This window comes from Myxococcus sp. NMCA1 (assembly GCF_026810205.1).
Taxonomy (GTDB): Bacteria; Myxococcota; Myxococcia; order Myxococcales; family Myxococcaceae; genus Myxococcus; species Myxococcus xanthus_A.
In genome coordinates, this window is sequence record NZ_CP113950.1 from 1,598,270 (window position 1) to 1,655,940 (window position 57,671).

Sequence of the window (57,671 nt, forward strand, 5' to 3'; positions counted from 1 at the left end):
CGGTTCCCCTGCTCCGGGGGACGCCCACGCCGCCGCTGGACCTCCCCCTGCCGGTGCTGGTGCTGACCGAGCAGGCCCGGCGGGTGCCGGAGGCAGCGCGTCCCCTGGTGGCGGCGCGGCTGAACCTCCAGCTGTCCCGGATGGCCAGGACGGGCGGAGACCGGCTGGTGGCGGACACCTTCCTGCGGCTGTTGGAGAGCGGGCGGCTCACCGGACTGGCGGATGCGAAGGGACGCACCTGCCGCGCGGCCGCGGTGGAGGCCTTGCTGTCCCTGGGCTTCCCCTACGCCCTGGAAGTCCAGCCCGAGGACCTGGCGCACCTGCGGGCCAACACCCTGCAGCGGAAGACGCAGCGCCTGAAGCCAGGTACGTGCATGGCGGTGTTGGTGGGAGGCATTGGGGCGCAAGTTGTCCATGAAGCGCTGTTCCCCAAAGGGGACGCCAGCCTGCTCACCTCGCAGGTGGGGCTGTCCCTGCTGGCGATGGCCGCCTTGTGGCTTGCTCCGCCCCGGACGCCCGTGTACCGCGTGGGGATGGTGATGCTGACCCTGGTCTCCCTGGTCGGGGCGGTGCTGGCGCTCCTGGGCATGGCGCACACGGGGCTATGGGTGGGATTGGCGGGGCTGGTGGCCGCCTTCCTGGCTGCCCTCCGCGAGGGCTGACCGGCAGGATGCAGCACGGATGTCAGAGGGGTGGACTAGGGTCTACCCATCGCGTACTAAAAGCGCGTTCAGGTGAGCCGGGGTGGCTCGCCAATACAAGGAGCTACGAGCAATGGCCGTGAATCAGGAGAAGGAAAAGGCGATCGAACTGGCGATGTCCGCGGTGGAGCGCCAGTTCGGCAAGGGGTCCATCATGCGGCTCGGCAACGACGAGCCGCTGATGCGAGACGTTCAGGCCATCCCGACGGGCTCCATCTCGCTGGACATCGCCCTGGGCGTGGGTGGCGTGCCCAAGGGCCGCATCATCGAAATCTTCGGGCCGGAGTCGTCCGGTAAGACGACGCTGTGTCTCCACATCGTCGCCGAGGCGCAGAAGCGCGGCGGCATCTGCGGCTACGTGGACGCGGAGCACGCGTTGGACGTGGGCTACGCGCGCAAGCTGGGCGTGCGCACCGATGACCTGTTGCTGAGCCAGCCGGACACCGGTGAGCAGGCGCTGGAAATCGCGGAGATGCTGGTGCGCTCGGGCGCCATCGATGTGCTGGTGGTGGACTCGGTGGCCGCGCTCGTGCCGAAGGCGGAACTCGAGGGTGAGATGGGCGACGCGCACATGGGTGTGCAGGCCCGCCTCATGAGCCAGGCGCTCCGCAAGCTGACGGGCACCATCTCCAAGAGCCAGACGTGCGTCATCTTCATCAACCAGATCCGCATGAAGATTGGCGTGATGTTCGGCAACCCGGAGACGACCACGGGCGGTAACGCGCTGAAGTTCTACGCGTCGCAGCGTCTGGACATCCGCCGCATCGGCGCCATCAAGAATGGCGACAACGTGGTGGGCAGCCGCACCCGCGTGAAGGTGGTGAAGAACAAGGTCGCGCCGCCGTTCAAGGAAGTCGAGTTCGACATCATGTACGGCACGGGCATCTCCCGTGAGGGCGACCTCATCGACCTCGCCTCCAACGAGAACATCGTGGAGAAGAGCGGCAGCTGGTTCTCCTTCAATGGTGAGCGCATCGGCCAGGGCCGGGAGAACGTGAAGGACTACCTGCGCGAGCACCCGGAGATTGCCAAGGACATCGAAGGCCGCGTGCTGGAGAAGTACGGCATCGGCAAGTCGGGTGCGCCCGTCGCCGCGGTGCCGGACGAGTCCGCGCCGGCCGAAGGTGGCAGCGAGAAGCGCGGCCGCGTGAAGGCCGTGAAGTAGTCCGGTCTCTGGGGCGTTTTCCCCGGATGGTGGCAATCCACCATGAAAGTCAGAGGGCCGTCCGCCGCGAGGTGGGCGGCCCTTTTGCTTGGCGTCCGGCGTCCCTCGCGTGGGTTCGCACCGGGCGTGGGTGACACGACGCGTTGTCGTTTCATTCCGTGGGGATGTTTCCTGCTGAGTGGAAGAGCGCTCTAGACTCGTGGCCCTGTTACCCAACCCGCGCAACCCGGAGTCCCGCCTTGTTCGACCGATTCAAACGCCGCAGTTTCCTCCAGGCCGTCGTCGCCGTTGCAGCGACCACTGCGTTCGGATGTTCCGACGACGAGACGACGTCGGATGCGGGCGAGAAGTACTTCCCGCAGTCCGTGTGCTCGGGTGATCCGCGTCCGGACAGCGTGGTGTTGTGGGTGCGGGCGGTGGACCCGGACAACGCGAGCGCGAACACGCAGGTGCGGCTGGAGGTCTCCACCAGCGAGTCGTTCAGCAGCCTGGTGCTGGACCAGCAGTTCACCGCGCAGGCGCAGTTCGACCATGCGCTGAAGGTGAAGGTCACCAACCTGTCGGCGCGCACGACGTACTACTACCGCTTCACCATCGACGCGAATGGTCAGAAGCACTCCACGGTGACGGGCCGCACCCGCACCGCGCCGGCCGCGGGCGACGACGTGCCGGTGAAGTTCGTCTTCGCCAGCTGCCAGGACTACATCGGCCGTTACTACAACGCGTGGCAGCACCTGCTGCAGCTCAACGAGGACCTCGACTTCGTCGTGTTCCTGGGCGACTACGTCTACGAGACGACGGGCGACGCGTCGTTCCAGTCCGTGGACGGGCGCGGCATCGTCTTCAGCGAGCCGGAGAAGGCGCTCCGCCAGGGCACGGGCCTGACGGCGTTCTACGCGGCCAACTCGCTGTCCAACTACCGCGACCTCTACAAGACCCTGCGCACGGACAAGGTCATCCAGCAGGTGCACGAGCGCTACCCGTTCATCATCACGTGGGATGACCACGAGTTCTCCGACGACTGCTGGGGCGACGTCGCCACGTACACGGACGAGCGCACCAACGAGAAGCAGACCGAGCGCCGCCGCAACGCGGAGCAGGCCTTCTTCGAGTACATCCCCATGGACCACGGCGCGAGCAACGCGGGCGCCATCGACATCAACGCCGTGGTGTCCCAGCCGACGCGCATCTACCGCGACTTCGAGTTCGGCCGGAACCTGAAGCTGCTGGTGACGGACACGCGTACCTACCGTCCGGACCACCTCATCCCCGAGGACGCGTACCCGGGCAAGGTGGCGGTGCCGGCCGAGCAGCTGGCCATGGTGCTGCCGACGCTGCCGGAGGCCGTCCAGGCGCAGCTGCAGTCCGACATGTTCGCCTACGTGGACATCGACGCCGCGGAGCTGGCGCCCTACAAGCAGATCCTCACGGGCGTGTACGTGCAGCAGGCCGTCGCCGCCGGGCTCACGCCGGAAGAGGCGTCCGTGAAGGCCGCCTCCTGGGTCTCCGGTGGGCTGGCGCTGTTCTACGTCAACCAGGTGCTGAACGCCGTCAACCAGGCGCGCGTGGCGGCGGGTGAGTCGGCCGTGCCGCTCATCCCCGTGACGGGCACGCCGCGCGGCCTGGCCTTCGCGCACATGGGCAAGACGGGTCTCTTCGGCATCCAGGGCTCGCGCTACGTCGTGGTGAAGCCCATCTTCGACCTGTACGCGGCCATCAAGTACATGGGCTCGGCGGGGGCCTCGGAGGGCATCTTCGGCAACGAGCAGCAGGCGTGGCTCCAGGAGTCGGTGGCGGAGGCGACCAACGCGTGGAAGATCATCGTCTCCTCGATTTCGCTCACCTCCATGGTGTTCAAGCTGAGCGACAAGGCGGACGTCCCGGACCCCACGCTGCGCCAGGACTTCTACTTCAACGTCGACCAGTGGGACGGCTTCCCCACGAAGAAGCAGGAGTTCTTGAAGTTCCTGCGCGACAACCAGGTGCGGAACGCGATGTTCATCTCCGGTGACATCCACGCGTCCTTCGCGTCCGTGGAGTCCGGCATCCCCGCGCTGACGACGCCGGCCATCTCCTCCGGCTCCATCAAGGAGCTGGCGGGCCTGGCCGTCATCGGCGCGGGCTTCTCCACCGGCAGCACGGTGTACCGGTACATCGTGGCGGAGCTGGACAAGTCGCTGAAGGAAGCGCACCCCGGCATGGCGTTCGTGGACGGTGATGCCCACGGCTTCGTGGTGCTGGAGGTCGGCGGCACCGAGGCGAAGGCGGCCTTCCACCTCATCCCGGGCACGGAAATCGCCAAGGACTACTCGCTGCGCCAGCCCTCCGAGCTGACGGCGAAGTTCACCCGCCGCGACTTCGTCATCAAGGACGGCACCATCACCTCCGCCTGAGTGGAGAACGCCTCACCTGCCCGGTGAGGAGCGAGGGCCGCGCCGGGAGCCAGGTGCTCCGGGCCGCGGCCCTCGGCCGTTGATTGCTGCGCCGCGGCGTGGGGCGCGCTAGAAGCGAGGCATGTTGCCCGGTGCTCCCGTTTCCGATGTCCGACTCGTTCCCGCCCGGCCGGAGCACGTGGACTTCTGGCTGGACATGCGGGCGGCCCCCGGCGCGCGGCGCTTCGTCGACACGGAGGACGACACGCGGGAGCTGCTCCTGCGGCGCATCCTGGAGGCGGGCGCGCTGGGTGAGCCGCGGGCGCGGAGCTTCCGGTGGTTCGTGGAGTCGGACGGAGAGCTCGTGGGGACGGTGTCCGCGCGGGACTTGTCGCGCGCGCATGGCCGCATCGAGCTGGGCTACATGATGGCGGATTCGCACCACGGCCGGGGCCTGGGCTCGCGCGCGGTGGGGCTGATGCTGGAGCAACTGTTCACGCTGCCCTACCTCCAGCGCGTGTGGCTGCTGACGCTGGCGGAGAACACGGGCTCCCAGGGCGTGGCGCGCAAGCTGGGCTTCACGATGGAAGGCACCCTGCGTGGGCACTGCCTGTTCCAGGGTCAACGCAGGGACCAGCAACTCTGGGGCCTGCTGCGCCCGGAGTGGGACGCCCGGCGCGCCGCGTTCGTCGCGGGCTGAGCGCTTCGGACGGCCGGTCTCTGGGAGCAGTGTGGGGCCCGGGTTATAGAAGCGGCGCCATGCACCCCTACGCCGCTGAGCTTTCCCAGGAGCTGGGCCTCAGGCCCGAGCAGGTGGACCGGACCCTCGCGCTGCAAGAGGACGGAGCCACGGTCCCCTTCATCGCGCGCTACCGCAAGGAAGTCACGGGCGGCCTGGACGAGGTCCAGATTCAAACCATCTTCGACCGGGCCACGGAGCGCGCCGAGCTGGACTCCCGGCGCGACACCATCCTCCGCACCATTGAGGAGCAGGGGAAGCTGACGCCGGAGCTGGCGAAGGCGCTCAAGGGCGCGAAGACACGCACGGAGCTGGAGGACCTCTACCTCCCCTACAAGCCCAAGCGCCGCACGCGCGCCGCCATTGCCCGGGAGCGCGGGCTGGAGCCGCTGGCGGACCTGATGTGGAAGCAGGACGGCCGCCGCGGCGAGGACGTGGCCGCGCGCGTGCGCCCCTACATCAACCCGGAGAAGGACGTGCCGGACCAGGCCGCGGCGCTCGCGGGCGCGCGAGACATCTGCGCCGAGCGCGTGGCCGAAGATGCCGGTCTGCGCCGCGAGGCCCGTGAGGTGAGCGCGCGCCGGGGCACGCTGTGCTCGAACGTGGTGCCCGCGAAGAAGGGCGAGACGACCAAGTTCGAGAACTACTACGGCCACGAGGAGCCCCTGTCCCAGGCCCCCTCGCACCGCGTGCTGGCGCTGCTGCGCGGCGAGGAAGAGGGCGTGCTGAAGGTGAAGCTCTCCCTGCCCGACGACGAGGTGAAGGGCCTGCTGGCCGGGCGCGTGGTGACGAAGCCGCAGTCCCTGTTCGCGCAGGAGTTGCGCTCCGCCGTGGAGGACAGCTGGGACCGGTTGATGGGCCCCTCGTTGGAGGCGGAGCTGCGCGCGGAGCTGAAGGAGCGCGCGGACCGGCAGGCCATTGGCGTCTTCGGGGAGAACCTGCGCCACCTGCTGCTCACGCCGCCCGCGGGCGCCCGCGCGGTGCTGGCCCTGGACCCGGGCCTGCGCACGGGCACCAAGCTGGCGATGATGGACGTCACCGGCAAGGTGGTGGAGACGGTGACGCTCTACTCGGAGCGCGGCGCGGACGAACGCGCCCGGGCGGCGAAGCTGCTGGCCGCGGTGGTGCAGAAGCACAAGCCGGAGCTCGTGGCCGTGGGCAACGGCACGGGCAGCCGCGAGGCGGAAGTCTTCGTGCGCGACACGCTGAAGGCGATGGGCTCGCAGGTCCCCGTGGTGTCGGTGAGCGAGCAGGGTGCGTCCATCTACTCTGCCTCCGAGGTGGCCCGGGACGAGTTCCCGGACCTGGACGTCAGCCTGCGCGGCGCGGTGTCCATTGGCCGGCGCCTCCAGGACCCGCTGGCGGAGTTGGTGAAGATCGACCCCAAGAGCATCGGCGTGGGGCAGTACCAACACGACGTGGACCAGGGGCTGCTCAAGAAGAAGCTGGGCGAGGTGGTGGACTCGTGCGTCAACGCGGTGGGCGTGGACGTCAACACCGCGTCTCCGCAGTTGTTGGAGCACGTGTCCGGCGTGGGGCCGTCCCTGGCGAAGAAGCTGGTGGCGCACCGCGCGTCGAAGGGCCGCTTCACCACGCGGCGCGAACTACTGAAGGTGAGCGGCCTGGGGCCGAAGACGTTCGAACAGGCGGCGGGCTTCCTGCGCGTGCGCGGGACGGAGCCGCTGGACGCCAGCGCCGTCCACCCGGAGCGCTACGGCGTCGTGGAGCGCATGGCCAAGGATTTGGGCGTGGCCGTGAGCGCGCTGGTGGGCAACGCCGAGCTGGTGCGCAAGATTGACCCGAAGCGCTATCTGGGCCCGGACCTGGGCGAGATGACGCTCAAGGACATCCTGGCGGAGCTGGAGAAGCCCAGCCGCGACCCGCGCGGCGACTTCACCGCGCCCCAGCACCGCGAGGACCTGCGCTCGCTGGAGGACGTGAAGGAGGGCATGGTGCTCCAGGGCGTGGTGACGAACGTCACCGCGTTCGGCGCCTTCGTGGACGTGGGCGTGCACCAGGACGGCCTCGTCCACGTGTCGCAAATCTCCACGCGCTTCGTAAAGGACCCCTCCGAGGTGGTGAAGGTGGGCGACCGGCTGACGGTGCGCGTGCTCACCGTGGACCTGGCGCGCAAGCGGCTGGCGCTCTCCGTGCGAGCGGTGCAGGAGGGTGGGGCGCCGCAGCCGTCGGGCCGCCCCCCCGTCGGTGGGGCCACGGGGCCGGGCCGCATGACGGAGCGCGGCGGCGGAAGCGGCGGGCCTCCTCGTCAGGGCGCCCGGCCTGCCTCCGGCCCGGGGCCGAAGCCGCCGTCGGGGCCCGGTGAGAAGAAGGGCCCGGAGCCGTTCAACAACCCGTTCAGCAAGCTCAAGCGCTGACGGGGCGTCGCCTCACTTCGCGTCGATGGGGAAGGGACGGACTTCCCCCGCGAGCACCTGGTTGCGCGCCAGCAGCTTCGCGAACCGGTCCGTCCCATTGCGTGTGTCGAAGCGGGTCGCGATGTCCCGGGCTTGCCCCAGCGTCCAGGCGTGCAGGGCCCGGACGTCGTAGCCGCCATCCGCCTGGTGATTGGGGAACGTTTTCGGCAGCCGCAGGCTCACCACGTCCCTGTCTCCGGCGGCCAGCACCCGCTCCAGCAGGAAGGCGGCGGCGGCGTAGAAGGTGAAGCGGTCCCGGTAGCTCGGGTGGTCCAGCGCCCAGCCCAGGTGCTTCTCCAGCAGCGTCAGCCCGCGCGACAGGTTGTCCGTCAGGGCGAGGAACTCCATGTGCTCGCCCACGGTGGAGAGGAACTCGCGGTTCTTCGTCACCATGGCGTAGCCGCGGCGGTGGATTTCGCGCGCCTGCTCCAGCTCACCCAGCTTGAACAGCGGGTAGAGCACCGTGCCCAGCGTCAGGTGCGGAATCTCCGCGCAGGACTTGCGGCCGTCCAGGATGGGCTTCGCCTTGCGCAGCACCTGCTGCCATTCGCCCTTGTCGGCGTGGTGGTCCAGTTCGTCGTCCAGCTCGCACACGCGGCAGTCGGTGAGGTGGTCGCGGCGCGCCTCCAGCCACCCGTTCCACAGCCGCTCCACTTCCTCGGCGGCGTCACCCATCTCCCGCGCGGCCTGGTAGCGCATCTTCAGCACCGCGCGCACCCCGGAGTCCGTGGCCTTGAAGCACTGCTCCACGTCGTCCAGCGCGTCCTGAATCTGCTTGCGGGTGATGTGAGGGAACTCCTTGATGCGCCCCACCACCCACTTCTGCTTCCAGAACATCTCCTCCGGGTCGAAGCGCTTCGGGTCCTTCTTCTGCTGTCCCCGGCACCACGCGAAGGCCACCAGGGCCTTGTCCGGGAAGCCGCCGAAGGTCGCCGCGTCGATGAGGGCGTCCCGCATCCGGTAGCCCAGGCCCACGTCCTTGTGCGTGTCCGCCAGGCGCACCGCCTCTTCCAGCAGCCGCACCTTGCTCTCGCCTTCCGCCAGGCCGTCCGCCTGTTCGAAGAGCGACTCCGCCTGCTCGCGCCAGTCACCGCTCATCAGTGCAGCCCCCGGGGACCCGCGCCGCCGCTGCCTTCGCCGCCGCGCTCGCCATCCCCGCCCAACTGCGCGGAGATGAGGCCCAGCAGGCCCTGGTTCAGCAGCACCATCTCCTGTGCGTTCAACGGATGGTGTCCCAAGAGCAGTGCTTGCACGTAGAGCATCTCCACCGACAGCTTCAGCATGTCCCGGTCCGCCACCGCCGCCAGCCGCCGCACCACCGGGTTGTGGAGGTTGAAGCACAGCTGCGCCGGCTCGCTGCCCGATGCCGCCATGACGCTGTCCAACACCCCGGCGTACAGGTCATCCGACTCCTCGCGGGCCCGCTCGGCGTCGCGCCGGAACGCGCCCTCCGCGTCCGAGCTGTAGAGCGTGGGCACCTCCGCCGGGTAGAACTTCTTCACCACCGCGCCGCAGCGGAACGGCGCCAGCACGCGCTCCGCCATGCGCAGCAGCGGGAAGGTGGCCTCGCGCTCGTCCAGGGTGAGCTCCTCGAAGCTCTGCGGCAGGTCCGCGGAGGAGAAGGGCTCCACCTGCACGTCCGGCACCGCGTGCGGCAGCTTCTCCAGCAGTGACGTGTCGTGCGTGTACGCCGCGTTGATGATGCACAGACCTTGGGCACTGGCCACCTGGGCAATCTGCCGGAAGCCGTCCACTGTGGACGTGTAGCGCACCACGGGGTGCGCGCGCCGGTAGTCCGCGAGCGTCATCATCCCCATCGACGTCTCGAAGGGCAGCCAGTGGATGATGAGGCGGTAGAAGTCATCGTCATCCAGCGCCAGCGCCTTCACGCTCAGCCCGTGCAGGGCAATCAGCCGCTGGAGCGCGCGCGGGTCCTCACGCGCCAGCTCCATCAGGTAGCCGCGCAGGGACTGCCCCAGTGACTCGCGCGCCGCGGCGAGTGCGTCGTCCTCGTAGAAGGACTCCCGGCTGGCGGTGGGCCGCAGCGCGTTGGCGTTCACCACGCACTTCACGAAGAAGGCCCAGTCCGGCAGCAGGTTCTCCGCGCTCTCCGACAGCAGCATGTGCTTGAGGTACACGCGGTGCTTCTGCCGTGAGTTGAAGTGCGGCGACGCGGGCAGCACGTAGGCCACCCCGTCCACGTCTCCGGCGGTGGAGCGCAGGGGGATGCAGTCGACGAAGTCCGTGTCGAACAGCTCGCGCCCGTAGGCGAGCAGCGCCTTGCGCCGCTCCGAGGCGCTGTCGTACTCGCGGCGCCAGGGGGCGCCGGAGGTGTCCAGCCGCTCGGTGCCCTGGTCCGTGGTGAGGTGGATGGGGAAGGGCAGCAGGCCGCCGTAGTGGCTGGCGAGGTTTCGCAGCCGCGTGGCGGTGAACCAATGGGCCATGTCCGGGCGGGCCACCAGGAACACCTGGGTGCCGGGCTGGGCGAGCGGGTGCTCGGAGGGCCGCACGGCGTACGTGCCGTCGTGCCGGCCCCGCCATTCCAGGGTGCGCCCGTCGCCGCGCGCCGAGCGCGTCACCACCAGCAGCTCGTCACACACCATGAAACAGGACAGCAGGCCGATGCCGAACTGGCCGATGAAGTCGTTGCGGCGGGCTTCCAGGGCTTCCCGCTTGGAGGACTCACCGATGGTGGCCAGGAAGCGGTGGATTTCGTCCTCGGTCAGCCCCACGCCATCGTCGGTGAAGAGCAGGGTGGGCGGGCTGCCGTCCTGCTTCTCCATCAGCTCCAGCCGGACGGTGCCCGCATGGCCGGGCTCCACGAGCTGGCGGGCGCGGATGGCATCGGTGGCGTTCTGGAGCAGCTCGCGTACGTAGACGCCCGGGGAGCTGTACAGGTGGTGAGACAGGAGGTCGATGACCCCGCGGAGGCTGACTTGAAATCGGTGGTCCACGTGCCGCCGACGTTAGCGCACGCCCCCCGTCGTATCGACAGCCGAATCGAGCTTGAGACGCGGCGCGCACTTGGGCATCCATGGCAGGCCCTTGAATGGCCGCCCGGTCAGTGTCAGGTGGCAATCCGGCCGTGGGGGACGTGTCACCACGGTGGCGGCAGGTCTTCACCTCGAAAGCAGGAGTGGATGGATATGCGGACGAAGCTCATGGCAGTGGTGGCGGGCGCGGCAATGGCCTTCGGCGGAACGGCGGCGGCGCAGGGCACCCCGGCGCCCGCCAAGGTCGCGGCCACCAAGGCCCCGGCGGCGGCAACCCGCGGCAAGACGGAGGTGACGTGGTGGGGGCACGCGGCCTTCGTGATTCGCAGCCCGGGCGGCGCGGTGATTGCCATCGACCCCTGGCTCACCAACCCCAAGGCCCCGCGGGGCGCCGCGCAGCCGGAGGCGCTGGACGCCATCCTCCTCACCCACGGCCACTTCGACCACGTGGGCGAGGCCAAGGCGCTGGCCGAGAAGACGGGCGCGAAGGTCTACGGCTCCTTCGAGCTCATCAACCTGCTGGGCCTTCCGGAGGCCCAGGCCGTGGGCGCCAACGCGGGCGGCACCTTCCAGGTGAAGGACGTCACGCTCCACCTGGTGGAGGCGGTCCACTCCAGCAGCTACGCCGCGGACTCGAAGTCGCCGGCGCAGTATGCGGGCGCGCCCCTGGGCTACGTGCTGGAAATCGACAAGGGCCCTACGTTGTACCACGCGGGTGACACCGGACCCTTCGAGGGCATGTCGCTCATCGCCACCCAGTTCAAGCCCACCGTGGCCCTGCTCCCCATTGGCGGCCACTTCACCATGGGCCCCGCGGAGGCGGCCCAGGCGGTGCGGCTCTTGAAGGTCAAGAGCGTGATTCCCATGCACTACGGCACCTTCCCGCTGCTCCAGGGCACCCCGGACGCGCTGACCGGCGAGCTGAAGAAGCTGCGTAGCACGGCCAAGGTGGTGGTCCCGGAGCCCGGCGCGACGACCGCGCTGTAGGCACCGGGAGCAGATGGTTGGGCCCGGTAGAAGTGGCGGTTCTATGCCCGCTGACTTCCGGGCCTTGACCCTGTCCCGTGGCCGAGTGGCAACCGGGATGCCCCTGGGTTACATCCTGCTCTTTTCTCCGCGTGTGGGTCTTTCCCCGCGGTCCAGGGGTGTTCCGGTGTTGGACTTCACCAAGGCGGGGTGGCTCTTGCCACTCCTGACGGAGACGGTCGCCTTCGAAGCGGGCGCGCCGGCTCCGTCCGCGCCGCCGCTGGGCTCCGGGCGGGCCCGCGCCCGCGCGTACCTGCGGCGGACGCTGCGCGCCAGTGGCCTGCTGTACGGCACGCCCGCGGACGCACCCGCCGCGGCGGACGTGGCCCAGCCCACCGAGTTCCAGGCGCGCGTGCTGGAGGACCAGCTCTTTCACGCCGTGGTGCGGACGCTGGCGCTGATGGCGCTGGAGTTGGGCCGGCTCGTGGGGGCTCCGACAGCCGTTCGCACCGAGCATCTCCTGGTCCTGTTCGCGGTGCTCACCGGAGAGCTGGAGCTGGCGGAGACGGTGGACGCGGCGATTGCCTCGGGGCGTCCGGTGTCCCGGCGGCTGGTGGCGAAGGTGGAAGCGTCGCTGGTGAAGCGCTCGCCCGTGCTGGCGGGGGACCCGGTGTACGGGCTGGTGCTGCACAACGGCGCGCAGTACGCGGACGCGCAGCTGTTCTGCCGGCAGGCCATTGACTACTTCTCGCGCGGCGCGCTGCACCGCGAGCGGGCGCAGCGGCGGCTGGACTTCGCGGCGCGGCAGAAGGCGCTGCTGGTGGACGTGTTGACGGGGCTGGCGTGTGTGGACCGGGTGCCGGGCCCGCCCGCGCGCCGCGCCATCCTGCGGCAGGTGGAGTACCTGCGGCTGCCGGCGGCGATGACGTCCGAGCTCAAGGCCGCGGTGAAGCAGTCCTTCGCCCGCCGCCGCCCGGTGCGGGACGTGGTGCGCCAGGTGCGCAGCGTGGACGTGCGCCACTTCCTGCTGGAGCAGACGTTGCTGGCGGCGCTGGTGGATGGCCGCAAGACGCGGCGCGAGCGCGTCTTCATCCGCGAGCTGGCGCAGGCGCTCCAGGTCCCGGACGCGGAGCTGCACCGGCTGGAGCTGGAGATGGCGGAGTTCTACGCCCGCCACCGCGCCATCGTGGACGTCTTCACCGTGTCGGACGCCGCGGGCGCCATGGGCGACGACCTGGTGGCCGGCATCCAGGAGACGCTGGAGAAGAACTTCTACCGGCTGATGCAGGAGGTCCGCGAGACGGGCGACCTGGCGGTGCTGCTGACGAAGGCGGCCCGGCGTCAGGCGCTCACGGGCGACGAGCGCCGGCGCATGCGCGCGCAGCTCGTCGACGTGGCCAAGGCGATTCCCGCGCTGGCCATCTTCGCGGCGCCCGGCGGCATCCTGCTGCTCGCGGCGCTGGGGAAGGTGCTGCCCTTCAGCCTGCTGCCCAGCGCCTTCCAGGAGGCCGCGCCCGTCGAGGAGGACTTCGAGGACGTGGGACCGGAGCGCGAGGCCGGCTGACGCGGGCCCCTGGCCGCTCGCCCTCCATCCATCCGGTGGAACGGGCCCGGCCGCGTTCACGCCTGGACATCACCTTCGTGGGGTGGTTCCACGGAAGCGTCGATGCGCGCGCGGACCTGTGACATAGGACGGAGTGGTTTGGGATTGCTCGCGCGATGAGTCGGCTCCGTCATCACCTCCAGGCCTTCCTCCGCGTGGAGCCGGGCCGTCCCGCGTATGGCGCGGGGTTGCGCGCCGCGCTCGCGGTGGGTGGCCCCATGGCCGTCGCGGCCCTGCTGCACCTTCCCGCGGCCACGTGGGTCGGTCTGGCCGCCCTCTTCGTTGCCCTGGTGGACCGGGGCGGCCCCTACCGGGACCGCGCGCTCACCATGGGCGCCATGACGCTCCTGGGCTCCGTGGTGGGCCTGGCCGCGGCGCTGCACCTGCCCGCGTGGGCCGCCGTCATCGCCACGCTGTTCTGGGTGACGGCGTGTGGCTTCGCCCGCTCGTATGGGGACACGCCCGGGTTGATGGGCGTGGTGCTCGCCAACTACTTCGTGGTGTCGCTCGCGCTTCCCGCCAAGGACGTGGCTGACGCATTGCTGCGCTCCGGCTTGTTCCTGGTGGGCGGCGCGTGGGCCATGTTCCTCGCGCTGATGCTGTGGCCGCTGGTGCCCTACCGGCCCGCGCGCCTGGCCATCGCGCTGTGTTACGACGCGCTGGCGGACCACGCGGAAGAGGTGGGGCGCTGGCCGCTCGAAGGGGTGTCGTCCGCCGCCGCGGGTGTCCTGCCGGAGGCGCCCTGGCAGGCCCGCATGCGTCAGCTCATCGAACAGGCGCGCACCGTGCTGGCCTCCACGCGCATGGGCCGGGCGGGGGAGAGCGGCCGGGGCGAACACCTGCTGGTGTTGGCCGAAGGCGCGGATTCAATGATGGTGACGCTCATCGCGCTGACGGAGATGCTGGAGGTGGCGCCCGCCGCGCCCCGCTATCACGCGCTCCGAGCGGAGGTGCAGCGCGCGCTGGCGGAGCTGGCCGCGGACCTGCGCCGCGTCCGGTTGGCCTTGGAGAAGGGGACGGAGGTGAGCGCCCAGCCGGTGTGGAACGCCGAGCGGGTGAAGCGGGCCCTGGAGGCGCTGGACAAGGCGGGCGACGTGCCGGAGCCGGTGCGCGCCGGCTATCAATACGTGCACACGCTGCTGGACCGCCTGCGGGACTATTCCCACGCGACGGTGGAGGTGGCGGCGCGGCTGGAGGGCCGCGCGCCCGTGCCGGACGCCCTGGCGTTGCCCGCGCGGCGGGTGGAGGCGGCGCCGCGGCAGGCCCTCCTGGAGCCGCTGCGGGAGAATCTCAACGTCCGCTCCGTCATCTTCCGTCACGCGCTGCGGCTGGGCGTCGCGGCCGCGCTGGCCACCGCGCTCGTCGGGGCGCTGGGACTGAATCACGGCTACTGGGTCATCATCACCGTCACCGTCGTCCTGCAGCCCTACGCGGGCCTCACGTTCCAGCGGAGCCTGCAGCGCATCGCGGGCACGCTGCTGGGCGCGGCGCTGGCCGCGGGACTGGTGGCGTTGGTGAGGGAGCCGGCCATCATCCTGCTGGCCATCGGGGTGCTGTTCGCGGTGGCGATGAGCATCCAGCCGCTCAGCCTGTCCGCGTTCCAGGTGCTGCTGACGCCGGCCCTGGTGCTGCTGGCGGAGCTCCAGACAGGGGACTGGGAGCTGGCCGGGGTGCGCATCGTCAACACGTTGCTGGGGGGGCTGATTGCGCTGACGGTGACGCGGCTGTTGTGGCCCAGCCCGGAGCACCTGCGCCTGCCGGAGCAGGTGGCCTTCGCGTTGCGCGCGGACCGCGAATACCTGATGTCGGTGGCCGCCGCGCACTCGGACGCGGAGCCCGCGGTGCGCGAGGCCCGGCGGAAGATGGGCCTGGCACTGCTGGCGGCGGAGGCGTCCTTCCAGCGGCTGCTGAGTGAGTGGAGCGGACCCGCCAAGGACCTGGAGCCGGTGATGGCGCTGCTCGTCTACGCGCGGCGCTTCACGTCGGCGGTGACGACGCTGGCCGCCAGCCGCGCGGACCCGGCGTCCCCCCGGGAACTCTCCGAGGTGGTGCGCTTCGCCGGGGGCGTGTTGGACGAGCTGGCGGCGGCCATGGAGCAGCAGCGCCGGCCCGCGCCCATGCCCGCCACGGTTCCGGCGGGTGGGGCGGATGCGCTGTCGCGCGCGCACGTGGAGCGGCTCGTGCGACAGCTCACCGTGCTGCACCACGCGGCGGAGCGTGTCCCGTCGCTGCGGCTCAAGGAGGGCGTCAGGGCCGGTCGAGCGTCGCCACCAGGCGCCGCAGGTCCTCGTTGACGCTGACGAGCCGGGTGTTGCCCTGTTCGTCCGCGAGCTGCTTTCGCATCGTGGGCAGGGAAGCCTCGCGCAGCTTCTTCGCGGCGTCCTGCGAGCCTTCCACCAGCCAGCCCACCGCGAGGACGAGCGCGAGCCGGGCCTCGGTGTCGCGCTCCCCCAGCCGCGAGGCCAGCGCGCCCGCGTGCTCGGCCGCGCCCGAACGGCCGACCTCCAGCGCCGCGCGCTCCATCATCCGCGGCTCCGCCTTCTCCATGCGCTGCACCCAGCAGCCCGCGTTGCCCGCGCACGCCTGCGCGGCCTCCAGCAGCTTGGACTGGCCCGCAATCTGGTCCGCGCGCCGCTTGCCCAGCGCGGCCGCGTCATCGCAGCCTTCGTCCTCCGCCTGCTTGCAGTCCGCCGCCGTCCGCGCCGGCTCGGCCGCGGCAAGCTTCTGCAGCAAGGGCAGCTCGCGCGCGTCGCCCAGCATGGCGATGCCCTTCACCGCCGACTCACGCGCGTACCAGTCTCCGGTGCCCGCGGCCTTCTCCAGCGCGGGCAGCGCGTCGCGTCCGCCCAGGCGCACCAGGGCGCTCACGTAGGAATCCCTCACGGTGGCGTCCGTCTCCGACACGAGCCCGGCCAGCGGCTTCACCGCCTCCTGTGAGCGCATGCGCGCCAGCGCGTCCGCGGCCTGCATCCGCACCAGCGCCTGAATCTGCGGGTCCGCGTTGGTGAAGGCCAGCTGCTTCATCAGCGCGGCCACCGCCCGCTTCTCCCGCAAGTCGCCCAGCACCGTCGCCGCCTTCATCGCGTAGCTGGCGGGGTTGACGCCGTTCGACCGCGCCCACTTCAGCAGGTCCGCGTCCTGGCCCTCCAGCGCCTGCAGCAGCGCGTCCGCGGCGGGCGCGCCCAGCTGGTACAGCGCGAAGGAGCTCTCCACGTAGAAGGACTTGCCCTTGCGCTCCTTGGTCAGCATCCGCACCAGCGCGGGCGCCGCGCGGCCGTCACCGATGTCACCCAGGGCCTCAATGGCCTTCTTGTTGAGGAAGGGCTCCACGGTGTCGTCCGTGGCCAGGGTGATGAGCGGCTCCACCGCTTCCTTCGCCTTCATGTCGCCCAGCACCTGCACCGCCTCGATGCGCGTGTAGTTGTCCTTCGCGCGCAGCAGCGGCACCAGCGCGGGGATGGCGCGGCGGTCACCAATGGCCCCCAGCGTCGCGACAATGGCCTTGTTCGCCAGCTGCGCGGGCATGTCGCCCGCCGCCGGGTCCAGGGCCTTCGTCAGCGGCTCCACCGAAGAGGCATGCTTCAAGTCTCCCAACGCGCGGGCCAGCGCGGCGCGCACCTCCGGCTTGCGCTCGGTGTCGAGCTGCCCGTGGAGCATGGGCAGGAAGCGCTCGTCCATCTTCCCGGACGAACGCATGGCCTCCACCATGCGGATGCGGTCCTCCGCTCTGCGGCTCTGCTGAATGCCTGACTCCCAGTACTCCGGGGTCGCTGGGTCCCCCTTGCACCCAGCCAACACCAGGAAAGAGAGCGCAATACACAACGCGGTCAGAGAGCGGGTCATGCGGTCTCCATTGCGTCTGCGAGGTTGTCCTGTCTTCCGTGTAAACCTCACGCGAGGAAGGAAGCAAACCGCCCCCGGCACCTGGGGTACGCTGGTCAACGACATGTCCGATGGGAATCAAAAGACGGTGCGCCCGAGCCACGTCCGCCGGACGTACATCCTGGACCGGCCTTTCCAGCTCAAATACATCCTGCTGCTGGCGGGGATTGGTGCCGGCAGCATCCTCGTGTTCGGGCTGTTGGCGCACCGCGTCCACGTGTCGTCCACGGCCCTGGGGCTGGACGGCGGGCAGACGCTGCTGTGGTTGACGGCGGTGGGCGCGCTGGGCACGGCGGTGGCGATGGGCCTCTTTGGCCTCGTCTTCACCCACCGGGTGGCGGGCCCCGTCCACGTCATGAGCCTGTACGTGGCGTCGCTGGCGGCCGGCCGCTATCCCCGGATGCGACCGCTGCGGCGCGGGGACGAGCTCAAGCAATTCTTCGACCGCTTCACCGAAGCGGTGACGCGCATCCGGGAGCGTGAGGCGGATGAGGCCTACGCGCTGGAGACCGTGCTGGAGGCCCTGCGGCCGGTGGCCACCACGCCCGAGGCCCTGGAGGCGCTGGGCACCCTGAGCGCCCTGCACACGCGCAAACGTCAGGCGGTGGACACTCCCACCGGGAGCACCTTCAAGTCCGTGGCCTGAGTCGCCCGGCGCAGGAGAAGCGCAACACCATGAGCAGACCCCGCATCGTTTTCATGGGCACCCCCGAGTTCGCGGTGTCCTCACTGGCCGCCTGCTTCGAACTGGGAGACGTGGTGGCCGTCGTCACCCAGCCCGACAAGCCGAAGGGCCGCGGCAACACGGTGACGGCGCCGCCGGTGAAGGAGCTGGCCCTGTCGCGCGGCGTGCCCGTGCTCCAGCCCACCAAGCTGCGCACGCCGCCCTTCGCGGAGGAGCTGCGCCAGTACGCGCCCGACATCTGCGTGGTGACGGCCTATGGCCGCATCCTCCCCAAGGATTTGCTGGAGCTGCCCACCCACGGCTGCGTCAACGTGCACGGCTCGCTGTTGCCGCGCTTCCGGGGCGCCGCGCCCATCCAGTGGGCCATTGCCCACGGCGACACGGAGACGGGGGTGTCGCTGATGGTGATGGATGAAGGATTGGACACCGGTCCGGTGTTGGCGATGAAGCGCATGGCCATTGCCCCGGACGAGACGAGCGCCTCGCTGTACCCGAAGCTGGCCGCGCTGGGCGGCGAGGTGCTGCGCGAGTTCCTGCCGGCCTACCTGAGCGGGGAGCTGAAGCCGGTGCCGCAGCCTTCCGAGGGCATGGTGCTGGCCCCCATCATCGAGAAGGACCAGGGCCGGTTGGATTTCACGAAGCCCGCCATTGAGCTGGAGCGGCGCCTGCGGGCCTTCACGCCGTGGCCCGGGGCCTTCACCACGCTGGGCGGAAAGCTGCTGAAGGTCCACCGCGCGCAGGCCAGTGGTGGTAGTGGGGCTCCCGGCACGGTGCTGGCGTCCGGTCCGGACGGCATCGAGGTGGCATGCGGCGAAGGCTCGCTGGTGCTGCTGGACCTCCAGCCGGAAGGCAAGCGGGTGATGCGCGCCGCGGACTTCCTGCAGGGGCACAAGCTGGCGCCGGGCAGCCAGCCCTTCGTCGCGGGCTGACGGGAGAACGGGTGATGGTCATGAGATTGCTGGTACTGCACGGACCCAACCTGAACCTGCTGGGCGTGCGGGATGGCTCGTCCGGGGGGCGGCTGGAGGACCTGGACACGGCGCTGCACGCGCGGGCGGAGGAGCTGGGGCAGGAGCTGACGGTGGTGCAGTCCAACCACGAAGGCGACCTGCTGGACACGCTCGGCGCGGAGCTGGAGGAGCTGGACGGCATCATCATCAACCCGGCCGGGCTGTTCGGCTCCTACTGCCTCAAGGAGGGGCTGGAGGCCGCCGGGCTGCCCGCCATCGAGGTGCTGCTCAAGCCCCCGGCCCGCGAATCCGTGGTGGGGGAGGCCTGCGTGCTCCAGATTCACGGAGGGCCCGGCTTCGAGCCCTACCTGCAGGCCCTGGAGACCTTCGGCAGCGGCGTCTTCACGACGGAGAAGCCGGAGTCGAAGAATGCCCTGGGGAAGAAGAAGGGGAGCAGCCCCAAGGGCGCGAAGGTCACCCCCATCACCGTGCTCAAGCGCGCCGCGCGCAAGGAGGGCTCGTCGGAGACGGCCAGGTCCCTGGCCCGCGCGGTGAAGACGGCGGGGCCCACGAAGACGCTGGGCCGCAAGCTGGCGCCCGTGGAGGACCTGCGCGCGGCCCGTCAGGCGAAGACGCTGGGGCGCGGCGGCGGCAAGGGGCTCACTCCCGCGGCGGACCTGCTCACGCGCGCGCTGGTGCGCCAGAAGATTTCAGACCGGCTTTCCGGAAGGCTCTCCGCCGCCGAGCTGGCCGCCTGGGCGCGTTCCCAGTATCAGGCGGTGCAGCGTGGCGCTCCGGCGGAGAATGGCCACCGTGAGCTGCTGGAGGAGAGCCTCCAGCGCCTCACCCTCTCCAACCTGCCCGCGACGCGGCTCTCGGATGAGCAGCTCGTGGACCTCTTGACCCGGCTCGACGAAGGATGAACGCCCGCGCACTCGCCATCCAGGTCCTCGCGCGTGTCCGCGCGACGGATGCCTACCTCAACGTCGTGTTGGACACGCAGCTGTCCGAGTCGCCGCCGAAGGACCCGCGCGACGCGGCGCTCGTCACCGAGCTGACCTACGGCGCCACCCGGCGGCAGCTCGCGCTGGACTACGCGATTACCCGCTTCGCCGACCGCAAGCTGGACGCGCTGGAGGACAAGGTGCTGGCGGCCCTCCGCATCGGCGCCTACCAGATATTCCACACCCGTGTGCCCGCGCGCGCCGCGGTGGCGGAGACGGTGCAGGCCCTGAAGGAAGTAGGGCTGACGCGCGCGGCGGGCTTCACCAACGCCATCCTCCGCAAGCTGGCGGCCCTGCCCGCGCCGCCGCTGCCGTCCGCGTCCGACGTGGCGCTGCACCTGTCGGTGCGGGAGAGCCATCCCCAGTGGCTGGTGGAGCGTTGGCTGCGCCAGTTCGGCCGCGAGCGCGCCGAAGCCATGCTGGTGGCCGACAACCAGGCGCCCGCGGTGGTGGTGCGCGCCAACACCGCGAAGGTGACGCGCGACGCGCTGCTCGCCCAGCTCCAGGAGATGGGCGTGGACGCGAAGGCGACCACCGTGTCGCCGGTGGGCATCACGCTGCCGTCCGTGGGCCGCGTGGAGGACGTGTACGGCTACGCGGAGGGCCTGTGGCAGGTGCAGGACGAGGCCGCGCAGCTCGTGGGCGTCTACGGGGCGATTCCGGAGACGGCGCGCGTGCTGGACGCGTGCGCCGCGCCGGGCGGCAAGTCCTGCCACCAGGCGCAGTCACATGACGTGGTGGCGGTGGACCTCCACGCGCACAAGCTGCGCAAGATTGACGCGGAGGCCCGGCGCCTGGGCCTGCAGCCGCGCCTGAAGGCCTACGCGCACGACGCCGCGGAGCCCTTCCCGGAGGAGTGGGGAGAGTTCCACGCGTTCCTGGTGGATGCGCCGTGTTCGGGGCTGGGCACGCTGCGCCGCCACCCGGAGCTGCGCTACCGCCGCAAGGAGGAGGACATCTCCCGGCTGGCCACGCTCCAGCGGCGCATCCTGGAGAACTGCCAGGAGGCGGTGCCGCCCGGGGGCCTGCTGGTGTACGCGGTGTGCACCATGGAGCCGCAGGAGGGGCAGGACCAGGTGGAGATGTTCCTGCGCAGCCACCCGGAGTGGACGGCCGAGCCGCCCGTGCTGCCCGGCCTCAAGCTGCCGTTGTCCCAGGCGTACCTGCGCACGCTCCCGGGACCGGAGGGCTTCGACGGGTTCTTCGCCGCGCGCCTCCGGAAGCTCTACTGACGCTCAGGCGTCGTCGGAGGACGGCAGGTTGGCGGCGGCCTTGAACGCCTCCAACACCGCGGCGGACGCGCGGTCCAGGTACTTGCCCTTGCGGATGAGCAGGCCAATGGGGCGCGACACCGGCCCCTCCGCGAAGGGCTTGGCCACCAGGGAGCCACCCTTCACCTCGCCCTGTGCCGTGGACAAGGGGAGGATGGCCACGCCCAGGCCCATCTCCACCGCCCGCTTGATGGTCTCCACGTTGTCCATCTCCATCACCGGGGTGATGTCGATGCTCTTCTCGCGGAAGAGCCGGTCCAGCGCCTTGCGCGTGGGCGCCTCGCGGTCGAACGCGATGAAGGGCACGCCCGACAGCGCGGTGAGGCTCACCTTCTGCTTCGTGGCGAAGGGGTGGCCGGGGGCACAGACGACCGACAGCTTGTCGTCGCGGAAGGGGAGGATGTCCACGCCCGCGCGGGGCTGCGGATAGGCGACGATGCCAATCTCCGCCGCGCCCAGAATCACGTCGTCGTACACCTGGTCGTTGCGCCGGTAGTTCAGGCGCATGTTCACCTTGGGGTGCGACTTGAGCAGCTGCTTCTGCACCGAGTTCAGCTCGTGCAGCCCCACCGAGTAGATGGTGGAGACCGTGGTGGTGCCCGCCACCTCGGTGGCCTGCTCACGAATCTCCTGCTCCACTTCGGAGAAGCGGGCGAGGATCTCCTTGCACCCGCGGAACAGCCGCTCCCCGGCCGGCGTCGGCGTCACCTGGCGCGCGCTGCGCGACAGCAGCTTCTGCTCGTACCGGTTCTCCAGCGCGCGAATTTGCTGGCTCACCGCGGATTGCGTGACGTGGTTGAGCTGCGCGGCGCGGGAGAATGAGCCAGTCTCGACCACGTCGCAGAACATCTTCAAGGATTCGAGCTGCATAAGGTCATCTCCTACCCTCAAATCCAATGATTAGGCCAGAGATAATTAGAATGCCTTTCCTTGGCCGCCAAACTACCTAACTCGCCAGGGCGGCCTCCGGCCGCTCATCGGACGACAGGAGGATTGCGGACGGGGCTCAGGACGGCTCAGGCCCCTCGGGTGGGGCCGGAGGGCGCGGGCGGAACAGGACGAAGAGGGAGGCGGCGAGCGCGGTGAGGGCGCCCCCGGCGAGCAGCTGGGTGCGACCGACCTCCCGAGTGGCGTCCGTCAACAGCTGGCATTCGGGGCCGGTGAGGCCATCGCAGCTCAGGGCGGCGAAGCTGTTGCTCAGGCCCACGGCGAGCAGGCCCAGGCCGCCCAGGAAGAAGCCGCCCAACAGGCCCGTCGCCGCGGAGCGGCCCAGGGACGGCCGCTGGGGTGAAGAGGGCTCCGGAGAGGAGGGCATGCGGGCAGCTATAGCCGCGAGGGTGGGGCGGGCTCAACGGGAGCGTGGCGGGCGCGTATGCTGCCGGGCATGCGAATCCTCTACGGTGTCGTCGGCGAAGGCATGGGCCATGCGACGCGCTCCCGCGTCCTCCTCGAGGAACTGACGAAGGAGCACGAGGTCCACATCGTCGTCTCCGGCCGGGCCCAGGACTACCTGGCCAAACGCTTCCAGAACGTGCACGGCATCTGGGGGCTGACGCTCGCGTACGAGGGCAACTCGGTGAAGAAGTGGCAGACGGTGCTGCAGAACCTCACGGGCGCCGTGAAGGGCTGGCCGCAGAACATCCGCCAGTACTTCGAGCTGGTGGACGACTTCCGCCCGGACGTGGTGGTGAGCGACTTCGAGTCGTTCAGCTACATGTTCGCCCGGAATCACCGGCTGCCCGTCATCAGCGTGGACAACATGCAGGTCATCAACCGGTGCAAGCACGAGCCGGCGCTGCTGGCGGGCCACGAGGACAGCTTCGAGACGTCGCGCGCCATCGTGAAGGCGAAGCTGCCGGGGGCCTTCCACTACCTGGTCACCACGTTCTTCTACCCGGAGCTCCGCAAGCGGCGCACCACGCTGGCCCCGTCGATTCTGCGCCCCGAAATCCTGGAGGCGAAGTCCGAGCCCGGTGAGCACCTGCTCGTGTACCAGACGTCGACGACGAACACGGCGCTGCCGGACATCCTCAAGGCCGCGGGCATCCCCTGCCGCGTGTACGGGCTGCGCCGCGACATCACCGAGGACCTGGTGGACGGCAACCTCACGTACCGGCCCTTCAGTGAAAAGGGCTTCATCGATGATTTGCGCACCGCGCGAGGCGTGGTGGCCAGCGGCGGCTACACGCTGATGAGCGAGGCGGTGTACCTGCGCAAGCCGGTGCTGAGCGTGCCGCTGGAGGGACAGTTCGAGCAGGTCATCAACGCGCTGTACCTGGAGCAGCTGGGGTACGGCATGTACGTGAAGACGCTGACGGTGGACGCGGTGAAGGAGTTCCTCACGCGCGTGCCCCGCTGCCAGCAGGCGCTCCAGGGCTACGAGCAGGACGGCAACACGCGGATGCTGGCCGCCCTGCGCGAGCAGCTGGCCCTGGCCTACGAGCACCGTGGCCACTGGGCCATGGAGATGGCGCAGGACTAGCGCTCGCGTTCGCCGCCAGGGGCCGTCAGTGCAGCGGCACCCCGGTCTCGTTGTTGCGCTCGGCCGCGCGCCGCGTCAGCTCGGTGAGCCAGGACTGGGTCAGCGGCGTCTCGCTCTGGCTGCCGCTGTAGCGGTCCTGGCTGCTGTCCTGGGGCATGAAGCGGTTGGCCCAGGCGGTGAGGGCGGCCGTCAGGCTGGGCGCGAGCGCGCGGACCACGGCGGCCAGCTTCGCCGGTGCGCCTAGCAGCGCCTCGGCGTCGCCTCGCCGGCACGCGTCCAGAATCTTGCGCGCGGACTGCTCGGCGCTCAGCGAGGTGATGGGCAGGGAGTCCCCGGTGGCGAACCACGCGTACTCCGCCTCGTGGTGGCCCTTGAAGTACGCGTTGCGTGGGCTGCCCGTGCGCATCAGTCCCGGGCACACCGTGGTGACGACGATGCCATCCTGGCGCAGCTCCGCGCGAAGGCCGTCCGACAGGCCCACCAGCGCGAACTTGCTGACCGAATATGGCACCAGGTGGGGGATGCTCACCTTGCCGCCCACGGAGGCGATGTTGACGATGCGCCCCTTTCCGCGCCGCTTCATCTCCGGCAGCACGGCCAGCGTGGTGTACAGCGGCGCCCACAGGTGTGTGTCGATGGCCTCCTGGAAGTCCTCCAGCGTCATGGACTCCAGCGGCCCCACCTGGATGACGCCGGCGTTGTTGATGAGCACGTCCACCGTGCCCCAGCGCTCGTGGATGGCGGAGACCATGGCCTCCACCTGCACCGGATCTCGCACGTCGCAGGGGATGGCGTAGACCTCGCCGCCGGTGCGCTCCAGTTCCTCGCGGGCCCGCTCCAGCGTCTGCTCGTCCCGGCCGCAGATGGCCACCCGGGCCTCCTCCTTCAGGAGCTGCCGCGCCAGCACCAGTCCCAGGCCGCGAGAGCCGCCGGTGATGAGGACGGTGCTGTCCTTGAATTGGAAGCGGGAGCGGAGGATGCGGCGCAGGCCCAGCGCCGCGCCGATGCCGGCCGCGGCCACGGTGCCGAGCGAGAAGCGGGACGAGTCAGAATCCTTGCGGCGAGCTGGCATGGTGGGCTCCTGGAATCAGGGGGCGGGAGAGGGGGCCGCGGCGCTGGCCTGGACGAAGCGCTCCAGCACCTGCCGCATGTGGTTGGACGCATTCCTTCCGGAGAAGTGGTGGCGCAGCCGGCCGGAGTCCGCGTCGAACACGAGCCACGCGGGCGTGTCCGCCACGTCGTAGGCCCGCGCCATGGAGCCGTCGTCCACGGCGATGGGGTGGTAGAGCCCGTGCTTTCGCGCGAAGGACTCCACCGCGTTGGTGTCCCGCAGCTCCTTGTCGGAGTGGGTGACATCCACGCTGATGACCTTCAGCCCACGCGAGCCGTACTCCGCGAGGATGCGCTTCACCGCGTCGATGTCCTCGTCAGCGCCGCGCTGCTTGACGGAGAAGAAGTGGAGGAGGACGGGGAGCTCATCCAGCTCCGAGACGTGGACGGGCATGTTGATCCACCCACCGTCCGGGTCCAGCAGGGTGATGGGAATGTCGAGCGTGGGCATAGGGGCTCCAACAGGGCCTGGGTTCGGAAAGGACGCGACTCAAGCTAGGCACGCGTGGCCGCTTCCGGGCGTCGCTGGACGGCAGGCCGCGAAGCAGGCAGACACTCACGGCATGCGCATCCCCGACTTCAAGCTGGAGCGGTACTTCGCGCGCTGGGAGTTCGCGGCGCCGTACCTGCTGTGTTCCTCGGACATCGAGGGCTGGCGGATGGGCGACTTGCTGGCGCTCGCCGGCCCGGACGAGCGGGCCCGCTGGGACGGGCTGACGCTGGGCTACACCGAATCCACCGGCCTGCCCGCGCTGCGCGAGGAGATTGCCGCCCTGTACCCCGGGCTCTCTCCGGAGCAGGTGCTCACCTTCGCCGGCGCGGAGGAGGCGCTCTTCGTCCTGGTCAACGTGCTGCTGGGCCCTGGGGACCACGCCGTCGTCACCTGGCCGGGCTACCAGTCCCTGCACGAGGTGGCGCGCGCCACGGGCGCGGACGTGACGCTGCTGCGCCTGCGCGAGGAGGACGGGTGGGCGTTGGATTTGGATGCGCTGCGCCGCGCGCTGACGCCCCAGACGCGGCTGCTGGTGGTGAACTTCCCCCACAACCCCACGGGCGCGTTGTTGGACCGGGCCACCTTCGACGCGCTGTGCGAGCTGTCGCGCGAGCGTGGCATCCACCTGCTGTCCGACGAGGTGTACCGGCTGCTGGAGTACGACACGCGCGACACGTTGCCGCCCGCGGCCAGCCACACGCCGCACGGCATCAGCCTGGGGGTGATGTCCAAGGCCTTCGGACTGGCGGGGCTGCGCGTGGGGTGGCTGGCCTGCCGTGACGTGGAGCTCTTGCGGCGCTGCGCGGCCTACAAGGACTACACGACCATCTGCAACAGCGCGCCCAGCGAGGTGCTGTCACTCATCGCGCTGCGCGCGAAGGCGCGGGTGCTGGCGCGCAGCCGGGAGTTGCTCGCGGCGAACCTCGCCCTGTTGGATGGCTTCTTCGCGCGGCACCCGGACACCTTCCAGTGGGTACGCCCGCGCGCGGGCAGCGTGGCTTTTCCCAGGCTGCTGCGTGAGACGCCCGTGGCCCGCTTCACCGAGGAATTGCGCGAGCGCGAAGGCGTGCTGCTGCTGCCCGGAGACGTCTACGACTTCCCCGGCAACCACTTCCGCCTGGGGCTGGGCCGCACGAATCTGCCCGACGCGCTGGAACGACTGGAGCGCTACGTGGTCGACACATCGCGTTGACGCGGCCGTCTCGAATGTCACCTCCCCGCGGGAATCCACAGGGGTGATGCGTTGCGTCAGTTCTCGCACGCACTTCAAGGTTTCCGTGACCTCGACCTTTTACACACCGCGCCTCTACAGTACGCCCCGCCGCCTGGTCCCCCGCCGGGCTGGTACCCCCTATGCAGCGCTGGAGGCGCTCAACATGAAGAAGCTCTTCTGTACGGTCATTGCCGCCGCAACGATGCTGGCGGGCACGGAGGCCGCCGCAGCCAACTACACGCTGTGGATTCATGGCCGCAACGGCGGCACGACGCAGCCCGGCAACTACAATGACTTCAGTTACTGGGGCTCCGCGAGCGTCGAGGCGGGCGTGAACAAGAAGGCCGTCAACTGGGACGGCCGTCAGCGCATCGGCTCGCAGAACTACCGCATCCGCGACGCGCTGGACTGCTTCTGCACGGGGGACAACTGGTGCTACGTCGCCGCGCACAGCGCGGGGAACCTCCAGATTGGCTACGCGCTGTCGATGTATGGCGGCTCGCAGCGCGAGGTGAAGAACGCGTCCCCCAACGCCAACGGCGTGTGTGGCAACGTGAGCGGCGGCGCGAAGCAGACGGGCTGGAACATCCGCTGGGTGAACGTGGCGTCGGGCGCGGGCGGCGGCAGCGAGCTGGCCGACATTGGCGAGTGGGCGGTGAATGAGCCGCTGGTGAGCGACCTGGTCACCACCACCGCGCGCGCCATGTACAACCACAACACCACGCGCAACGTGTGGTTCTACATGTTCGCGGGTGCCAAGGGCACGCTGTACTCCGGCGTGCTCCCCGGCCAGGACGATGAGGCGGTGTCGTACCACTCGACGGGGGGCGTGTCGGGCAGCGCGGGCAGCTCGCAGTGCAACCCCGGTGACTGGTTCTGTGGCGGCACCCTGAACCTGGGCACGGCCGCGACCAGCGACGGGCGCGCGAAGTGGAGCTACCACACGGTGGAGCTGCGTGACGACCGGGAGGCGTACAACCACTACGCCGGAGGCAACTGGGGTGGCATCATCGCGCCGGTCCGCCAGGACGTGGTCAATTACGCGTACTGAGCCCCCTCCACCGCAAGAAGCGACATGACTCCGACTGGCACCGTTTCCGCCCCCGCGTCCCGGATGCGCCGCGCCCTGTGGGCCATTCCCCTCATCCCGCTGGTGCTGGGGGGCGTGGGGTGGTGGTGGATGGAAGCAGGTGCCGGCCCGGAGTCCTTCGGCGAGGACGGTGCATGGGAAGCGTCCTCGCCGTCTGGAATGCCGAACCCCGCGCCGCGGAAGTCGGGAGGCGGCATGGGCGGGCCGACGGGGAGCGTGCCAGGAGTGGCCGTGCAGGACCCGGCTCGCAGCCCGGAGGAAGCGGAGCGGGACGCGCGGCGCCAGCTGTGGGAGCAGCGGCTGGCGCGCGCGAAGCAGACGCTGGAGTCGTACATGAAGGCGACGCGCTATCCGCCGGAGTCGCGTCCCGCCAGTGAGCACCCGGACCAGATGGAGATGGCGGAGCCGGAGCGCACGCGTCCGCTGAACAAGGACGGCTCCGACATCCAGCTCCGGCTGAAGCAGGACCGCGTCTTCGTCGTCGGCGACGAGGTGGTGCACTTCTTCGTCGGCTGCGAGGACGCGCGCCGCATGCCCAGGCCCTGCCAGGTGGTGTCCGCCTCCGCGCACGAGGCCGAGCACATGCCCGGCGCGGGTGTCATGCCGGCGGTTCCCCTCGTCTTCTCGGACGACGGCGCCGCGGGCGACGCGCTCTCCGGAGATGGCACCTTCACCGGGCGCTTCCAGCCGTCGAAGCAGGGGTTCCCCATCTACTCAGGCACGCTGCGCGTGGACGTGCAGGTGCGCTCGGGGGGCGAGGAGGGCACCGCGTTCTTCGACATCATGTACACGCCGTCGCCTCCGGCGCTCTTCACGGGCCGGGTGCGGGAGGTGCTGGAGCAAGGCTCGCTTCAGCTCTACCTCGGGATTCAGGTCCAGAAGGCCGGACGGTACGTGGTGGCGGGCCGCGTGGATGATGAGAGCGGCATGCCCTTCGCGCACGTGTCCTTCAACGAGGAGCTGAAGCGCGGCGAGCAGGAGGTGAAGCTCACCATCGCCGGCAACCTGGTGCTGGACGAAGTGCCCACCTTCCCCCTGAAGCTGCGCGACGTGGAGGGCTTCCTCCTCAAGGAGCGGGGAGACCCGGACCGGGAGCTGATGACGAGCTTGCGCGGGTACGTGCACACCACGAATGACTATCCCCCCACGTCCTTCTCCGCCGCGGAGTGGCAGAGCCCGGAGCGGCGGCGCTATCTGGACGAGCTGAACCGGGACGTCATCGAGGCGCAGACGCACCTCGACAACATCGACCTGGAAGAAGCGCCACCCAGGCCGTGAGGGGCTCAGTCCCGCGGATTCTCGGGCGCAGGTGCCTCGGTGGTGTTGGGGTTCGCCTCGGGCCGCAGCTCCGGCTCCAACGCCTCCGCGACCACTTCCACGCCCTGTGAGGCGAAGGTGGCGGCCACCGGCGCGCTGGCCGCCGCGGGGTTGGCGGAGATGGAGCCCAGGACGCCTGCCACGGCGGCATCGTCCAGGGACGGCTCATCCGGCAGCAGCATGTTCAAGTCATTCGGGTCCGCGAGGAACTCGTCCGGGCCCGCGGGGCTGACCGCCGGGTCCAGCGCCTGCCTCACGGCGAACTGCTGCCCGTAGGTGGCCGCGTAGGCGCTGCCCAGCGCGTAGCCCGCGGGCGCATCATCCACGCGCGCGTCACCGGCCGCGGCCGTCACCAGGTCGGCGGGAACGGCATCGATGCCCGCGGCCTCGGTCGCGAAGTTCACCGGCGCGCCGGAGCGAGCGGCGGCGAGGCCCGGCTGCTGGGTCTCCGTGGCGCCGGAGATGGCCGCTGAAGCGTCATCGGCTCCAGCCATGAAGAGCGCGTCTTCCGCGGCGTGCAGTCGCGGGGCTTCCTCGAAGATGTCCTCGAGTCCCAGCTCCAGCGGCGGCTCCAGGTCGGCCGCGGCGCCGGGGCCATTCAGCATGAACAGCACGTCCTCCGCTTCCATGGGCGTGGGCGCGGTGGAGGTGTCCCGGTTCTGCAGCTCCCACGCGGCGGCCTCCGGTGAGAGCAGGTCGCTGCCCATGTCCTGGGCGCTGGCACCTCGGAAGGCGGGCCGGTGCGCCGCGCCGCTCACCGACTCCCGGGGCGCGCCGAGCGCGGTGGGAAGCTGCGAGCCCAGCAGCTGCGAATACCGCGGGGGGGCCGCTTCGAAGGAGCTCTCGCCGGCGAACACGCGCAGGTGTTCGGGCGCTTCCGCATTCGCGGCGTCCACGCCCGCCAGCATCGGCGCATGCGCGGCGAGCGACGTGTCCAGGTCATCCACCTCCGCCTGGAACTCGCTCTCGTCGGCATAGCCACGCCGCACCGCGGGGATCGGCTGCAGCGGCTCGCGGGGCGCGAGCGGTGACACCGACTCCAGACGGGTGTCGAGCCGGGCGCGGGAGATGGCGCTGGAGATGCTCGCGGTGATGCGGCGGATGGACGACATCAAGGGCTCCCTGCGGCGCACACTCCGGGCCGCATCGGAATTGTCGCCTCGTCACCGGAGAAGTTGCCAGGGAACGGGCCCGGGCATGCCGGGTTCCTCGTTTCGTTGTCATGGCATTCGCGCACCCTGACGGGAGCGTCCTGGCGGACAAGCGCCTCCCTCGGGGAATGGGGCCTGGGCGCCAGGAGGAGGTGTGGGGTCGCGCCCCCACGTTCTGGGGGCTGTTGACGGATGGAGGGCACTTGCAGCGTCTGCCAGTGGACGGGTGAGGGGTGGTTGTCACGGCGCCGTGGCGGTCCCTCCCCAGGAATCCCCAGAACCGGAGTATCCGTTCCTTGCGTCCGTCGGGGGGAAGGACGCTGGCCTCCCACTTGCTGGTGGAAGGCCCGAGGAGGCAGTCATGAGAATGGACAGCGCGGGACAGACCCACATCGGTCGGCGGCCGCACAACGAGGATGCGTTCTGCGTCGCGCCGGAACTGGGGCTGTTCGTCGTGGCGGATGGGCTGGGCGGACAAGAGGGGGGAGAAGTCGCCAGCCGGTGTGTCGTGGACACCTTCGTGGGCTTTGGCCTGCGCCTGGGACAGGACCGGGATTCGACGTGGCCCACGGTGCCGGACCCTCGTCGTAGCCGTGAAGAGAACCTGTTGGCGGCGTGCTCGGCGCTGGCGCAGCGCAACCTCCAGGCGCAGCGCGTGGGCCGGCTGCGGGAGATGGCGTCCACCGTGGTGGCGTTGGCGGTGAGCGAGCACGGCGCGGCGGTGGCGCACGTGGGCGACAGCCGCCTGTACCGGCTGCGTGGCGGAAAGCTGGAGTCGCTCACGCGCGACCACTCGCTCATCGAGGAGCTGCGGGACGCGGGCATGGAGCCGCCGGGAGGCTCGGGCAACTTGCGCCACCTCATCACCCGCGCGCTGGGCACGGAGAACGCGGAACCCACCGTGCAGCGGCTTCAGACGGAGCCGGGCGATGTGTTCCTGCTGTGTTCGGACGGGCTCTATGAGCCGCTGGGCGTGGATGGCCTGATGAAGCGCCTGACGATGTCCTCCGCGCGCGAGGTCTGCGACGCGCTGGTCGCGGACGCCTACGAGGCGGGCGGCAAGGACAACATCACCGCGGTGGTGCTGCGCGTCGCGGAAGCGTGAGGCGCGTCAGAAGCCCACGCCGAAGGAGAGGCTGGCGGACGGCAGCCACGTGTTCCCGGGCTGGATGAGCTCGGGAGCGTGGGGCATCCACGCCAGGCTGAAGTTGAAGTCGCCCACCAGTTCGAAGCCCGCGGCCAGCGGGCGGAGGAAGCGCAGCCCGAGTCCCCCCTCGGGCCCTGCCGTGGCCACGCGGCGTCGATCGGTCCCCTTGAACTGGAACCCTGGGTCGTCGCGGCCCACCTGCGCCTCCGCGAAGCCCCCGGCGAGGAAGGGCTGGAAGGTGCCCCAGCGCTCCACGTCGAAGCTGGCCAGCCGCAGCTTGGCGCGGAAGTGCGCGACCTCCGGCTCGGGGTCGCCGTGCAGGAAGCCACTCCCCGTGCCACAGCTCTCCACGGACAGGAACGCCACGGGGGACAACTCCAGACACAGGTCCGGCCGGCCATTGCCGTTCGCCGTGGACCCGCCCACGCGCAGGTTGCCGAAGTTGCGCGTCGTGCGAGGCGGCTCGGCCTTCGCGCGCGCCTCTCCGGCGGCCTCCTCCGCGCGAAGTCCGCTGGGCGTGAGGGCAAGCAGGGCCAGTGCCGCTGGAATGGAGGTCGAGCGCATGCCAAGCACGCAATCGCGCCGCTTCCACACCGGTCAATGCAACGCCAGGGTGAGTGTCCATGGCCCCGCGCGCGCCGCCGCCGAGGACGTAGGTGCATGACATCGGTGTAGGTCTCGATTTGTGTCATGTGAGACATGCTGCCGGGTCATTCCTGCCACCTGTTGTTCCTCGCTCAACAGCAGGGCGCTGTCGCGGTAGGCTCGCCATCCCCCACTGGGTTCCCCCCGCCCATCCCCTGGCCTTGTAGCGAATGACGCACAGCCTTGCCGCGCGCCTGACCGCAGCGCTCTCCCTTGTCATCCTCTGTCTCTCCACGCTGAGCGTCGCGCTCACGGGTGTGTCGCTTCGGACGTGGTCGCACGAAGCCGTCACGTCCCGTCTGGCGCAAGACGAAGCCGCGTGGAGCCGCGTCCAGTCCCAGGAGGTGCTCGCGCTGACGGCCCTGGCACGCGTCGCCGCGGCGGGCACGTCCTTGCAGACCGTGCTGTCGAGCGGCTCCGTGGTCGGGGAGCATCTTGAGCCCTCGCTGCGTGCGCAGCAGTCGCTCCTGGGCGTGGACCTGCTGCTCGCGGTGGACACCGCGGCGGGTGTGCGCGTGGGCACGCCACCCGGTGCACTGTCGGGGATGGAGGCCCTGGTGAAGGAGGGCGGCGCGCGCGTCATCCTGGTGGATGAGGTGCCCCATCAGGCCGTGGCGCAGCCCGTGATGACGGCCGAGGGCCGCACCGTGGGGTACGTGGTGCTGGGGCGGGTCCTGGGCGAGGTGGAGCTCCAGGCGCTGCGTGACGAGCGCGGTGTGGAGGGCGTGTTGACCGTGGGCGGGAAGCCGGTGGCGCACGCGCTGAGCGCGGTGCCTGACGATGCCTTGCTCGCGGCACTGGAGGGGAAGGGCCGGCCGGACGAGGTGTCGGTGAATGGCGTGTCGTTGTGGCTGCGCCGGGTGGAGATGGGGCCGGGCGTGGAGCTGCTGCTCACGCGTGACGGAGGGAAGGAAGCGGAGCAGTTCCGCGCGTCGATGCTGCTCGTCGTGCTGCTGGGCATCATCGTCACGGCGGCGGCGGGCACGGCCATCTTCCTGCTGGTGCGGCGGATGATGGAGCCGCTGCGCGAGCTGACCGTGGCCACCACGCGGATGGTGTCGGAAGGTGATTTCCGAGGGGCGCTGGCGGTGCGCTCGAAGGATGAGATTGGTCAGCTGGCCAGTTCGTTCTCGGAGTTGATGTCGCAGCTGCGCGAGCTGTTGATGGCGCTGCGCCATTCGGCCGAGCAACTCGAAACGGCGTCCACGCACCTCACCGAGTCCGCGTCCGTCCAGAACGAGGCGGTGTCGCAGCAGGCGGTGGCGCTGCATGAGACGCAGATTGCGGCGCAGCAGCTCCAGGAAGCCTCGCGCGCGGCGGCGCGGCGCGTGGAGGTCATCCTGCGTGAGGCGGACAAGGCCAGTGGCTTTGGCGAGGCGGGCGAGGCCGCGGTGTCCGGCAGCGTGGGCGGGCTCACGCACATCCGGTCGCACGTGGAGCAGATTGGCCGCACCGTCGCGGAGCTGCACCAGCGCACGCGGCAGGTGGGCGACATCACCCGCACGGTGAAGGACCTGGCGGACCAGTCGAACGTGCTGGCGCTCAATGCCTCCATCGAGGCGGCGCGCAGTGGTGATTCGGGCCGTTCCTTCGCGGTGGTGGCACGGCAGATGCGGTCGCTGGCGGACCAGTCCGCGGGGGCGACCACGCGCGTGCAGTCCATCCTGAGTGATATCGGCCGGGCCATCTCGCAGACGGTGAGCACGAGTGAGGGCGGGGCGCGCGAGGTGGAAGGTGGCCTGGAGCAGGTGCGCGCGGCGGGCGAGAGCCTCCGCTCGCTGGCGGGCATCATCCAGAGCAACGGCAAGACGGTGCGCAGCATCGCCGATGCCGTGAGCCAGCAGGACGCGGGCATCGCGGAGTTGTTCGCCGCGCTCAGCTCGATGGCCGACCTGGCGGACCAGATTGTCGACCGGATGGCCGCGAGCGAGCAGTCCGCCATCCAGCTCTCCGCGGCGTCCGCCGAGCTGAGCGCTATCGTCGGTCGGTACCAGCTCTAGCGCGCTTATCGGTCCGTGGCTCGCGCCTGAGCCGCCGCGCCAGTGGGCTTCGTCTGGCCCGAGCGGGCATTGCCGCCGCCCGCGCTCACCCAGCCGCTGGAGGCCGGCTCATCGGGCGCTGTCATGTCGAAGGCGCGGATGCTCATCCGCTGCGTCCAGTCATTGCTGGCATTCCAGTTCGTCCAGGCCCCCAGCACCACGCGTCCCCGGTGCAGCGCGGGCGGGGTGATGTACGGCGCCTTTCCCAGCAGCGCGCAGGCGGACAGCTCGTTCCCGTCATGGTCCAGCTCCCGCAGGAATGAACCGAACGCGGCATCATCACCGGTGCAGGCGTGCTCGCCGCACGTCTCGCCCACTGGTCGGTCCACCAGCAGCAGCGAGCCACGCTGGGTGAGGAGCGGTGACATCGGCCAGGTGCCCACGGCCCGGTGCCAGCGCACCGCGCCGTTCGAGGGATCCAGCCCATAGAGGAACGTGCCTCCCGGATGCGTGGTGGTGGGGCAGCCCTCGGTGGTGCACCGCATGTCGGGCAGGACCAGGAGCCGGTCCGCCTGCATCGCCGCGCGGCCGAAGGTCGAGCTGGAGCGGCCCAGCGAGTAATAGAAGGACTCAGCGGAAGCAGTCGCCAGCGTGGCAACCGGCGCTCCCGTGGCCGCGTCCACCAGCTCCGCGCGGCCCAGCATCAACGTCCCTCCGTCCACGGCCGTGGGCTCGAGCACGCCCGTGCGCTGCGTCCGCCAGCGGAGCTGGCCATCCGCCGCGTACGAGAAGAGCTCCGTCCGCTGCGCCAGGACGTTGGCTGCGCCGCCATAGACGTTGCCCTCCGTATCCACCACCAGTGGCGCATGGACGGGCGGCACGGGTGCCTTCCACGCCACCGCGCCGGTCTCCGCGTGCACCGCGACGAGCAAGTCCTCGGCGCCCACGTCTCCAAACGTGTCGTGCACCAGCGCGAGCAGATAGGGCGGGCTGAGCACGAGCGATTCGATGCGAAGCGCATGGTGCGCCTGCGGGTCTTCGTCCTTCACGGCCCCCAGCGACACGCTCCAGCGCTCCTGTCCGGTGGCGCCGTCCCGAGCGGAGAGCAGGGCGAGCCGGCCCGTGACGAAGAGCTGTCTCCCCGCCACCGTGTGAACGCCCCAGGCTCCCGGGGACGGAAGGTCGCGCCGGTAGCGCTCAGTCCCTTCAGACGTGACGGAGACGAGCTGACACGCCAGCTGGCTCGGGTCCTTGTCCACCCAATAGCTGCTCTCGCACTCCGTCCAGTAGGTGTGCCCGTCCGCGTCCATGGTCCCCCGGAAGTCCACCGTGAGGTTCCACGCAGCGTCGTAGCTCCACGCGAGTCGCGCCGTGCCATCCGCTCCGGAGCACGTCGCCGATGTCGCCGGCGGCGGCACCTGAGGCTCCGGTGTGGGCGCCTGCGGAGCGGGCGTCTCACCACCAGGGGTGGGCGTTTGCGTCACATCCGCGGGTGTCTCGACGGTGGGCGCCGCTCCGTCCTCCACAGAGGACGCACAGCCCACCCACAGACACGCGCCCAGCACCATGCTTCGCAGTCCACTCACGCCCACCTCCCGATTGCTGGCCACCGCGCGGCTTGTCACCGGGGTGGTCGCGCACAGTGGGGTTGGGATTCCCGGTGCGCAACGCACCCGGCCACGGGTGGCGGCCGGGCAGGCAGTCAGGCGGAATGGGAGTGAAGTCTCAGCCCAGCTCGCCGCCGTCGATGGCGTACGCCGTGCCGGTGATGCCGCCCGCCGCGTCCGACGCGAGGAACAGGCACAGCGCGGCGACTTCCTCCGGCGTGATGATGCGGCCCATGGCGTTCATGGACGCCAGGGCTTCGCGCGCCTGCTCCTCGCTGCGGCCCGTGGAGGCGCTGATGGCCGAGGTCGCGCCGGCGAACATGTCCGTCTCCACCCAGCCCGGATTCACGATGTTCACCGTGACTTGCTTCTTCGCGTACTCCACCGCGAGCGCGCGCGTCAGGCCCAGCAGCGCATGCTTCGACGCGCAATACGCGGACGTGTACTTCACGCCCCGCACCGCGGCCATGGAGCCGATGTTGATGACGCGTCCGCCGCCCGCCTGGGCCATGGCCGGCATCAGCTCGCGGCAGAGGAGGAAGGGCGCCGTCACGTTGACGGCCATGACGCGGGCCAGGTCCTCGGTGCGCGTCTTCGTCAGGGGCGCGGAGACGGTGATGCCCGCGTTGTTCACGAGCACGCGCGGAGGCCCCTCGGCGAGGATTCGCTGGCTCGTGGCAACCAGCGCCGCTTCGTCGGCCACGTCCACCGCGTGCGGCCGGATGCGCTCACCGCCGTGCTGCCGGAGCGACTCCAGCGCTTCCGTCGAACGCGCCAGGGCCCACACGTCATGGCCCGCCTTCGCGAAGGCCAGCGCCACCGCGCGGCCAATGCCTCGGCTCGCGCCCGTTACCACCACCGTCTTGGAGGTCGTCGTCATGAGGCCAGCCTAGCGCCGGGCCCTCATGCTGGCAGCAAGACGTGCCAGGGCCGCGTGGCGCTGCCGGCACGGGCCACATGGCCACCCTCCCCACATCCACGAGGGACGGGGAGGGTGGGAAGACGCCGGTGTCCAGCTCAGCCGTTCTGGGCTTCTTCGTTGCTGGCCTTCGGCTCGGTCGGGGCCGCCTCGCCCTCGGACGCGGTCTCAGCAGAAGCCTCGGCCGAATCCTCCGACGTGGTCTCGGCCGAAGCCTCGGACCCGCCTTCGGGCTCGTCGGGCAGCTCGGGCGCGGTGCCCGCCGCCTCGGCGGCCTGCTGGGCCTTGAGCTCCTCGTCGTTCATGAAGCCGACGGGGTTCTCCTTGCGGTTGAGGAAGCGCACCGACTTCTTCGACAGCGCGAACATCTGCTCCGCCGCCGACGAAGGTACCAGCGAGTGCTCGATTTGCGCGGGCTCGGGGCGCTCGACCACGCCCAGCTCGCCCTCCTCGAGCTGCTTCGCCTGCGCCGGGCTCAGCTCCAACCGGCGCAGCTTGCCCTTGCGGGTCATGAAGTAGAACGCCGTCTCCCCCGCCTCGACGGGCACCTGGGAGCCCAGCACCAGCTCGCGCAGGGCGCGGTCCAGCTCCACCTGCCGCTTGGACTCGGCGCGCTGGTAGGCCTTGGAGCCCGGCATGGGGGGCAGCTTGGGGATGGCCCGCTCCGGCGCCGCCGCGGCCGGCCGCCCGTGCTGGGGACCTCCGCCGTGCCGGGGGGCACCCCCGAAGCCGCCGCCAGGACGTCCGCCGCCCTCACGACGGCCGGCGTCACGGCCGCCACTCGGACGGCCTCCGCCTTCGCCTCGGGGGGGCGGGCCACCTTGTGTCCGGTTGTCATCACGGCGGGGGGGAGGACGGTTGCCGCCTGAACGGCCGCCCTCCTGGGGTCCGGGCCGCCGGGCTTCCGCCTGGCTGGGCTTCGACTCCACCTTCTTGGCCTGGTCCTCGGTGACGAGGCCCGCCTTCAATAGCTTGTCGCGCAGGTTCTGCATGAGTTGGGCGTTCTATCCCTTGCACGGCCGCACGCAAGCCACTGCTTGCTGCTCGTGTATGCCCCACGTAACTTGCCGGCCTTGTCGTACCCTTCCGGAGGAGTCGTGAGCCGTCTGAAGAAGTCCGCCTTCACCCTCGCCGTGGCGTTGGCCGCCGCCGGCTGCTCGGACCCGGTCGACAAGGCGGCCAAGGCACGCATCTTCTCGCCGGAGGACCCGCCCAAGGTGGTGGCGTCCGCGAAGGAAAAGCTGCCCCCCGAGGACGTCGCGGACAACCCCCAGGTGGCGCGCCGCATCCTGGGCATGGACGCCGCCGAGGTGACCGAGCGTCTGGGCCCCCACCGCTACCAGGCGACGCTGGGGTACGAGTGGTCCTCCGAGGCCTCCATCCCCGTGAAGCTCACCGAGACGCGCACCTTCCGTGCCGGCCCGGGCGGGGTCAGCGGGGATTTCCACGGCGTGCTGGAGAACTCCCGGGACCAGGGCCTGGAGGTGATGCGTGTGGGTGGGCAGGTGTTCGCCCGCAACCGGTACGGCCCCTTCCGCCAGCGCCTGCGCGACCGAGGCATGGCCGAGCGCACCCGCGCGGAGCTGACCGGCGCCATCCGCGACTTCGACAGCCTCTTCCAGGGGCGCATCAAGCTGACGCCCGAGGGCACCGTCACCCATGAGGGCCGCACGGCCTGGCGCTACGTGGTGACGCTGGCCCCCGCCACCCAGGCGGACGCATCCCGGCCCCTGCCGCCCATGCCCCAGGCCAAGAAGGGGGGCGCGGACGAGACGACGGTCCGCCGGGCCAACTTCTTCGCCCACCGCCTGCCGCGCTCGCTGGACGGCGAGGTGCTGGTGGATTCCGCCACCTCCGTGGTCCTCAAGGCCCGGCTGGACGGGCGCATGGGCGTGCCCGGGGACAAGACGCCCGAGGCGGCCGAGCTGCGCCTGACGCTAGAGGCCGCCCTCACCGAGGTAGGCAAGGACCCACGGCTCCAGCCGCCCGAGGATTTCCTCCCGGACGCGGACAAGCCCCAGGGCATCGCCGACGCGCTCGACACCTTCGGTATCCAGCGCAAGAAGCCCTCGGACTCGGATTCGGCCAGCCCGGAGGCGGTCCCGGAGCCCGAGGACGAAGAGGGCACCTGACGTGGTTCCGGCGCCCTTTCCGGGCGCCGTTTCCCGGTGAACAGCTGGCCGGGACTCCAGGGTATCCCGGACGGGGGTGGAGGGGGCTGCGCTACATCTCGGCAGCGAGATGTTGGAAGAAAATTTGCGCTGACTCTTGCGTCCTCTACAATCCTCGACGGTTGCGGCCCGGACGCGTCCGACATGCTCGGATGTTCAGCGGGGCTTCACAGCAAGGGAGCGGCGATGGAGCGCAAGGTCGGAAGTAGCACGGTGACGGCCAAGGAGGTCAAAGCGGCGCTGGAGAAGGCGCGTACGCTGTCGGCCGAAGAGGAGAAGGTTCTGCGCATGCGCCACGGTGCTGGCGCTTCCAGCACCCGTGCACCGCTGCCCCGTGCCGCCGGTGACAACCAGGAGCTGGGCGACGAGCTGCTCCTCATCGAGATGCAGCTGATGAAGGCGATGCGCGCTCGCGCGGGTGGCAAGCCCGCGGCCACCGCCAGCAGCAAGCCCGTCGCCGCCACGCGCGCGCGGGATGCCGCCGCCAATCCCACCAAGGACAAGATTGTCCGGGCGCTCCGCAAGAAGAAGTAGTCGTCTCGCGGGTGTCCCCTACCGGTTGAGGATGGCCACGAGGCGCTCCCCGGCCTCGGGCAACGCCAACGGCGTGCCTGACGTCTCCGTGGCCAGTCCTTCCGCATCGTCAGTGCCCCCACGTGCGTACAGCCCCTTCAACCAGGCGGCGGCCGCGGGGTTCCTCCAATAGTCCTCGTTGAACCGCTCCGTGAGGCGCGCGGTGAGCTGGGTCTCCAGGGCCCAGGACCGCAGGTAGTGCGCCACGTACAGCTGCGGGTCCACGTCGTGGAGGAAGAAGCCAGGGTGTGGCTCGACGAAGAGCGCATGGCGCTGCCCGTCGGCGTATTCGTCCGCGCGTTCCGTGGAGGCGCCCCGCTGCGTCAGGGACAGCTCGTAGGTCAGCTTGGCCGCGTGACGCCGCAGCAGCGTGAGGGCCTGGAAGGCGGCCAGTCGCACCGTGTCCCGCGCGGCCACGGTGGGCAGTCCCAGGTATCGCTTGAGCCACTCGGGGGACAGGAGCAGCCGTTCGAAGACGGCGGCGTGGGCCTCCGTCACGGACGCGTCGCCCAGCCGGCGCAACTCCATGGGCAGCGTGTCGGAGACGTGGGCGCGGTGCTGCGCGTGGCCCATCTCATGGAGCAGGCTGGCCAGCCCGTCGATGCCGCCGCGAGGCTGGAGCACCAGGCGGATGTCGTCCGGTACGCGCACCACGGCGACGAAGGGGCGCGGTGACTTGCCGGGCCGGGCCTCGTCGTCGATGCGGATGCGGCCTCCGGCGTTGGGCGTCAGGCCCCACTCGCCCAGCCAGCGCACCACGGCGGGGAAGGCGTCCTCGCGCCGGAAGAGGCCGTCCATCCACGGGGCCTGGAGCGCGGCCTGCAAGTCATGCCTGCGGGCCTCTCCGCCGGGCAATGGACGCAGCAGCGGGTCCACCTTCTTGAGGACGTAGGCGAGCACGTCGCGGTAGGCGTCCTCCGTGCGCGCGAGCAGCTTCGCGGCGGACTCGGCCAGCTTGGCGAAGTCGATGCCGGTGACGTCCTGGCGCAGGGCGGGGTAGTTCTTCGCGCCCAGTTGCTCCGCGGTATTCAGGGCCGCATCGCGCCGGTCGCCGTAACGGGTACGGTTCTGCCAGAGGAACTCGCCGGTTGCGCGCTCCAGCAGGGCGCGGCGGCCCCGGGCGGACTCGTGGTGAATGCGGCCCAGCGCCTCGCCGAAGGAGTAGGTCTGGTCGTCCACCATCAGCCGAGCCTGGGCCTCCAGCGAGGCAATGGCCTCCACGTGACGGGCGGCGAGCGCGTCCTCGACGTGCGAGGCCACCAGCTCACGCACCAGTCGGATGCGGCGGACGGTGAGGGGCTCGTTCTTCGATTGGGCATTGGCGAGCGCCTCGTTGGCGGCGGCGAAGGTGTCCGGAGACGACAGCTCGGGGAAGGCGGCGTGGAGCTGGCTGGGGGAAACATCCAGCGCGAGCCCGGCGCCTTGCCGGTAGTTCAGCGTGGCGAGCTCGGCGAGGAAGTCGTCCAGCCGCGTACGGACGGAGTGCAGGGGACGGTCCATGGGGGCGCGGAAGGTAACAGGAAGCGGGCGGCGCGAAAGGGCGATGCGCGCGTAGAGTGCCGCCGCATGACATCTGCGGTGGACACAGGGATGGGGGGCGGCGTGCCGGAGCACGTGGTGCATGGCGCGGGCTCGTACGCTGAGGCTGTCCGCCCGGTGGGCGAGGTGGCGGCATGAAGCGCCGGACGTTCCGGGTGGAAGGGGCGCTGGTGGGGAAGGCCGTGGCCCGCGCGGTCGCGGATGAATTGGGGCTGCCCGAGCCGGGGGCCCGGGGGCTGGTGGAGGTGGGCGCCGTCTACGTGGCGGGCAAGCGGAGCCGGGATGCGAATGCGCGGCTGACGGCCGGGCAGGTGGTGACGGTGGTGCTGGAGGAGGGCGGGCAGAGCCCTCTATCCGAGGCGCCCCCCGCGCCCGAGCTGCGTGTGCTGTATGAGGACGCGGACGTCATCGCCGTGGACAAGCCGGCCGGTGTGTCCGCGCAGCCCACCGAGGGGCGCGTGGGAGACAGCCTGGTGGACCTGGTGGGGGCGAAGCTGGGACGCCCCGCGGGGTTGGTGCACCGCCTGGACCGGGAGACGTCCGGCGTGACGGTGTTCGGGAAGACGGCGGAGGCCACGTCGGCGCTGGCGGCCGAGTTCCGGGAGGGACGGGCGCGAAAGCGCTACGTCGCGGCCACCGGGCCGGGTTTGCCCCCGTCGGGCACGGTGGACCTGCCGTTGTCCAAGGACCCGTCGCGCCCTGGCCGCTGGCGGGCGACTCGGGCGGCCAATGGCGTGCCCGCGCTGACGGACTTCCACACGCTGTCTTCGGGGCCTGCGTTCTGTGTCGTCGAGCTGCTGCCGCACACGGGCCGCACGCATCAGCTCCGCGCGCACCTGACGGCGCTGGGCGCTCCGATTCTGGGGGACGCGCGCTACGGCGGCGCGGCCCGGGCGGAAGGCGTGGAGGCCGCGCGGTGCTTGCTGCATGCCCAGGCGCTGGAGCTGGGACATCCGCGCACGGGCACGCTGCTGCGCATCGAGGCGCCGGTGCCGGAGGACTTGATGCGGTTCTTCCTGGCCGCCGGCGTCCCGGCGCCCTCGGGAGCCATTCGCGGCGCGGGCTCCAGGGCGGAGTGAGTTCTCACGCCGCGCAGGTGAAGTCGCGGCCCTCCACCCAGCCCCAGCCGATGAGGTCCTCGCGAATCTCCGCGCGGGCCCAGCGGACGCCCACGCACACCAGCAGGTGTCCATCTCCAGGAGCGCCGAGCTCCTGGGGAGAGATGACCGGGATGCCATGGATGTGCGTGCCCACCTTGCGAGGGTGGACCTCCACGTAGCGCCGCACGCGGGCGCCTTCCTGGTGGAGGAAGTACGTCAGCGTCTTGCCGCTCGGGCCCGCGCCCCACACCGTGCAGGGGCGCCCGTCCGCCAGGGGACCGCGGCCTCGTGTCAGGTAGCGGGCCTTCGTCCACATGAAGCGCTTGCGGGCATAGCGCGGGTCCGTGCGCGTCATCCGTCCGTCGCTGTCGCGCCATCGGAGCAATACCTCGGGCAGGTTGCGCAGGGCGAAGCCTTGGTCCAGCAGCTCCAGCCACAGCGCGTAGTCCTCCGGGAAGTCGCCGTCCTTCCAGCCTCCCGCGGCCATCAGGGCGTCCCGGCGCAGGCAGACGGAGGGGTGGCACAGGGGGCTTTCGATGAAGCGCTCCCGGTCGAGTTGCTCGGCGGAGGTCAGCCCGTTGATCCACGTGGCGTAGGTCTGGAGCGAGGGGCTCACGGGGTGGTCATCCCGGAACACCTCCACGGCCGTGCCCACGCCGGCCAGCTTGGGTTCCGCCTCCAGGGTGGTGAGGCTCGCCTCCAGGCGTTGGGGCAAGGCTTCGTCATCCGCGTCCATCCGGGCCACGTAGGGAGAGGTGGCTTCCCCCAGCGCCAGGTTCAGCGCCGCCACCAGGCCTCGGCCCCGGCCGTCAAGGACTTCCACGCGGGAGTCGCTCGCCGCCAGGTCGGTCAGCACTTCGCGCGTACCGTCCGTGGAGCCGTCATCCACCGCGAGCACACGGAGGTCGCGGAAGGTGCCCGTCAAGAGGCTGCGGACGGCGCGGGCCACGGTGGCTTCGGCGTTTCGCGCGGGGAGGAGGACAGTAACAGCCGGAACGGGCATCGTTGTGTGTAGACTGCCGCACCCATGGGTGGCGTGAGAAACGGCAAGAACGCCGGCACGCCGGAGCCCGCAGCGGTCCGACAGGAGGCGCTGCAGCCCGGCGCGTCCGACGTCAAGCCCGCGGAGGATGTCAGCGACGTGGTGGACCGGCACTTCCGGTCCGCGGCCCGGCAGTTGCGAGAGGGCTCCGCCGCGCGCGCGTTCGGAGAGCTTGCGCGCGCCAGCCGGACCCTCCCGATGACGCCGCGCCTGGCCGCCGGGATTGTGCGCATGGCGCTGCTGGCGGGCACCGAGGCGGCGGCCATCACCCTGCTGGAGGTGGCGCCTACGGTGGTCTCCAGCAGGCGCGCGGTCCGGCGTCAGCTCGCGCGGGTACTGCGACGGGTGGACCAACTGCCGCGTGCCGCCGCCGCGCTCGAAGCCCTCCTGGTGGAATGGCCCGAGGACCGGCGTGCCCAGCGCGTGCTCCAGGTGCTGCGTGCGCGCATCGAGGGCAAGGTGTTGCCCGACGCTGGTGCGAGCGCCCCGAAGGTTGATGAGGACGAGCAGGGTGTGCTGGCACAGCTCCCCGCGCGGAAGGAAGGCGCGCAGGCCGCGGCCTCTTGGGAGAACGACGACGGCGTCTACCTCATCGAAACGGTGGTGGGGCCGCCGCTTTCTGCCAGGACGGCCTCGGCGTCGGCTTCCACGGTAGGTGCGACGGAGGCACGTTCGCAGTCGTTGGCGTCGCAGCGCCCGGAGACTGGTGGAGGAGCGCCAGCGGCCGCGTCACCCGAGCGCGGCGCGGAAGGGCTTCAGGCGGAGGTTCCGCCCGTCTCGGAACAACGTGGGCCCGTGTCGAGTTCGGTCCCGCCGCCTGGGCCTGACGTGAGCGCGACGACTTCGTCCAAGGTGGGCGAGGCGCCGCCCGATGCCGATGCGCGTATGCCTCAAATAGCCACGATGGATGCCGAGGCGCCTGTCGCGTCTGTCGTGAGCTCGCTCTCGCACGTGGCGGAGTTGTCCCCCGTGGTGCCTGCCGCGAGCCCGCAGAAGCGCGCGGCGGAGCTGCCTGCAACAGCCCCGTCGCCAGTGGCGCCCCGTACCAAGGGGCGCAAGAGCGCGACGGAACTGCCCGCAGTGACGTCACCCGTGAAGACGCCACCCACTGAATCGCTCAAGACGGTGTTGGAGATGCCGGCGGTGGAGTTGCCAGCGGTGACTCCTCGCGGTGCCTCTGCTCCCGAAGCACCCAGGACCGTCGTGGAAATGCCGGCGGTGGTTGTGCCACCGGGGGGATTTGACTTCGAGGCGCGCAAGACAGAAGTGGAGATGCCCGCCCTGGGGGACGCCGCCGTGCCCCCGTCTTCAGGTGCGGTCAAAACGTTCGTCCCGGGGCGCGCGCCACTGTCCGTGCCTTGGGCCGATGCCCCAGACGACGACGCTGCCGCACCCGCGTCGGTCGCCCGCGAAGTACCGCCGGCACCGCGTCCTGCCAGAGCCACCTTCGACGACGCCGACGAAAGTGAAGTCACTTCGGAGGCACAGCCCTTTCTCGGCGGCGCTGCCGCATCGAGTCCGCCACCGCGCCAGCAGGCTCCTGCCTCCTCGAAGAGCGAGCGACGGAAGCCCCCGCCTCCGTCAGAGGTTCTGCCACCTCCAGCCCCCCCCAGTGCCGCACCCGCGCCGGATGCCCGCTCCGGCACCATGGAGGTGTCGTTGGCGGAGCTGGAGGCCGCGCTCGCCTCGGCTTCTGGCGATGCACCGAACAAGAAAGGCCGCGCTTTCGAGGCGAGCGCGGGGCTTCCTGGAGAAGACACCGAGGAGCTGACCCGCTCGCAGAAGGTCGAGGCCCAGCTCATCGCTCGACGGGCCTGGGCCGAACTGGCTCAGCTCTACCTCAAGCGGGCGGACCGGGCGAAGGACGCGTCCCTGCGCGCCGATGCGTTGGCGCGTCTCGCGGAGCTGATGGAGAACGAGCTCCACGACCCCGCGGGCGCCGCGCGCATGTACCGGGAAATCGTGGAGCTGACGGGGGACCGCGCCGCGCTTCGAGATCAGGTGCGGTTGCTCGCCGCGAGAGGGGACGCGTCCCTTGTGCGCCGTGCGTTGGACGAGGCCATCCGGCGCGCGCCCGCTGGCCGCGCACGCGCGGGGGCTCTGCTCACGCGGGGCGAGCGCTGGCTCCACATGGGCGAGCTGAAGAAGGCTCGCGCGGACTTCGAGGCGGCGGAGTCCTCCTCGCCAGGCCTGCTTCCCGTGCTCGCGGGGATGCTCTGCTGCGTGTCGGACGCGGAACGGCCCGCCATCGCGGAACGGCTCCGGGTGGCACTGGCGGGGGCACCTCGCCGCGCGCCGGACCGTGTGGAGGCGCTGCGCGTCCTGGCCCAGGTCGCGGAGGAGTCGCTGAGCGATTTGCGGCTCGCGCAGTGGGCCTGGAGTGAGGTGCTCACGGAGAGTCCCGACAGTGAGCAGGCACGCGTACAGCTCACGATACTGACGCGAAAGCTCGGCGACACGACGGTGCTCAGCCGGCTTCTGCGTGCTCAGCTCGCCCGCGAATCCCGAGGGCCCGCCGCGCGTCAGGCCCGGCTGGAGCTGGTCGCCACGTTGGATGCCCAGGGCGACGCCGATGCCGCGCTCGATGAGTTGCGTCAGGCCGTGCGCTACGAGCCGGGCCACAAGGAAGCGTGGCTGATGCTCGTGGAGCGTCTCCTCGAACGCGACCACCTGGGCGAGGCGGCTTGGGCCCTGGAGCACGCGGCCACCGCCATGGACGACGAGGCGGAGCGGGAGCGCACCTGGGACCGGCTCGCGCGTCTGTGGCGCGAGGTGATGGGCAATCCCGAGCGCGCGCAAGTCTACGCCCGTCGGGCGGAGGGAATCCGGCAGGCACGAGCAGAGCGTGAAGTGCCGCCTCCCGAGCCGCCGCGCTCCGCGGTCCCTCGCCGTGAGTCGAGCGGCCCCCGTGCGCCACTCATCGCGGCGCCCCCGGTGCTGACGCAAGCATCCGCGAACCTCCAGAGCCTGGCCAAGGAGGAGACGCCCACCACGGACATCGGGGTTGCCCCATCCGCGCCCGAAAGCGTGGTGCCGGCCCGCGATGAAGCTGGGAGAGATTCTCCGGGCGCCGCGGTGGAGCAGGGCCGCAAGGCCTCGCCGGAGCCCGTTTCTTCGAAGCGGAAGGGGAAGCGGGAGGCCCGTTCCGACCGCGAGGCCCTGTCTGGAATGGACGCCGGGGCGCAAGGCGAGCGGTCCACGGAAGCGCCAGTGCGAGGTGAGTCGCGTGCGCTGGCCGCGGATGCACCGCTTCCCAAGGGCGCGGCGCGCACTGCCGCAGCTCCCGTGCGAGGGGAGGGACGTTCCGCGGCCTCACCCGCGCGGGGGTCCCCCGCTTTGGCGGATGCTTCCTCGGCTCCCCAGCCCAAGGCGGCGGCCCGCGCCGCTGTGGCCCCGGCGGATGCTTCCGCTGCGCCTCAGCCCAGGGGTGACGCTCGCGCCGCTGCAACCTCCGCTGACGTGCTTCCCAAGGGCGAGGCACGCGCCACCGTCTCGCCAGCGCAAGGTGAACCGCGCGTTCCAGTGGAAGCCTTCGCCGCATCGCCACCCAAGGCAGAAGCACGTGCGCCCGCGTCGTCCCCCAGGGGCGAGGCCCGTAACCCGCCTTCATCCCCGGGCAACACAGCGGCCCCGCAGCCACGCGCTCCCGCTGAGTCCGCGGACGCCGCCGTCTCCCCCAAGGCGCCGGTTGCTCAACGCTCCCCCGCGTCCTCGCGCGGAGACAAGGCCGCGCCACGCGCCGCCGCGTCTGGAAGCGAAGCGGAGCAAGGGCCCGCCTCTCGCGACGCGGAGGCCCGAGCACGTCGTCCACGGGCCACCGACCTCATCACGGGCGAGGTCGTGGACCTCGGTGACGCTCCCGTTCCGGAGACCCGCGTCATCTCCTGGGAAGCGCCACCCGGCCGGATGGACCCGGTGCGCCGCGTCGTCCGCGCGCGTCCGGAGGGCACGGTTTCCGCCCCGGCGCCGGGCCGCACGTTCATCGCGAAGCCTCCCGCGGCGCCCGAGCCTCCTCGGCCTGTCCCCGGCGTCATGGACCCGCGCGAATCACCCGCGCCCGCCTATGCGCCATCACCGGACACCGAGCCCGATGCCTTCCGGCACATCCGCGAGCGCCCGCTCGACGCGCAGCCCTATCGGCTCCTCGCCGAGTACTTCGACCAGCGAGGAGACCCGGCGCGTGCCTCGCTCATGCGAGAAATCGCCGACGCGCTCGACGGGCTCGAAACTCCCGCGCCGCGCGGCCAGCGTCCACCGCTGACCTCCGACGAGCGCGCCGGCCTGCGTCACCCCGGTCTGCGCACGCCCTCGGGCGAGCTGCTGGCCTGCACCGGAATCGCGCTCTGCCGCCTGTTCCCAGCGGAGGGCCGCGCCGCTGGTTCCTCGGAGCTGCTGCGCGCCACCGCGGGCCCCTGTGCGCCCGCCGTGCTCGACGCGCTGCACACCGCCGCGCGGATGCTGGACGTCCACCTGCCCGAGCTCGTGCTCGCCGAGGACGACGGCCCGCCCTTCACCGCCGTGCACGCGGGCCATCCGCGCCTCCTCGTGGGCCGGCTCCTGCTGCGTGAGCCCATGCCGCTCCCGGAGCTGCGCTTCCACGTGGGCCGCGCCTTGCTGTCCCTGTCGCCGGACCTGCTCGCGCTCCGGGCCCTCAAGGGGGGCCAGCTCCTCCGCGCCCTGGCGCTGCTGGCCACCGTGCTGAAGGACCCGCGTGCCTCCGGAGCCGAGGCCCGCGTGGTGCGCGAGTCCCTCTCGCCGCGCGCCCTGGAGCGCGCCATGGCCTTGCTGGAGCCCGGCACCCAGAACTTCAAGGCTTCGGCGCTCGCAGATGCCGCGCGGGATTCCGCCAACCGCGCGGGCCTGGTGGCCTGCGGAAGCATTGGCCCCGCGCTGTCCGTCCTGCGGACCCGCCGGGGCAACGAGGCGGAGCTGGTGGAGCTGCTGCGCTTCGCCGCGTCGGAGCGCTACCTGCCGCTCCGGGCGCCGCGCTGACTCAGTTCGTGTTCAGCTTGATGGTGAGCGCCAGCATGCGCCCCTTGGGGCCGCCCAGGTCGTGGCGGTAGCCGAAGTCCAGGCCGCCTCCGCCCTCGGACATGAAGCCGAGCCCCGTGCTGATTTGCGACGTCCGCGTGAAGCCGTCGTAGGAGTAGCCCGCGCGCACCGGGAACAGCTCGCCCAGGATGTACTCCAGACCGCCGTGGTACGTGAACGTCTTGGTGTCGTTCGTCGTGAAGTCCGCGCGCACGTCGCCTGCGAGCGTCAGCAGCCCCGTCATCACCCCGACGTGCGCCGAGTAGTAGCGCGTCAGCTCCTCATTGCCAGTGTCCACGATGTTGTGCGCGGAGAAGCCCGCCATCAGTGACGGCGATAGCCGGAGTATCAGGCCCGCGTCGCCGGTGACGGAGTTGGCGAACCGCGACTGGCCGCTCATGCGCAGATAACGCACCGTGGCGCCGAGCATGAGCGCCTGACTGATGGGCAGTCCCACGCCCATCGAGCTGAGGTGGGCGCTGGCACGCGCGCCGCCGCGCCCCACGCTCACCCAGTGGTAGTCCACGCCCATCCCCAGGCGGCTCGTGGCGGCGTCGATGACGGAGACGCCCAGCAACCCTTCCTTCTGCCGCGTATCCCACGCGCCGGTGCCTTCAACCCGGTAGGACGGGTAGAGGACCATCGCCGCTGGATTGCCCATGATGGCATCCGTGCCCAGCCCCAGGGCCCGGTAGGCGCCGCCCATGCCATAGGCGCGTGCGCTCATGACATCGCGAAGGTCCTCGGCGGGCTGCGCCAGAGCGGTAGTGGACACACAAAGGGCAATCAGCACCAGGGCGCGGAGCAACATGACAAGTCCATCCTATCCGGCTTGATGGGGTCAGGGGCCATCAATAGATTCCCAGCCCTCATGGCCTCCAAAACCTCGAAGGTAGAGCCCCTCATCCGCAAGTGTGTCATCCCGGCAGCCGGCTTGGGCACGCGCTTCCTGCCGGCGACCAAGGCGGTTCCCAAGGAGATGCTGCCTATCGTCGATACTCCGACGCTCCAGTACATCGTGGAAGAGGCGGTATCCGCAGGCATCGAGGATGTCGTCCTCATCAATGGCCGCGGCAAGAGCGCCATCGAGGACCACTTCGACATCGGCTTCGAGCTGGAGACGACGCTGCGTGCGCGCGGCAAGGAGTCCGAGGCCGACAAGCTGCGCGCCATCGCGGACCTCGTGCGCGTCGTCAGCATCCGTCAGAAGGAGCCCAAGGGACTGGGCCACGCGGTGCTGTGCGCCAAGAGCGTCATCGGCGACGAGCCCTTCGGCGTGTTGCTGGGCGACGACATGATTGACGCCGAGGAGCCGGGAATCCGCCAGCTCGCTCGCGTGTACCGCCAGTACAACCAGGCGGTCATCGCGCTCATGGAAGTGCCGGAGAGTGAGACGCACATGTACGGCATCGCCGCGGGCACGGACCTGGGTGATGGCGTCATGCGCATCGACCGCATCGTGGAGAAGCCGAAGAAGGGCACCGCGCCCTCCAACCTCGCCGTCATCGGCCGCTACGTGCTGCCGCCCGACATCTTCCCCATCCTGGAGAACCAGACGCCGGGTGTGGGCGGCGAAATCCAGCTCACCGACGGCCTGGCCACGCTCCAGCAGTCGAAGGGGCTGCTCGGCTACCGCTTCAAGGGTCAGCGCTATGACGCGGGCGACAAGGTGGGGTACCTGAAGGCCAACATCGCCTACGCGCTCAAGCGTCCGGACCTGCGTGCCGGGCTGCTCGAGTACATGCGTGAAGTCGTGAAGACGGAGAAGCCGTGAAGCGCACCGTTGCACTCCTCGCTGTCCTGGTCTCCTTCGCCGCGGCGGCCTACGTGCTGCCCGGCAGCTCCATCATCCGCCGCATGTCGGCGGAGCGCGCCGAGCTGAGGCTGTCCACGTTGCGCGTGGAAGGCTCCCTCAGCTTCGGAGGCCCGGCCGTCAAGGAGGCCGGCGCCGCGCTGGGGACGCCCACGGACCGCCCGGAGGTGCAGGGTGACGGCGTGCTGTCCATCCGCGTTCCCGGCCGCTGCCGCTTCGAGGCCTCCGTGCCCGACGGCAACGCCCAGTCCGCGGTGGTCCAGTCGGGTGGCCGCCGTCGCGTGCAGGGGACCGAGATTCCCTCCATGTCGGCGCTCGTCTCGCAGGTGTGCCCGCTGCTCGCCACGGGCAGCGGCAACGTGCAGGAGCTGAAGGAGGCGGTGATTCGCCACCTCCAGAACCTGGGCATCGAGACGGGGCGCACCGGACTGGCACGCTTCGGCGGCGAGGTGGCCTACGTCATCGGCGACATGGCCGAGGGCCGCCCGCAGTTCTGGGTCTACAAGGACTCCTTCCGTCCGGCCCGGTTGCGTTACTCGGACGCGTCGGGGACGGCTTGGGATGTCCGCTTCCTGGACTACAACTCGCCCGCCACGGGGGAGTGGCTGCCCCGCACCATCGAGGTGTGGCGCGGCGGTCAGCGCAACCTGCGCTTCACCGCCTTGAAGGGGGACAACCGGGCCAACCTGCCCGACTCGCTCTTCACCCTGTAGTCAACGTCGGCACTTTCCTGAAGTCCTTGCGGCGCTGGCGGCGGCCATGAAGAGTCTGGCCCCGCCTGGCCGGGACTTTCCCCGGCCCGCCACGCAGAGGAATGTCCCATGAAGGTGTACGGCCTCCCGATGAGCACTGCCACGCGTTCGGTCCTCACCACCCTGGCGGAGAAGGGCCAGGAGGCGGAGCTCGTCCTCGTCGACCTCACGAAGGGGAGCAGAAGAGCCCCGCGCACATGGAGCGCCACCCCTTCGGCGTCATCCCCGCCTTCGAGGATGATGACGGCTTCCGGCTCTACGAGTCGCGCGCCATCATCCGCTATCTGGACCGCAAGCTGCCGGGGACCTCGCTGACGCCGTCCGACGTGCATGCGTACGCGCGCATGGAGCAGTTCATCAGCGTGGAGCAGTGTTACTTCTCGCCCTCCGCGATGAAGGTCATCTGGGAGCGCCTCTTCAAGAAGTTGATGGGCGGCGGCGCGCCGGACGAGGCGCGCATCAGCGACGGCCTGCAGGGCGTCGAGCGCGTCTTCGGCATCATTGAGCCGGTGCTGGGCAAGCAGCAGTACCTGGCGGGAGACGGCTTCTCGCTCGCCGAGGTGACGTGGATGCCCTACATGGACTTCTTCGTCGCCGCGGGCGGCGCGGAGCTCGTCGGCAAGTACCCGAACGTGGCGGCCTGGTGGGAGCGCGTCCGGAGCCGTCCTTCGTGGAAGAAGGTCACCGGGGCCTGAGCCCCAAAGTGGCCTGCTGACACCCCCGGGTTTCCGTCCCACGGCGGGACCCGGCGGGGAATGTCAGACCCTTCGCGCACTGTGGACCCCGGTAGCAGGACGGATGGGGCCGGGGTGGTGGTTGAAGGGAGTGTCATGGAACAGCGACCCTTGTGGAGCGGGGCGGATGCGGCGCCCGCGAAGGCCCCCACGACGCGGGGTTCCAGGGCGGTGCGCACCTCCGGTGTGAAAAGCCGCCGGGAACTGTCCGAGCCCGCCGCCGCCGCTACAGTGCGCGCCGAAGTGAGCACTCCCGTCCTGGCCTCCATCGCCGTTGGCCGCCCCGTCCGGGGCGAGTTCACCTACACCCTGCCGGACGAGCTGGCGGGCCGCCTGGAGCCGGGGCAGCGCGTGCTGGTGCCCTTCGGCCGGGGCACGGCGCTGGGCTTCTACCTGGGGCCCGCGTCTCCGCCGACTGGCGAGAAGGTGAGGCTCAAGGCCGTCCAGCGCGTGCTGGAGGACTCGCCGTCGCTGCCCAAGGACCTCATCGCGCTGCTGCGCTTCGCGGCCGTGCACTACCGCTACCCGCTGGGTGAGGTGATTCGCGGCGCGCTGCCGCCCGGCCTGTCGAAGGCCGTGGATGAGAAGGAAGCCAGGCCGGAGGTGCAGCACTTCGCGGTGGCGCTCGTCAACGAGGTGCCGCCGGAGCTGTCGCGCGCGCCCGCCCAGTCCGCCGCGCTCGCGTACCTGCTGGCGGTGGGAGGCCGCGCGCCGCTGGAAGAGGTCGCCCACGCGATTCCGGGCGCGCGAGAGACGCTGAAGAAGCTAGCCACGCGCGGCTTCGCCCGTCTGGAGGAGAAGACGGTGGAGGCCAGCGTGAAGGAGGGCCTGATTCAGGGCCGTCCGGACCACCTCACGCCGGAGCAGGACGCGGCGGGCGTGGTGCTGCGCGCGGCCCTGGACGCGGCGGCCTTCCAACCCTTCCTCCTGCACGGCGTCACCGGCAGCGGGAAGACGGAGGTGTACCTGCGCGCGGCCGAGCATGCGCTGTCGCTGGGGAAGGGCAGCCTCATCCTGGTGCCGGAAATCGCGCTGACGCCGCAGCTGGTGGGCCGCTTCCGCAGCCGCTTCGGCGCGGAGGTGGCGGTGCTGCACTCGGCGCTGAAGGACCGGGAGCGACTCTTCCACTGGCAGGCGCTGCGCCGGGGCGACGTGAAGATCGCCGTGGGCGTGCGCTCGGCGGTGTTCGCGCCGGTGGACAACCTGGGGCTCATCGTCGTGGACGAGGAGCACGACCCGTCCTTCAAGCAGGAGGAGAAGCTGCGCTACCAGGCGCGCGACCTGGCCGTCGTGCGCGGCAAGCAGGCCGGCGCGGTGGTGGTGCTGGGCTCGGCCACGCCCGCGCTGGAGACGCTGGAGAACGTGAAGCGCGGGCGCTACCAGCTCCTGGAGCTGAAGCGCCGCGTGGATGACCGGCCCATGCCCACCATTGAGCTGGTGGACCTGCGCGTGGAGCGTCCGCGCGAGGGCGTGGTGACGGAAGAGGCGCCCATCCTCAGCCCGCCGCTGTTGGAGGCGATGGCGGAGACGATTGGCCGCGGCCAGCAGGTCATCCTCTTCCTCAACCGCCGGGGCCACAGCACCGTCCTCCTGTGCGAGGTGTGCGGCCTGTCGCTCAAGTGCAGCGAGTGTGACGTGTGCCTCACGCACCACCGCTCGCAGAACCGGGTGGTGTGCCACTACTGCGGCCTGGCCATGCCGGTGCCGGAGCAGTGCCTGGAGTGCACGGGCCCCCTGCTCAAGCTGGGCATCGGCACCGAGCGCGTGGAAGCGGAGGTGCTGGAGCGCATCCCCGCCGCGCGTGTCGCCCGGTTGGACCGGGACTCGGCCAGCAGCGCCGAGCGGCTGACGGAGATGCTGGCCTCGTTCGCGCGCCGGGAGCTGGACGTCCTGGTAGGCACGCAGATGGTGGCCAAGGGGCACGACTTCCCGGGCGTGACGTTGGTGTGTGTCGTCATGGCGGACACGTCGCTGTCCATTCCGGACTTCCGTGCCGCCGAGCGCACCTTCCATTTGCTCACCCAGGTGTCCGGCCGCGCGGGCCGGGGCAAGGACCCGGGGCGGGTGCTGGTGCAGACCTACAATCCGGACGCGGAGCCGGTGCGGCGCGTGCTGGCCCATGACTTCGACGGCTTCGCCAATCAAGAACTGGAGTGGCGCAAGGCGCTGGCCTACCCTCCCTATTCGCGCATGGCCGCCGTCCGCCTGGAGGGGGAGCACCCCGAACAGACGGCCAGTGTGGCGCGCTCCCTGGGGAACATCGTCTCCCGGCACATGCCCCCTGCGTCCGCCGGGGTCCGCATGCTGGGGCCAGCCTTGGCGCCCATCTCCCGCATCCGTGGCAAGACGCGCTGGCAACTCCTCTTGAAGGGGCCAACGCATACGGCGCTCGCCCCGCTGCTCGCCCGGGTGGAAGCGGCCCTGGTCGATGTTCCTTCCGCGGTGAAGGTCGTGATCGACGTGGATCCGGGGGCCATGCTGTAGACTCGGTGCCCCCCCATGGGCGCACCGGTCCTTCTCGTCCACGACGACATCGCCAATATCGCCGCCGTGCGGCGCCTGCTCACGCGTGAAGGGTACGAGGTCATCCTCGCCACCTCCGCCGCGGATGCCCTCATTGCGTACGGGCACCACCTGCCCGTGCTGCTCGTGCTCGCGCCCGGCGTGGAGAGTGGCCGGGGCCACCTCGTGCTGGAGGAGTTGCTCCAGCACCCGGATGGCAAGTCGGCCCGGGTGCTGCTCCTGGGCGAGTCCATCCCCGGCTTCAGCGCCCCCGTGGCCCAGCTGCCCCTGGAAGGTGCGGCCTTCGTCGAACTGGTGGATTCGCTGGTCAAGGCTCCCGCGGATGCGGACGCCTGGCACGTGGTGGAGAACCGGGAGCTGCCTCCGTCGGGTGGTGGTGTCTCGGCGGCCACGGGTGCGGAGTCGGAGTCCTGGCACGCGACCCCGCCGCCCTCGGTGGCGGGCGACCCCGCGCTGGCGAATGCGCTCTTCGGGGACCTGGCGCCGCTGCACCAGACGGACTGGGAGCTGGCGGCCATGACGGACGCGGAGCGCTCCGCCCACGAGGCGGCGCAGCAACGCGAGCGTCAGAGCACGCGCGACCTGGACACCGCCATGGAGCGGGCGCACCTGGAGGTGGAAGCCCAGGCGATGGCCTCCATCGACTCGGCGCTTGCTCCGGACGCGGCGGATGGGTGGGGCGAGCCTTCGCAGGGGCAGGACTGGGGCTCGGCGGTGGACGCTGAGACGGCCGCCGAGGTGCCCGGAGACGACGCGCAGGGAGCGTCCGCGGGGCTTGAGGGAGAGGACGCCGCGCCGGCTGAGGATGCGCCGCCGGTGGGACGGCTGGCATGGACGGAGGAGGCTGTTTCTCAGCCTTCGATGCGCACGGCGGCCCTGGCGCCTCGGTTGGGCGATGAGGGGTTCTTCGACGTCGACACGCCGGAGGGCCCGACGGGAGACGCCCTCTCCGCGGCGGAGGCGGAGCTGGCCGCCATGCGTGGGGGGCCTTCTTTCGACTCCGTGAGCACGGAGGGCTCGCCCTGGACGGAGCTGCCTCCGGACCCCGAGATGGCGCACGCTGGGCGTGTGGGCTCGAGGGGGGATGTGGCGGGCGATGTACCCGGTGAGGCGCCGTCCACGGAGCCCGAGCCCGAGCAGGCGGTGGACGCCGAGCCGCAATCGCCGTCATCGGAGACGGAAGACACGTGGGGCACGGAGGCGGCGCTCGGTGAGCCCGCGGGCACGCCGGAACCGGAACAGGCCGCTGAGGAGCCGGACGCGGCGGCGGTCTCCGCGTCCAACTGGGAGTTGCTGGAGGCGGAGCTGCAATCCGCGTCAGCCCAGTCCCAGGATGACGAGGCGCCGCAGGCGTCGGGCGTGGGGGATGACTGGTTCGACGGGGAGTCCACCGAGACGCCGAAGGAGGAGCCTCGCAGCATCGGGGAGGATTGGTTCGACTCGGATGCGGAGGCGTCGAGCCCCGCGCCAGAGGCGCCGCCCGTCGCCGAGACGCCCGCCCCGGGCGCCGGTGGTTTCGCGGTCCCCGCGCTGATGGCGCAGTGGCAGGCTCAGCAGGAGGAGGCGGAGCGCCAGCTCGAGGAAGCTCACGCGCGTGTGAGCGCCGTCACCGAGGCGCTGGAGCGGGAAGCCGCGCTGCGCCGCGAACTCGCGCAGCAGGTCCAGGGGCTCCAGGAGCGGCTCGCGGCGGAAGAAGAGGAGCACTCGCGGGAGTCCTTGCTGCGGGCGGAAGCCGAGGCGGAGCTGGAAGGGCTCCGTCAGCGGGAGTCGCCTTCGTCCATGGACGCCGCCACAAGGGCGGCCCTGGCGCGCGACGCGCAGGAGACTGGCGACCTGTCGGCGCTGCGCGAGGAGCTGGAAGCGCAAGTCCGGCTCCGTGAGGAAGCGGAGACGCTCACCGCCGAGGTCGAGGCCCAGGTCCGCCAGTTCGAGGATGCCTGCGCGGAGGCGGAGCTGCGGGCCATCGACGCGGAGGCCCGTGCGGAGGCCGAGACGCAGGCCCGTGAGGCAGCGGAGCTTCGCGCAGCGGCGAGCACGCAGGCGTTGCAGGCGCTCGAAGCGCGCCTGGAGTCAGAGGCCGCGGGGCGTGTCGTTTCGGAGGCCCGCGCCGAGTCGGAGTCCAAGGCCCGTCAGGCCGCGGAGAGCCGGGTCGAGTCCGCCGAGGACCTGACCTCGGTGTCGGAAGCGCGTATCGACGCGGAAGCCCGTGCCCGCGAGGCCGCGGAGGCCCGTGCTGATGTGGAGGCACAGGCCCGGCTCGAAGCGGATACGCGTGCGCGGAGCCTGTCGCGAGCCCTTGAGGAAGCAGAGACGCGTGCGGAGCTGGCGGCGCGTGCACAGGCGGAGGCCGAGGCGCGCGCGGAGCTGGCTGCGCGTGCGTTGGCGGAAGCGGAAGCCCAATCGGAACTGGCTGCTCGGGCTCTGGCGGACGCCGAGGCGCGTGTGCAGGCGGAAGTCGGTGCGGACGCCCGTGTGGAGTCCGTGGCCACTGCGCTAGCCGAAGCGGAGGCCCGAGCGGAGATTGAATCCGCGGCCCGCGTGGATGCCGAAGCACGGCTTGCGTCCGCGGAGGCAGCGCTTGCCGAAGCCTCGGCGCGGTCGGAGATTGAGGCCACGGCGCGCGCCGAGGCCGACGCCCGGGTTGAATCGGTCGCGACGGCCCTGGCTGAGGCGGATGCGCGGGCGGAGATTGAGTCCGCGGCCCGTGTGGACGCTGAGGCGCGTCTGGAGTCCATTGCCACGGCGCGTGCGGAGGCAGAGGCGCGAGCCGAGATTGAGGCAACGGCGCGAGTGGAAGCTGAGGCGCGTGCTGAAGCCGAGGCGTTGGCTCGCCAGGCGGCGGAAGCCCGAGCCGACGCCGAGGCACGCGCACGTGAGGAAGTGGAAGCCCGCGTCACCTCCGAGTCTGATGCGCGCACCGGACAGGAAGCGGAGGCCCGTGCGAATGAGGAGGCTCGCGCGAAGAAGGCGGAAGCCCGGGCTCAGCAAGAAGCGGAGCGACGTGCAAACGCGGAGGCCCAGGCTAACAGCGAGGCTGCGGCCCGGACGGAGGCCGAAGCCCGTGCGGAGCAAGAAGCCGCTGCACGACTTGAGGCCGAAGCCCGCGCTGAGCGAGCGACAGCTTCGCTGAAAGACGCCGAGGCCCGAGCCGAGATTGCGGCAGCCGCACTGAAGGACGCCGAGGCCCGAGCCGAGAGCGCATCGGCCGCATTGCAAGAAGCGGATGCCCGAACCGAGAATGCTGTCGCTGCGCAGCAAGCGGCCGAAGCCCGAGTTGAGAGCACAGTAGCCGCATTGCAAGCCGCGGAGGCCCGCGCCGAGGCAGCGGCCGCCGCAAGACAAGCCGCGGAGGCCCAAACCGAAATTGAGGCCGTCGCGCGACGCGAAGCCGAAGCCCGCGCGGAAATCGAGGCCGAGGCCCGAGCCGCAGCCGAGACCCGAGCAGAAGCCGAGGTGGCCGCACGGTCCGAAATCGAGGCCCGCGCCGAGCGCGAGGCGAAGCTGCGTGCGGCAATCGAGGTCCGTGCGGAAAGCGAGGCGTCCTCGCGAACCGATGCGGACACGCGTGCTTCCCGTGAGGCCGAGGCTCGAGCAGAAGCCGAGGCACGTGCCGAGCACGAAGCCACGTTGCGCGCCGAAGCCGAGGTGCTAGCGAAGGCGGAGACCCAGGCACGCGCGGAGGCTGAAGCCCAGGCCACCGCGGAGGCGGAGCGGCGCGCGGAAGCCGAAGCCCGTGCCGAACGTGAAGCGCTGGCCCGTGCCGAAGCCGAAGCCCGCGCCGAACGCGAAGCGCAGGCCCGTGCCGAAGCGGAAGCTCGCGCCGAGCAGGAGGCCCAGCAGCGCGCCGAAGCGGAAGCACAGGCCAGGCGAGAAGGAGAGTCCCTCGCCGCCGAGAAGGCACGCGCCCGAACGGAAGAAGAACACCGCGTCACCCAGGCCGAAGCCGAGTCCCAGGCCCGTGCCGAAGCGGAAGCCCGCGCCGATGCCGAGGCGAAGCGCCGTGCCGAGGCCGAAGCCCGCGTCCAGCAGTCCGCCCAGGCCGAAGCCGAAGCGACCGCCCGTGCGAAGGCCGAAGGCCGCCACCGAACGGCCCTCGAAGTCCGCCTGGACGCGGAGGCAAAGCAGCGCACGACGCTGGAATCCAGGCTCGAAGAAGAGTCCCGTGCCCGCAACGAATCCGAGTCCCGGCTCCTCGCGGAGAACGCCAGAATCTCCGAGGAACTCGCCGCGCTCCGCCTCGAGCACCAGCAGTCCCGAGAGAACCTGGCGAAGGAGCGCGAAGCACGCGAGTCCCTCGAGCAAGCCTTGGAGACACTGCGCACCGAGTCCGCCGAACAGCGGGCCCGCTCCGAGCGCGAGCGCCTGGAACTGGAGGAGCGCGCGCTCCGAGACGCGGAGGAGGCCGCCGCACAGGCCCGAGCATCCATGCTTCCCCTGGAAGCACCTCCCGGCAGACCCGAGCTGGCCGTGGCCCGCAGTGGCAGCGTCACCCAGG

The 57,671-nt window shown here is 70.7% G+C and carries 42 protein-coding genes (2 of these 42 running past the window's edge); 27 read left to right on the forward strand and 15 right to left on the reverse strand.

Features of this window, described 5'->3' with window-relative positions:
* From OZ403_RS06855 to OZ403_RS06875, 5 genes are all read left to right on the forward strand, one after another.
* On the forward strand, positions 1–662 hold the 3' portion of the coding sequence (locus OZ403_RS06855; protein WP_237081038.1) for a hypothetical protein. The gene continues 52 nt to the left of window position 1, outside the view; only the last 662 of its 714 coding nucleotides appear in the window; the start codon falls outside the window, past its left edge; the stop codon is at positions 660–662.
* A 112-nt stretch (positions 663–774) separates the two neighbouring features.
* Positions 775–1,866, forward strand: coding sequence for a recombinase RecA (gene recA / locus OZ403_RS06860; RefSeq protein ID WP_140788397.1), 1,092 nt, complete (start codon positions 775–777; stop codon positions 1,864–1,866).
* A gap of 164 nt (positions 1,867–2,030) precedes the next feature.
* A complete protein-coding gene (locus OZ403_RS06865) occupies positions 2,031–4,259 on the forward strand; it encodes an alkaline phosphatase D family protein (RefSeq protein ID WP_268783745.1) in 2,229 nt (742 codons plus the stop codon).
* A gap of 121 nt (positions 4,260–4,380) precedes the next feature.
* A complete protein-coding gene (locus tag OZ403_RS06870) occupies positions 4,381–4,938 on the forward strand; it encodes a GNAT family N-acetyltransferase (protein WP_140788401.1) in 558 nt (185 codons plus the stop codon).
* Between the two features lie 59 nt (positions 4,939–4,997).
* Positions 4,998–7,352, forward strand: coding sequence for a Tex family protein (locus OZ403_RS06875; protein ID WP_268783746.1), 2,355 nt, complete (start codon positions 4,998–5,000; stop codon positions 7,350–7,352).
* A 12-nt stretch (positions 7,353–7,364) separates the two neighbouring features.
* Here OZ403_RS06875 and OZ403_RS06880 read toward each other — a convergent pair whose 3' ends face one another.
* Positions 7,365–8,489, reverse strand: coding sequence for a hypothetical protein (locus tag OZ403_RS06880; protein ID WP_140788405.1), 1,125 nt, complete (start codon positions 8,487–8,489; stop codon positions 7,365–7,367).
* Positions 8,489–10,345 carry an HSP90 family protein gene (locus tag OZ403_RS06885; RefSeq protein ID WP_140853284.1) on the reverse strand — a complete coding sequence of 619 codons (1,857 nt, stop codon included), beginning with the start codon at positions 10,343–10,345 and terminating at the stop codon, positions 8,489–8,491. The genes OZ403_RS06880 and OZ403_RS06885 overlap by 1 nt, the downstream gene beginning before the upstream one ends.
* A gap of 186 nt (positions 10,346–10,531) precedes the next feature.
* Between OZ403_RS06885 and OZ403_RS06890 the strand changes: the two genes are divergently transcribed.
* The 3 genes from OZ403_RS06890 to OZ403_RS06900 all read left to right on the forward strand — a co-directional run bounded on the left by OZ403_RS06890 (position 10,532) and on the right by OZ403_RS06900 (position 15,247).
* Positions 10,532–11,371 carry a metal-dependent hydrolase gene (locus OZ403_RS06890; RefSeq protein WP_140873592.1) on the forward strand — a complete coding sequence of 280 codons (840 nt, stop codon included), beginning with the start codon at positions 10,532–10,534 and terminating at the stop codon, positions 11,369–11,371.
* Positions 11,372–11,537: 166 nt separating this feature from the next.
* Positions 11,538–12,914, forward strand: a complete 1,377-nt coding sequence (locus OZ403_RS06895; protein ID WP_174259210.1) for an LETM1 domain-containing protein — start codon at positions 11,538–11,540, stop codon at positions 12,912–12,914.
* Between the two features lie 155 nt (positions 12,915–13,069).
* Complete coding sequence (locus OZ403_RS06900; RefSeq protein WP_140788413.1) at positions 13,070–15,247, forward strand: FUSC family protein; 2,178 nt, start codon at positions 13,070–13,072, stop codon at positions 15,245–15,247.
* Here OZ403_RS06900 and OZ403_RS06905 read toward each other — a convergent pair.
* Positions 15,201–16,796: a HEAT repeat domain-containing protein gene (locus tag OZ403_RS06905; protein WP_140788414.1), complete on the reverse strand. Its 1,596-nt coding sequence runs from the start codon at positions 16,794–16,796 to the stop codon at positions 15,201–15,203. The two genes, OZ403_RS06900 and OZ403_RS06905, sit on opposite strands and share 47 nt — an antisense overlap.
* Before the next feature lie 103 nt (positions 16,797–16,899).
* On the opposite strand from OZ403_RS06905, the gene OZ403_RS06910 reads away from it, so the two are divergent.
* Genes OZ403_RS06910 through rsmB form a run of 4 tightly spaced genes read left to right on the forward strand, consistent with a single transcriptional unit; the run spans position 16,900 to position 20,706 of the window.
* Positions 16,900–17,481 (forward strand): signal protein, encoded by a 582-nt coding sequence (locus tag OZ403_RS06910; protein WP_237080219.1) that lies wholly within the window; start codon positions 16,900–16,902, stop codon positions 17,479–17,481.
* Between the two features lie 29 nt (positions 17,482–17,510).
* On the forward strand, positions 17,511–18,449 hold the full coding sequence (fmt, locus tag OZ403_RS06915; RefSeq protein ID WP_140788417.1) for a methionyl-tRNA formyltransferase: 939 nt from the start codon (positions 17,511–17,513) through the stop codon (positions 18,447–18,449).
* Between the two features lie 20 nt (positions 18,450–18,469).
* Positions 18,470–19,393 (forward strand): type II 3-dehydroquinate dehydratase, encoded by a 924-nt coding sequence (locus OZ403_RS06920; RefSeq protein WP_140853287.1) that lies wholly within the window; start codon positions 18,470–18,472, stop codon positions 19,391–19,393.
* A complete protein-coding gene (gene rsmB, locus OZ403_RS06925) occupies positions 19,390–20,706 on the forward strand; it encodes a 16S rRNA (cytosine(967)-C(5))-methyltransferase RsmB (RefSeq protein WP_140788420.1) in 1,317 nt (438 codons plus the stop codon). The genes OZ403_RS06920 and rsmB overlap by 4 nt, the downstream gene beginning before the upstream one ends.
* Before the next feature lie 3 nt (positions 20,707–20,709).
* Here the strand turns inward: rsmB and OZ403_RS06930 are convergent, their stop codons facing one another.
* Positions 20,710–21,615 (reverse strand): LysR family transcriptional regulator, encoded by a 906-nt coding sequence (locus tag OZ403_RS06930; RefSeq protein WP_140788422.1) that lies wholly within the window; start codon positions 21,613–21,615, stop codon positions 20,710–20,712.
* Between the two features lie 136 nt (positions 21,616–21,751).
* Positions 21,752–22,060, reverse strand: coding sequence for a hypothetical protein (locus OZ403_RS06935; RefSeq protein WP_140788424.1), 309 nt, complete (start codon positions 22,058–22,060; stop codon positions 21,752–21,754).
* 57 nt (positions 22,061–22,117) lie between these two features.
* Here OZ403_RS06935 and OZ403_RS06940 point away from each other — a divergent pair, with 57 nt between their 5' ends.
* On the forward strand, positions 22,118–23,227 hold the full coding sequence (locus OZ403_RS06940) for an MJ1255/VC2487 family glycosyltransferase (RefSeq protein WP_140788426.1): 1,110 nt from the start codon (positions 22,118–22,120) through the stop codon (positions 23,225–23,227).
* Positions 23,228–23,252: 25 nt separating this feature from the next.
* Here OZ403_RS06940 and OZ403_RS06945 read toward each other — a convergent pair whose 3' ends face one another.
* Positions 23,253–24,299: an SDR family NAD(P)-dependent oxidoreductase gene (locus OZ403_RS06945; protein ID WP_268783747.1), complete on the reverse strand. Its 1,047-nt coding sequence runs from the start codon at positions 24,297–24,299 to the stop codon at positions 23,253–23,255.
* Positions 24,300–24,314: 15 nt separating this feature from the next.
* A complete protein-coding gene (locus tag OZ403_RS06950; RefSeq protein ID WP_140873597.1) occupies positions 24,315–24,788 on the reverse strand; it encodes a TlpA disulfide reductase family protein in 474 nt (157 codons plus the stop codon).
* 112 nt (positions 24,789–24,900) lie between these two features.
* Here OZ403_RS06950 and OZ403_RS06955 point away from each other — a divergent pair, with 112 nt between their 5' ends.
* From OZ403_RS06955 to OZ403_RS06965, 3 genes are all read left to right on the forward strand, one after another.
* Positions 24,901–26,022 carry an aminotransferase class I/II-fold pyridoxal phosphate-dependent enzyme gene (locus OZ403_RS06955; RefSeq protein WP_140797505.1) on the forward strand — a complete coding sequence of 374 codons (1,122 nt, stop codon included), beginning with the start codon at positions 24,901–24,903 and terminating at the stop codon, positions 26,020–26,022.
* A gap of 184 nt (positions 26,023–26,206) precedes the next feature.
* On the forward strand, positions 26,207–27,094 hold the full coding sequence (locus tag OZ403_RS06960) for a hypothetical protein (protein WP_174258672.1): 888 nt from the start codon (positions 26,207–26,209) through the stop codon (positions 27,092–27,094).
* Between the two features lie 24 nt (positions 27,095–27,118).
* Complete coding sequence (locus OZ403_RS06965; RefSeq protein WP_268783748.1) at positions 27,119–28,411, forward strand: choice-of-anchor X domain-containing protein; 1,293 nt, start codon at positions 27,119–27,121, stop codon at positions 28,409–28,411.
* Between the two features lie 5 nt (positions 28,412–28,416).
* Here the strand turns inward: OZ403_RS06965 and OZ403_RS06970 are convergent, their stop codons facing one another.
* Complete coding sequence (locus tag OZ403_RS06970; protein WP_268783749.1) at positions 28,417–29,562, reverse strand: hypothetical protein; 1,146 nt, start codon at positions 29,560–29,562, stop codon at positions 28,417–28,419.
* 400 nt (positions 29,563–29,962) lie between these two features.
* Between OZ403_RS06970 and OZ403_RS06975 the strand changes: the two genes are divergently transcribed.
* Positions 29,963–30,706 carry a PP2C family protein-serine/threonine phosphatase gene (locus OZ403_RS06975; RefSeq protein WP_268783750.1) on the forward strand — a complete coding sequence of 248 codons (744 nt, stop codon included), beginning with the start codon at positions 29,963–29,965 and terminating at the stop codon, positions 30,704–30,706.
* 6 nt (positions 30,707–30,712) lie between these two features.
* Here the strand turns inward: OZ403_RS06975 and OZ403_RS06980 are convergent, their stop codons facing one another.
* Positions 30,713–31,312, reverse strand: a complete 600-nt coding sequence (locus tag OZ403_RS06980) for a hypothetical protein (RefSeq protein ID WP_237078101.1) — start codon at positions 31,310–31,312, stop codon at positions 30,713–30,715.
* A gap of 251 nt (positions 31,313–31,563) precedes the next feature.
* Here OZ403_RS06980 and OZ403_RS06985 point away from each other — a divergent pair, with 251 nt between their 5' ends.
* The gene (locus OZ403_RS06985) at positions 31,564–33,393 is read left to right on the forward strand and encodes a methyl-accepting chemotaxis protein (RefSeq protein ID WP_268783751.1); all 1,830 of its coding nucleotides are present in this window, start codon (positions 31,564–31,566) and stop codon (positions 33,391–33,393) included.
* A gap of 5 nt (positions 33,394–33,398) precedes the next feature.
* Here OZ403_RS06985 and OZ403_RS06990 read toward each other — a convergent pair whose 3' ends face one another.
* From OZ403_RS06990 to OZ403_RS07000, 3 genes are all read right to left on the reverse strand, one after another.
* On the reverse strand, positions 33,399–34,958 hold the full coding sequence (locus OZ403_RS06990) for an outer membrane protein assembly factor BamB family protein (protein WP_268783752.1): 1,560 nt from the start codon (positions 34,956–34,958) through the stop codon (positions 33,399–33,401).
* A gap of 139 nt (positions 34,959–35,097) precedes the next feature.
* A complete protein-coding gene (locus OZ403_RS06995; RefSeq protein WP_268783753.1) occupies positions 35,098–35,859 on the reverse strand; it encodes an SDR family NAD(P)-dependent oxidoreductase in 762 nt (253 codons plus the stop codon).
* A gap of 137 nt (positions 35,860–35,996) precedes the next feature.
* Positions 35,997–36,890, reverse strand: a complete 894-nt coding sequence (locus tag OZ403_RS07000; protein ID WP_140788447.1) for a DUF2058 family protein — start codon at positions 36,888–36,890, stop codon at positions 35,997–35,999.
* A gap of 105 nt (positions 36,891–36,995) precedes the next feature.
* Between OZ403_RS07000 and OZ403_RS07005 the strand changes: the two genes are divergently transcribed.
* Both OZ403_RS07005 and OZ403_RS07010 read left to right on the forward strand, forming a co-directional pair.
* Positions 36,996–38,030 (forward strand): hypothetical protein, encoded by a 1,035-nt coding sequence (locus tag OZ403_RS07005; RefSeq protein ID WP_268783754.1) that lies wholly within the window; start codon positions 36,996–36,998, stop codon positions 38,028–38,030.
* Positions 38,031–38,255: 225 nt separating this feature from the next.
* On the forward strand, positions 38,256–38,603 hold the full coding sequence (locus OZ403_RS07010; protein ID WP_020477748.1) for a hypothetical protein: 348 nt from the start codon (positions 38,256–38,258) through the stop codon (positions 38,601–38,603).
* Between the two features lie 18 nt (positions 38,604–38,621).
* On the opposite strand, the gene OZ403_RS07015 is transcribed toward OZ403_RS07010, so the two are convergent.
* Positions 38,622–40,142: a peptidase M3 gene (locus OZ403_RS07015; protein WP_268783755.1), complete on the reverse strand. Its 1,521-nt coding sequence runs from the start codon at positions 40,140–40,142 to the stop codon at positions 38,622–38,624.
* A 173-nt stretch (positions 40,143–40,315) separates the two neighbouring features.
* On the opposite strand from OZ403_RS07015, the gene OZ403_RS07020 reads away from it, so the two are divergent.
* Positions 40,316–41,260 (forward strand): RluA family pseudouridine synthase, encoded by a 945-nt coding sequence (locus OZ403_RS07020; RefSeq protein ID WP_268783756.1) that lies wholly within the window; start codon positions 40,316–40,318, stop codon positions 41,258–41,260.
* Between the two features lie 4 nt (positions 41,261–41,264).
* Here OZ403_RS07020 and OZ403_RS07025 read toward each other — a convergent pair whose 3' ends face one another.
* Positions 41,265–42,284, reverse strand: coding sequence for a glycosyltransferase family 2 protein (locus OZ403_RS07025; protein WP_140788455.1), 1,020 nt, complete (start codon positions 42,282–42,284; stop codon positions 41,265–41,267).
* Between the two features lie 24 nt (positions 42,285–42,308).
* Here OZ403_RS07025 and OZ403_RS07030 point away from each other — a divergent pair, with 24 nt between their 5' ends.
* Positions 42,309–47,315 (forward strand): hypothetical protein, encoded by a 5,007-nt coding sequence (locus OZ403_RS07030; RefSeq protein WP_268783757.1) that lies wholly within the window; start codon positions 42,309–42,311, stop codon positions 47,313–47,315.
* Position 47,316: 1 nt separating this feature from the next.
* Here the strand turns inward: OZ403_RS07030 and OZ403_RS07035 are convergent, their stop codons facing one another.
* The gene (locus OZ403_RS07035) at positions 47,317–48,165 is read right to left on the reverse strand and encodes a hypothetical protein (RefSeq protein ID WP_140788459.1); all 849 of its coding nucleotides are present in this window, start codon (positions 48,163–48,165) and stop codon (positions 47,317–47,319) included.
* Between the two features lie 60 nt (positions 48,166–48,225).
* Here OZ403_RS07035 and galU point away from each other — a divergent pair, with 60 nt between their 5' ends.
* The 5 genes from galU to OZ403_RS07060 form a co-directional block, all read left to right on the forward strand.
* On the forward strand, positions 48,226–49,128 hold the full coding sequence (gene galU, locus OZ403_RS07040) for a UTP--glucose-1-phosphate uridylyltransferase GalU (RefSeq protein WP_140788461.1): 903 nt from the start codon (positions 48,226–48,228) through the stop codon (positions 49,126–49,128).
* The gene (locus OZ403_RS07045; RefSeq protein ID WP_268783758.1) at positions 49,125–49,880 is read left to right on the forward strand and encodes a hypothetical protein; all 756 of its coding nucleotides are present in this window, start codon (positions 49,125–49,127) and stop codon (positions 49,878–49,880) included. The genes galU and OZ403_RS07045 overlap by 4 nt, the downstream gene beginning before the upstream one ends.
* A 236-nt stretch (positions 49,881–50,116) precedes the next feature.
* Positions 50,117–50,614 carry a glutathione S-transferase family protein gene (locus OZ403_RS07050; protein ID WP_328285506.1) on the forward strand — a complete coding sequence of 166 codons (498 nt, stop codon included), beginning with the start codon at positions 50,117–50,119 and terminating at the stop codon, positions 50,612–50,614.
* 135 nt (positions 50,615–50,749) lie between these two features.
* The gene (priA, locus tag OZ403_RS07055) at positions 50,750–53,137 is read left to right on the forward strand and encodes a replication restart helicase PriA (protein WP_140853299.1); all 2,388 of its coding nucleotides are present in this window, start codon (positions 50,750–50,752) and stop codon (positions 53,135–53,137) included.
* A gap of 15 nt (positions 53,138–53,152) precedes the next feature.
* Positions 53,153–57,671, forward strand: partial view of a response regulator receiver protein gene (locus OZ403_RS07060; protein WP_268783759.1) — the 5' portion only. It continues 986 nt past the right edge of the window; only the first 4,519 of its 5,505 coding nucleotides appear in the window; the start codon lies at positions 53,153–53,155; the stop codon falls past the right edge of the window.

Bases quoted from the DNA above. Each gene is read 5' to 3' on its own strand.
- recA (WP_140788397.1), top strand. From the start codon at position 775: ATGGCCGTGAATCAGGAGAAGGAAAAGGCGATCGAACTGGCGATGTCC.
- OZ403_RS06865 (WP_268783745.1), top strand. From the start codon at position 2,031: ATGTTTCCTGCTGAGTGGAAGAGCGCTCTAGACTCGTGGCCCTGTTAC.
- OZ403_RS06870 (WP_140788401.1), top strand. From the start codon at position 4,381: ATGTTGCCCGGTGCTCCCGTTTCCGATGTCCGACTCGTTCCCGCCCGG.
- OZ403_RS06875 (WP_268783746.1), top strand. From the start codon at position 4,998: ATGCACCCCTACGCCGCTGAGCTTTCCCAGGAGCTGGGCCTCAGGCCC.
- OZ403_RS06880 (WP_140788405.1), bottom strand. From the start codon at position 8,489: ATGAGCGGTGACTGGCGCGAGCAGGCGGAGTCGCTCTTCGAACAGGCG.
- OZ403_RS06890 (WP_140873592.1), top strand. From the start codon at position 10,532: ATGGATATGCGGACGAAGCTCATGGCAGTGGTGGCGGGCGCGGCAATG.
- OZ403_RS06900 (WP_140788413.1), top strand. From the start codon at position 13,070: ATGAGTCGGCTCCGTCATCACCTCCAGGCCTTCCTCCGCGTGGAGCCG.
- OZ403_RS06905 (WP_140788414.1), bottom strand. From the start codon at position 16,796: ATGACCCGCTCTCTGACCGCGTTGTGTATTGCGCTCTCTTTCCTGGTG.
- OZ403_RS06910 (WP_237080219.1), top strand. From the start codon at position 16,900: ATGTCCGATGGGAATCAAAAGACGGTGCGCCCGAGCCACGTCCGCCGG.
- fmt (WP_140788417.1), top strand. From the start codon at position 17,511: ATGAGCAGACCCCGCATCGTTTTCATGGGCACCCCCGAGTTCGCGGTG.
- OZ403_RS06920 (WP_140853287.1), top strand. From the start codon at position 18,470: ATGAGATTGCTGGTACTGCACGGACCCAACCTGAACCTGCTGGGCGTG.
- rsmB (WP_140788420.1), top strand. From the start codon at position 19,390: ATGAACGCCCGCGCACTCGCCATCCAGGTCCTCGCGCGTGTCCGCGCG.
- OZ403_RS06930 (WP_140788422.1), bottom strand. From the start codon at position 21,615: ATGCAGCTCGAATCCTTGAAGATGTTCTGCGACGTGGTCGAGACTGGC.
- OZ403_RS06935 (WP_140788424.1), bottom strand. From the start codon at position 22,060: ATGCCCTCCTCTCCGGAGCCCTCTTCACCCCAGCGGCCGTCCCTGGGC.
- OZ403_RS06940 (WP_140788426.1), top strand. From the start codon at position 22,118: ATGCTGCCGGGCATGCGAATCCTCTACGGTGTCGTCGGCGAAGGCATG.
- OZ403_RS06945 (WP_268783747.1), bottom strand. From the start codon at position 24,299: ATGCCAGCTCGCCGCAAGGATTCTGACTCGTCCCGCTTCTCGCTCGGC.
- OZ403_RS06950 (WP_140873597.1), bottom strand. From the start codon at position 24,788: ATGCCCACGCTCGACATTCCCATCACCCTGCTGGACCCGGACGGTGGG.
- OZ403_RS06955 (WP_140797505.1), top strand. From the start codon at position 24,901: ATGCGCATCCCCGACTTCAAGCTGGAGCGGTACTTCGCGCGCTGGGAG.
- OZ403_RS06960 (WP_174258672.1), top strand. From the start codon at position 26,207: ATGAAGAAGCTCTTCTGTACGGTCATTGCCGCCGCAACGATGCTGGCG.
- OZ403_RS06965 (WP_268783748.1), top strand. From the start codon at position 27,119: ATGACTCCGACTGGCACCGTTTCCGCCCCCGCGTCCCGGATGCGCCGC.
- OZ403_RS06970 (WP_268783749.1), bottom strand. From the start codon at position 29,562: ATGTCGTCCATCCGCCGCATCACCGCGAGCATCTCCAGCGCCATCTCC.
- OZ403_RS06975 (WP_268783750.1), top strand. From the start codon at position 29,963: ATGAGAATGGACAGCGCGGGACAGACCCACATCGGTCGGCGGCCGCAC.
- OZ403_RS06980 (WP_237078101.1), bottom strand. From the start codon at position 31,312: ATGCGCTCGACCTCCATTCCAGCGGCACTGGCCCTGCTTGCCCTCACG.
- OZ403_RS06985 (WP_268783751.1), top strand. From the start codon at position 31,564: ATGACGCACAGCCTTGCCGCGCGCCTGACCGCAGCGCTCTCCCTTGTC.
- OZ403_RS06995 (WP_268783753.1), bottom strand. From the start codon at position 35,859: ATGACGACGACCTCCAAGACGGTGGTGGTAACGGGCGCGAGCCGAGGC.
- OZ403_RS07000 (WP_140788447.1), bottom strand. From the start codon at position 36,890: ATGCAGAACCTGCGCGACAAGCTATTGAAGGCGGGCCTCGTCACCGAG.
- OZ403_RS07010 (WP_020477748.1), top strand. From the start codon at position 38,256: ATGGAGCGCAAGGTCGGAAGTAGCACGGTGACGGCCAAGGAGGTCAAA.
- OZ403_RS07015 (WP_268783755.1), bottom strand. From the start codon at position 40,142: ATGGACCGTCCCCTGCACTCCGTCCGTACGCGGCTGGACGACTTCCTC.
- OZ403_RS07020 (WP_268783756.1), top strand. From the start codon at position 40,316: ATGAAGCGCCGGACGTTCCGGGTGGAAGGGGCGCTGGTGGGGAAGGCC.
- OZ403_RS07025 (WP_140788455.1), bottom strand. From the start codon at position 42,284: ATGCCCGTTCCGGCTGTTACTGTCCTCCTCCCCGCGCGAAACGCCGAA.
- OZ403_RS07030 (WP_268783757.1), top strand. From the start codon at position 42,309: ATGGGTGGCGTGAGAAACGGCAAGAACGCCGGCACGCCGGAGCCCGCA.
- OZ403_RS07035 (WP_140788459.1), bottom strand. From the start codon at position 48,165: ATGTTGCTCCGCGCCCTGGTGCTGATTGCCCTTTGTGTGTCCACTACC.
- galU (WP_140788461.1), top strand. From the start codon at position 48,226: ATGGCCTCCAAAACCTCGAAGGTAGAGCCCCTCATCCGCAAGTGTGTC.
- OZ403_RS07050 (WP_328285506.1), top strand. From the start codon at position 50,117: ATGGAGCGCCACCCCTTCGGCGTCATCCCCGCCTTCGAGGATGATGAC.
- priA (WP_140853299.1), top strand. From the start codon at position 50,750: ATGGAACAGCGACCCTTGTGGAGCGGGGCGGATGCGGCGCCCGCGAAG.